Annotated in this window: 54 protein-coding genes and 1 tRNA gene; 27 read left to right on the forward strand and 28 right to left on the reverse strand. The window is 65.5% G+C overall.

The window, feature by feature from the left end:
• Nucleotides 1-378: 378 nt before the first annotated feature.
• The 6 genes from DID99_RS29820 to DID99_RS29850 all read left to right on the forward strand — a co-directional run bounded on the left by DID99_RS29820 (nucleotide 379) and on the right by DID99_RS29850 (nucleotide 4,539).
• On the forward strand, nucleotides 379-888 hold the full coding sequence (locus tag DID99_RS29820; RefSeq protein ID WP_185733840.1) for a histidine ammonia-lyase: 510 nt from the start codon (nucleotides 379-381) through the stop codon (nucleotides 886-888).
• Complete coding sequence (locus DID99_RS29825; protein ID WP_124668117.1) at nucleotides 888-1,853, forward strand: AAA family ATPase; 966 nt, start codon at nucleotides 888-890, stop codon at nucleotides 1,851-1,853. The genes DID99_RS29820 and DID99_RS29825 overlap by 1 nt, the downstream gene beginning before the upstream one ends.
• A gap of 43 nt (nucleotides 1,854-1,896) precedes the next feature.
• Entirely contained in the window at nucleotides 1,897-2,313 is a 417-nt protein-coding gene (locus DID99_RS29830; RefSeq protein ID WP_185733841.1) for a DUF5681 domain-containing protein, read from the forward strand.
• Nucleotides 2,291-2,581, forward strand: a complete 291-nt coding sequence (locus DID99_RS29835; protein WP_124668118.1) for a hypothetical protein — start codon at nucleotides 2,291-2,293, stop codon at nucleotides 2,579-2,581. The genes DID99_RS29830 and DID99_RS29835 overlap by 23 nt, the downstream gene beginning before the upstream one ends.
• 221 nt (nucleotides 2,582-2,802) lie before the next feature.
• Entirely contained in the window at nucleotides 2,803-3,291 is a 489-nt protein-coding gene (locus tag DID99_RS29840; RefSeq protein WP_124668119.1) for a hypothetical protein, read from the forward strand.
• 660 nt (nucleotides 3,292-3,951) lie between these two features.
• Nucleotides 3,952-4,539, forward strand: coding sequence for a recombinase family protein (locus DID99_RS29850; RefSeq protein WP_124668121.1), 588 nt, complete (start codon nucleotides 3,952-3,954; stop codon nucleotides 4,537-4,539).
• A gap of 242 nt (nucleotides 4,540-4,781) precedes the next feature.
• On the opposite strand, the gene DID99_RS29855 is transcribed toward DID99_RS29850, so the two are convergent.
• Complete coding sequence (locus DID99_RS29855; protein ID WP_124668122.1) at nucleotides 4,782-6,116, reverse strand: phospholipase D family protein; 1,335 nt, start codon at nucleotides 6,114-6,116, stop codon at nucleotides 4,782-4,784.
• Nucleotides 6,117-7,074: 958 nt separating this feature from the next.
• Here DID99_RS29855 and DID99_RS29860 point away from each other — a divergent pair.
• Entirely contained in the window at nucleotides 7,075-7,989 is a 915-nt protein-coding gene (locus tag DID99_RS29860; protein ID WP_124668123.1) for an integrase domain-containing protein, read from the forward strand.
• Nucleotides 7,990-8,314: 325 nt separating this feature from the next.
• A complete protein-coding gene (locus DID99_RS29870) occupies nucleotides 8,315-8,854 on the forward strand; it encodes a hypothetical protein (RefSeq protein ID WP_124668125.1) in 540 nt (179 codons plus the stop codon).
• 34 nt (nucleotides 8,855-8,888) lie between these two features.
• On the opposite strand, the gene DID99_RS29875 is transcribed toward DID99_RS29870, so the two are convergent.
• Nucleotides 8,889-9,389: a hypothetical protein gene (locus DID99_RS29875; RefSeq protein ID WP_124668126.1), complete on the reverse strand. Its 501-nt coding sequence runs from the start codon at nucleotides 9,387-9,389 to the stop codon at nucleotides 8,889-8,891.
• A 319-nt stretch (nucleotides 9,390-9,708) separates the two neighbouring features.
• On the opposite strand from DID99_RS29875, the gene DID99_RS29880 reads away from it, so the two are divergent.
• Complete coding sequence (locus DID99_RS29880) at nucleotides 9,709-10,266, forward strand: hypothetical protein (RefSeq protein WP_124668127.1); 558 nt, start codon at nucleotides 9,709-9,711, stop codon at nucleotides 10,264-10,266.
• A gap of 404 nt (nucleotides 10,267-10,670) precedes the next feature.
• Here DID99_RS29880 and DID99_RS29885 read toward each other — a convergent pair whose 3' ends face one another.
• The 3 genes from DID99_RS29885 to DID99_RS29895 form a co-directional block, all read right to left on the reverse strand.
• Nucleotides 10,671-11,900, reverse strand: a complete 1,230-nt coding sequence (locus DID99_RS29885) for a phage integrase central domain-containing protein (RefSeq protein WP_124668128.1) — start codon at nucleotides 11,898-11,900, stop codon at nucleotides 10,671-10,673.
• Nucleotides 11,901-12,067: 167 nt separating this feature from the next.
• Nucleotides 12,068-12,142 (reverse strand) — tRNA-Arg (locus tag DID99_RS29890).
• A gap of 147 nt (nucleotides 12,143-12,289) precedes the next feature.
• Entirely contained in the window at nucleotides 12,290-12,472 is a 183-nt protein-coding gene (locus DID99_RS29895; RefSeq protein ID WP_006478164.1) for a rubredoxin, read from the reverse strand.
• Between the two features lie 198 nt (nucleotides 12,473-12,670).
• Here DID99_RS29895 and DID99_RS29900 point away from each other — a divergent pair, with 198 nt between their 5' ends.
• The 5 genes from DID99_RS29900 to DID99_RS29925 all read left to right on the forward strand — a co-directional run bounded on the left by DID99_RS29900 (nucleotide 12,671) and on the right by DID99_RS29925 (nucleotide 20,633).
• Nucleotides 12,671-13,078, forward strand: coding sequence for a DUF4399 domain-containing protein (locus DID99_RS29900; protein WP_124668129.1), 408 nt, complete (start codon nucleotides 12,671-12,673; stop codon nucleotides 13,076-13,078).
• Nucleotides 13,079-13,317: 239 nt separating this feature from the next.
• On the forward strand, nucleotides 13,318-15,303 hold the full coding sequence (locus DID99_RS29910) for an ATP-binding cassette domain-containing protein (RefSeq protein ID WP_185640880.1): 1,986 nt from the start codon (nucleotides 13,318-13,320) through the stop codon (nucleotides 15,301-15,303).
• 258 nt (nucleotides 15,304-15,561) lie between these two features.
• Nucleotides 15,562-17,544 (forward strand): DNA topoisomerase IV subunit B, encoded by a 1,983-nt coding sequence (locus DID99_RS29915; RefSeq protein ID WP_124487170.1) that lies wholly within the window; start codon nucleotides 15,562-15,564, stop codon nucleotides 17,542-17,544.
• Between the two features lie 62 nt (nucleotides 17,545-17,606).
• Nucleotides 17,607-19,928: a DNA topoisomerase IV subunit A gene (gene parC / locus DID99_RS29920; RefSeq protein ID WP_044846423.1), complete on the forward strand. Its 2,322-nt coding sequence runs from the start codon at nucleotides 17,607-17,609 to the stop codon at nucleotides 19,926-19,928.
• Between the two features lie 246 nt (nucleotides 19,929-20,174).
• Nucleotides 20,175-20,633: a CopD family protein gene (locus tag DID99_RS29925; protein ID WP_044846424.1), complete on the forward strand. Its 459-nt coding sequence runs from the start codon at nucleotides 20,175-20,177 to the stop codon at nucleotides 20,631-20,633.
• 67 nt (nucleotides 20,634-20,700) lie between these two features.
• Here the strand turns inward: DID99_RS29925 and DID99_RS29930 are convergent, their stop codons facing one another.
• Entirely contained in the window at nucleotides 20,701-21,585 is an 885-nt protein-coding gene (locus DID99_RS29930) for a LysR family transcriptional regulator (protein WP_124571293.1), read from the reverse strand.
• Between the two features lie 113 nt (nucleotides 21,586-21,698).
• Here DID99_RS29930 and DID99_RS29935 point away from each other — a divergent pair, with 113 nt between their 5' ends.
• Nucleotides 21,699-22,145: a multidrug/biocide efflux PACE transporter gene (locus DID99_RS29935; RefSeq protein WP_124668130.1), complete on the forward strand. Its 447-nt coding sequence runs from the start codon at nucleotides 21,699-21,701 to the stop codon at nucleotides 22,143-22,145.
• 43 nt (nucleotides 22,146-22,188) lie between these two features.
• Here the strand turns inward: DID99_RS29935 and DID99_RS29940 are convergent, their stop codons facing one another.
• From DID99_RS29940 to DID99_RS29970, 7 genes are all read right to left on the reverse strand, one after another.
• Nucleotides 22,189-23,397 (reverse strand): chromate transporter, encoded by a 1,209-nt coding sequence (locus tag DID99_RS29940; RefSeq protein ID WP_124487173.1) that lies wholly within the window; start codon nucleotides 23,395-23,397, stop codon nucleotides 22,189-22,191.
• A gap of 207 nt (nucleotides 23,398-23,604) precedes the next feature.
• A complete protein-coding gene (locus DID99_RS29945; RefSeq protein ID WP_124571294.1) occupies nucleotides 23,605-25,944 on the reverse strand; it encodes an EAL domain-containing protein in 2,340 nt (779 codons plus the stop codon).
• A 221-nt stretch (nucleotides 25,945-26,165) separates the two neighbouring features.
• Nucleotides 26,166-27,047 (reverse strand): PhzF family phenazine biosynthesis protein, encoded by an 882-nt coding sequence (locus DID99_RS29950; protein ID WP_124668131.1) that lies wholly within the window; start codon nucleotides 27,045-27,047, stop codon nucleotides 26,166-26,168.
• Nucleotides 27,048-27,060: 13 nt separating this feature from the next.
• On the reverse strand, nucleotides 27,061-27,519 hold the full coding sequence (locus DID99_RS29955) for a RidA family protein (protein ID WP_039319604.1): 459 nt from the start codon (nucleotides 27,517-27,519) through the stop codon (nucleotides 27,061-27,063).
• A 50-nt stretch (nucleotides 27,520-27,569) separates the two neighbouring features.
• Nucleotides 27,570-28,751, reverse strand: coding sequence for a PLP-dependent aminotransferase family protein (locus tag DID99_RS29960; RefSeq protein ID WP_124487176.1), 1,182 nt, complete (start codon nucleotides 28,749-28,751; stop codon nucleotides 27,570-27,572).
• Nucleotides 28,752-28,903: 152 nt separating this feature from the next.
• Nucleotides 28,904-29,812 (reverse strand): DMT family transporter, encoded by a 909-nt coding sequence (locus tag DID99_RS29965; protein ID WP_124668132.1) that lies wholly within the window; start codon nucleotides 29,810-29,812, stop codon nucleotides 28,904-28,906.
• A gap of 55 nt (nucleotides 29,813-29,867) precedes the next feature.
• Nucleotides 29,868-30,560, reverse strand: coding sequence for a VOC family protein (locus DID99_RS29970; RefSeq protein ID WP_124668133.1), 693 nt, complete (start codon nucleotides 30,558-30,560; stop codon nucleotides 29,868-29,870).
• A 230-nt stretch (nucleotides 30,561-30,790) separates the two neighbouring features.
• Between DID99_RS29970 and DID99_RS29975 the strand changes: the two genes are divergently transcribed.
• The 4 genes from DID99_RS29975 (at nucleotide 30,791) to DID99_RS29990 (ending at nucleotide 35,392) form a co-directional block, all read left to right on the forward strand.
• A complete protein-coding gene (locus DID99_RS29975; RefSeq protein WP_124487178.1) occupies nucleotides 30,791-32,251 on the forward strand; it encodes a PLP-dependent aminotransferase family protein in 1,461 nt (486 codons plus the stop codon).
• A gap of 158 nt (nucleotides 32,252-32,409) precedes the next feature.
• The gene (gene htpG / locus DID99_RS29980) at nucleotides 32,410-34,308 is read left to right on the forward strand and encodes a molecular chaperone HtpG (RefSeq protein ID WP_124487179.1); all 1,899 of its coding nucleotides are present in this window, start codon (nucleotides 32,410-32,412) and stop codon (nucleotides 34,306-34,308) included.
• An 8-nt stretch (nucleotides 34,309-34,316) separates the two neighbouring features.
• Entirely contained in the window at nucleotides 34,317-34,916 is a 600-nt protein-coding gene (locus tag DID99_RS29985; protein WP_044846453.1) for a chorismate lyase, read from the forward strand.
• On the forward strand, nucleotides 34,916-35,392 hold the full coding sequence (locus DID99_RS29990) for a DNA-deoxyinosine glycosylase (protein ID WP_044846432.1): 477 nt from the start codon (nucleotides 34,916-34,918) through the stop codon (nucleotides 35,390-35,392). The genes DID99_RS29985 and DID99_RS29990 overlap by 1 nt, the downstream gene beginning before the upstream one ends.
• 35 nt (nucleotides 35,393-35,427) lie before the next feature.
• On the opposite strand, the gene DID99_RS29995 is transcribed toward DID99_RS29990, so the two are convergent.
• A complete protein-coding gene (locus DID99_RS29995) occupies nucleotides 35,428-36,231 on the reverse strand; it encodes a hypothetical protein (protein ID WP_124668134.1) in 804 nt (267 codons plus the stop codon).
• A gap of 75 nt (nucleotides 36,232-36,306) precedes the next feature.
• Nucleotides 36,307-37,002, reverse strand: coding sequence for a mobilization protein (locus DID99_RS30000; RefSeq protein ID WP_039319584.1), 696 nt, complete (start codon nucleotides 37,000-37,002; stop codon nucleotides 36,307-36,309).
• Here DID99_RS30000 and DID99_RS30005 point away from each other — a divergent pair.
• On the forward strand, nucleotides 37,001-37,189 hold the full coding sequence (locus DID99_RS30005; RefSeq protein WP_124487182.1) for a hypothetical protein: 189 nt from the start codon (nucleotides 37,001-37,003) through the stop codon (nucleotides 37,187-37,189). The two genes, DID99_RS30000 and DID99_RS30005, sit on opposite strands and share 2 nt — an antisense overlap.
• A gap of 2 nt (nucleotides 37,190-37,191) precedes the next feature.
• Here the strand turns inward: DID99_RS30005 and DID99_RS30010 are convergent, their stop codons facing one another.
• From DID99_RS30010 to DID99_RS30025, 4 genes are all read right to left on the reverse strand, one after another.
• Nucleotides 37,192-38,994 carry an alkaline phosphatase gene (locus DID99_RS30010; protein WP_124668135.1) on the reverse strand — a complete coding sequence of 601 codons (1,803 nt, stop codon included), beginning with the start codon at nucleotides 38,992-38,994 and terminating at the stop codon, nucleotides 37,192-37,194.
• A 110-nt stretch (nucleotides 38,995-39,104) separates the two neighbouring features.
• Entirely contained in the window at nucleotides 39,105-39,428 is a 324-nt protein-coding gene (locus tag DID99_RS30015; RefSeq protein ID WP_039319579.1) for a helix-turn-helix domain-containing protein, read from the reverse strand.
• Entirely contained in the window at nucleotides 39,425-39,787 is a 363-nt protein-coding gene (locus DID99_RS30020) for a type II toxin-antitoxin system RelE/ParE family toxin (RefSeq protein WP_185733842.1), read from the reverse strand. Before DID99_RS30020 ends, DID99_RS30015 begins: the two co-directional genes overlap by 4 nt.
• 323 nt (nucleotides 39,788-40,110) lie before the next feature.
• Complete coding sequence (locus tag DID99_RS30025; protein WP_044846436.1) at nucleotides 40,111-40,365, reverse strand: hypothetical protein; 255 nt, start codon at nucleotides 40,363-40,365, stop codon at nucleotides 40,111-40,113.
• 148 nt (nucleotides 40,366-40,513) lie between these two features.
• On the opposite strand from DID99_RS30025, the gene DID99_RS30030 reads away from it, so the two are divergent.
• The 3 genes from DID99_RS30030 (at nucleotide 40,514) to mctP (ending at nucleotide 43,419) form a co-directional block, all read left to right on the forward strand.
• Nucleotides 40,514-41,431 carry a spermidine synthase gene (locus DID99_RS30030; protein WP_124668137.1) on the forward strand — a complete coding sequence of 306 codons (918 nt, stop codon included), beginning with the start codon at nucleotides 40,514-40,516 and terminating at the stop codon, nucleotides 41,429-41,431.
• Nucleotides 41,432-41,629: 198 nt separating this feature from the next.
• Entirely contained in the window at nucleotides 41,630-41,872 is a 243-nt protein-coding gene (locus DID99_RS30035) for a DUF3311 domain-containing protein (protein WP_011657556.1), read from the forward strand.
• The gene (gene mctP / locus DID99_RS30040) at nucleotides 41,869-43,419 is read left to right on the forward strand and encodes a monocarboxylate uptake permease MctP (protein ID WP_044846438.1); all 1,551 of its coding nucleotides are present in this window, start codon (nucleotides 41,869-41,871) and stop codon (nucleotides 43,417-43,419) included. Before DID99_RS30035 ends, mctP begins: the two co-directional genes overlap by 4 nt.
• A gap of 90 nt (nucleotides 43,420-43,509) precedes the next feature.
• Here the strand turns inward: mctP and DID99_RS30045 are convergent, their stop codons facing one another.
• The 5 genes from DID99_RS30045 to DID99_RS30065 all read right to left on the reverse strand — a co-directional run bounded on the left by DID99_RS30045 (nucleotide 43,510) and on the right by DID99_RS30065 (nucleotide 48,645).
• Entirely contained in the window at nucleotides 43,510-43,965 is a 456-nt protein-coding gene (locus DID99_RS30045; protein ID WP_124487186.1) for a VOC family protein, read from the reverse strand.
• A gap of 250 nt (nucleotides 43,966-44,215) precedes the next feature.
• Complete coding sequence (tal, locus tag DID99_RS30050; protein ID WP_044846440.1) at nucleotides 44,216-45,169, reverse strand: transaldolase; 954 nt, start codon at nucleotides 45,167-45,169, stop codon at nucleotides 44,216-44,218.
• 168 nt (nucleotides 45,170-45,337) lie between these two features.
• The gene (locus tag DID99_RS30055; RefSeq protein ID WP_044846441.1) at nucleotides 45,338-46,549 is read right to left on the reverse strand and encodes a benzoate/H(+) symporter BenE family transporter; all 1,212 of its coding nucleotides are present in this window, start codon (nucleotides 46,547-46,549) and stop codon (nucleotides 45,338-45,340) included.
• A 56-nt stretch (nucleotides 46,550-46,605) separates the two neighbouring features.
• On the reverse strand, nucleotides 46,606-47,781 hold the full coding sequence (locus DID99_RS30060) for a VWA domain-containing protein (protein WP_124668138.1): 1,176 nt from the start codon (nucleotides 47,779-47,781) through the stop codon (nucleotides 46,606-46,608).
• Nucleotides 47,782-47,802: 21 nt separating this feature from the next.
• Complete coding sequence (locus DID99_RS30065) at nucleotides 47,803-48,645, reverse strand: MoxR family ATPase (protein ID WP_124487188.1); 843 nt, start codon at nucleotides 48,643-48,645, stop codon at nucleotides 47,803-47,805.
• Between the two features lie 255 nt (nucleotides 48,646-48,900).
• Between DID99_RS30065 and DID99_RS30070 the strand changes: the two genes are divergently transcribed.
• Together DID99_RS30070 and DID99_RS30075 are read left to right on the forward strand one after the other, a co-directional pair.
• The gene (locus tag DID99_RS30070) at nucleotides 48,901-49,260 is read left to right on the forward strand and encodes a c-type cytochrome (RefSeq protein ID WP_011352793.1); all 360 of its coding nucleotides are present in this window, start codon (nucleotides 48,901-48,903) and stop codon (nucleotides 49,258-49,260) included.
• Between the two features lie 40 nt (nucleotides 49,261-49,300).
• Nucleotides 49,301-49,660 (forward strand): cytochrome c, encoded by a 360-nt coding sequence (locus DID99_RS30075; RefSeq protein ID WP_044846444.1) that lies wholly within the window; start codon nucleotides 49,301-49,303, stop codon nucleotides 49,658-49,660.
• Between the two features lie 72 nt (nucleotides 49,661-49,732).
• Here DID99_RS30075 and DID99_RS30080 read toward each other — a convergent pair whose 3' ends face one another.
• Nucleotides 49,733-50,200, reverse strand: coding sequence for a DUF1841 family protein (locus DID99_RS30080; RefSeq protein WP_409362713.1), 468 nt, complete (start codon nucleotides 50,198-50,200; stop codon nucleotides 49,733-49,735).
• A gap of 269 nt (nucleotides 50,201-50,469) precedes the next feature.
• Between DID99_RS30080 and DID99_RS30085 the strand changes: the two genes are divergently transcribed.
• Nucleotides 50,470-51,399, forward strand: a complete 930-nt coding sequence (locus DID99_RS30085) for a DMT family transporter (protein WP_124487189.1) — start codon at nucleotides 50,470-50,472, stop codon at nucleotides 51,397-51,399.
• Between the two features lie 115 nt (nucleotides 51,400-51,514).
• On the opposite strand, the gene nth is transcribed toward DID99_RS30085, so the two are convergent.
• Both nth and rsxB read right to left on the reverse strand, forming a co-directional pair.
• Nucleotides 51,515-52,159: an endonuclease III gene (nth, locus tag DID99_RS30090; RefSeq protein ID WP_124487190.1), complete on the reverse strand. Its 645-nt coding sequence runs from the start codon at nucleotides 52,157-52,159 to the stop codon at nucleotides 51,515-51,517.
• Nucleotides 52,156-53,145, reverse strand: coding sequence for an electron transport complex subunit RsxB (rsxB, locus tag DID99_RS30095; protein WP_124668140.1), 990 nt, complete (start codon nucleotides 53,143-53,145; stop codon nucleotides 52,156-52,158). The genes nth and rsxB overlap by 4 nt, the downstream gene beginning before the upstream one ends.
• A gap of 162 nt (nucleotides 53,146-53,307) precedes the next feature.
• On the opposite strand from rsxB, the gene DID99_RS30100 reads away from it, so the two are divergent.
• Nucleotides 53,308-53,940 carry a TetR family transcriptional regulator gene (locus DID99_RS30100; protein WP_044849194.1) on the forward strand — a complete coding sequence of 211 codons (633 nt, stop codon included), beginning with the start codon at nucleotides 53,308-53,310 and terminating at the stop codon, nucleotides 53,938-53,940.
• 139 nt (nucleotides 53,941-54,079) lie between these two features.
• Here the strand turns inward: DID99_RS30100 and DID99_RS30105 are convergent, their stop codons facing one another.
• Nucleotides 54,080-55,567 carry a polyhydroxyalkanoate depolymerase gene (locus tag DID99_RS30105; protein ID WP_124571307.1) on the reverse strand — a complete coding sequence of 496 codons (1,488 nt, stop codon included), beginning with the start codon at nucleotides 55,565-55,567 and terminating at the stop codon, nucleotides 54,080-54,082.
• Between the last annotated feature and the right edge of the window lie 33 nt (nucleotides 55,568-55,600).

A 55,600-nucleotide genomic window follows, 5' to 3' on the forward strand; every position in this document is an offset into this window, starting at 1 on the left:
GCGCTGATCCGCTTCCTTACCGCACCTTAAGCGCTCCACCGATTTACTCTGGAGGACGTCGTTAACGGATCGCATACCTTCAAACAAACAAAAACAACGCGCTCCGCGCTTTGATGCGCAGGCGCATCTCGAGTCTTTCGGAGTTCCGCCTGAGATCGCGAAGGACTGGCTTGCAGTTCGCAAAACCAAGCGTCTGGCGCCGACTGTGACGGCTTTCGATGATGCAAAAGCCGAGGCAGACAAAGCGGGGATCTCGATGGCGGACGCAGTGCGCACCTGCGTCATTCGTGGATGGGGAGGCTTCAACGCATCGTGGTTGGGCGAGCCGTCCGGACGCGTTAATGGCCACCAGGCCGAAGGGATCTTCGGGTGATGGCCATGAACCTACGTTTTCCGCGGAACTCAGCCGAACTGATCGCCATGCGCAAGAGCGGCAACGTGCCTGAACTACCGGTGTTGGTCGCGCTTGCCGGTCCGTTGTCGTGGGCGAATGTGACGCTCAGCGCGACGCCAAGCGAGCGTTACGACTGGCGACCGGTTACAGCACTGGACGTCGAGGTGTTCGCGTCCACACACGTGTCTTGGGGTGACCTGCTGAGCACGCTGTCGGATATCGCCGCTGCAGTACCTGACACGCTGGTGCTGACCTTCCGCGAAGGTCCGCGTGTGCATTGCGGCGAGGCGCATGTTGTCCCGGGACAGGATTTCGCGCTGTTTGACTGGTTCCCGATGGCGATCGCACCGATCTGTTGGCCCGCGTCGCACGTACTTGCTCGACGCCTGTTCGACGTATTGGGCGACACGATTCCGAATCCGTACGACGACGCCTGCGACCTCGCAATGCAGGTGGTCGCCGAAGCTCACGAGAATGCCACGGAGGTGGCCTGATGGCCCGAACGATTCCCGATTCGATCGACTGGAACGCCTATCTCAACGATACAGACGACGGCCGCGCGGACGTGCGCCGCGCGAGCGAGTTTATCGAGGACCTGGTCGAGCACCTGCACAGCCCGAAGGAAGGCGCGCCCGGGACCGAGTCGCCCTGGGCCACCGTTGGCGATTCGCTCCGCTTCCGCGAGGGCGAGGTGACGCTGTGGGGCGGCGTGAACGGCCACGGCAAGTCCGCCGTCCTCGGCGAGGTGATGCTTCATGCCATGTCGGCCGGCGACCGGGTATGCATCGCGTCGATGGAAATGCGCCCGATCGCGACGATGGAGCGCCTCGCGCGCCAGGCAGCGGCCACCGATAAGCCGGCGCCTGAATTCATCCGCGGCTTCGGTCGCTGGACGGACGAGCGACTATGGCTGTATGCCCATGTCGGCACGGTTGAGCGCACGCGCATGCTCGCGGTCGCGCGGTACTGCCGCAAGGAGCTCGGCGTGCACCACGTCGTGATCGACAGCCTGCTCAAGTGCGGTATCGCACCGGATGACTATGCCGGTCAGAAAACCTTCGTCGACGCGCTGTGTGCACTGGCGCGAGACACCGGTGTGCACATCCATCTCGTGCACCACGCACGCAAGGGCGAAAAGGAAGCCGTCGTGCCGGATAAGTTCGATATGAAGGGCGCCGGCGAGATCACAGACCTGGTCGACAACGTGCTGATCGTGCATCGGAACAAGACCAAAGAGGCGACGCTGCGCAAGGAGACGCTTTCCGATGAGAAGCGCCAGGAGGCTGAGCAGCAAGCCGACACAGCACTGATCTGCGCGAAGCAGCGGCACCACACGTGGGAAGGTACCGTGCGCCTCTGGTTCGATGCGGCCAGCCTGCAGTTTCGTGACGTACGTATTGGCGGCGCGCGGTATCTGGATCTGCATTCCGGTACGTGGGTGCAGGGCTGGCAGCGGTGATTGGGGTCGCTGAGACTGAATTTAGCAGGAGGAAATCAGGGCAATGACCCAGTTCAGGAAAGGGCAGAGCGGCAATCCGGCCGGGAAACCAAAAGGTACGCGTGATAAGCGCACTGCGCTGCGCGAGTTGCTCCAGCCGCACGCCGCCGACTTGGTGGCGAAAGCGGTCGAGCTTGCCAAGGCTGGCGATACGACCGCGTTGCGTATCTGCATCGACCGATGCATCCCGGCTATCAAAGCAAAGGATCAGCCAATCAGCCTCTCGGGCCTGAGCGGCTCGCCGGCCGAGATGGGAAAGACGGTTTTACAGGCAATGGCGACGGGTGACATCACGCCCGACGAAGCAGCCGCGGTGATGCAGGTCGTTACCGCGCAGATGAGGATTGTCGAGGTCGATGATCTTGTGAAACGCATCGAGGCTTTGGAGGGCAACGGCGATGGCGAGCAACAACAATCTTAAGGCGCGCATCGCGTGCCTGGAACAACGACGGGACACGAGTGATCCGCCGATCATCATTCGCCGAATCATCGCTTCGGAAGACGAAAGCTATTTCGACGGCGTTACGGTGAATGGAGCCTATACGCCGTGTGCGCCTGGTCAGGCTGCATATGAATTGGAGCAACAGGTGATCGCGGAAATCAAGCGTCAACGCGTAGCGGGCAGGTTTCTCGTTCGCAAGGTGAGGGCAGGCGCCGTAACAAACGCGGGGCAACAAGCTGAATCGTGATCATTGGAGAGCAATGCTATGGCAAACATCAACCTCAGAATGCGTGTTGAGCGCCTCGAACAACGGCAGCCTAGGTCGTACGCCGTGGACACCATTGTGATTACTGACCTGGAGGATAAGGAGAACACTCCCCACCTCATTTGGAGGCTTGGGCGCAGTGGTTTTGAGGAAGTCCCAGAAGGGACGACCTGGGAAGATCTTCAACGGTAAGGAGCTTGGAAATGGCAATCTTTGGTTTTGGAAACGACCCAACAGCCGGCCCGGGCGTCGGCGGGCTAAATGGATTTTTCAACGGCCCCGCTGCGTATGGCGACACAGGTCTGACGGGAACCGTTGCAGCGAACGGTTCAGGGCTGAACGCGGGGATGAGCGGCAATCTCGGCGGTGCATTCGGGTTTGCGCCTACGGGGCTGTTCAGTGGCTTGCTGCCGGGTGGTGGGATGAGCGCAACACAGAGCGGTGCGCTCGGTGGCGGGCTCTCGGGAGCGGTAAATGGTGCTGCTCCGATTGGCGGCGCAACGATGGGCGGTTTCAATCCTGCGCCTTGGATGCTGGGTGCAACTGGTCTCGCTGGTCTTGGCCTACTGGCCGCGGGTCATAATCGGCAACAAGCAGGGCCAGCGCCCGCGCCGGTCGCTCCATTCGGATTCGGGCGCCCTGCCGTTCAAGCTCCGCCGATGCAGTCGACAGCAGCGTACATGCATTTCTGAGCGTTGGTGATATCCAACGTAGCGACCAGTAGCGCACCGCGCCGCCTGTTCTGGGCACACAGGCGGCGTGTGATCAGTTACATCCCCATCCCGTACAGTATCGGCTGAACGAGTTGCCATTGGAGTCGGTGCCGTACATCGCACGGTTACCGTTACCCATATTTGTGATCGTCTCGTTCCACGAACTGCCGTTCGCGGCCGTCCCATTAACGTAGGTCGAATTGCCGATCGTGCGAGCTGTCTCGCTCCAGTTGCTCCCGGTGGATGCGTTGTAGCCATTTACCGTGGTCGCATTTCCCATACGATTAACGGAGTAGGAGTTTCCGTTGCTATCGGTGCATGTTTGAAAGGCGTCGCTTCCGAAGCAAGCGGCGAACGTGGAGTGCGATAAGACGGCCAAGACGAGAGCGGCAGCTTTCATGATGAGATCCCCGAGGTGCGTGGACTTCTGCGAGTCGTTTGACAAGAGGATAGAACTCGACCATCTCCGCTACAAGGGACACTTGCTGGATTGCCTAGCGTCGGCCAAATGCGCCCAACCATGTCCAAAAACGAACGGTAACGGACACGCATCGGCAACATGTCCAAAAACTAGCTTGTAAACATTTCGGACGTGCCCTATGATTCGTACATGGATTTCGTACATGTGCGGAGCTAAAAATGTCACGTGTGTTCGCATACTGCCGTGTGTCTACCGTCGAGCAGTCGACCGAGAATCAGCGGAGGGAGATCGCAGCCGCAGGTTTTGCGATTGAAGATCGCCGTGTCATCGAAGAGGCCATCAGTGGTTCGGTGGCGGCCAAGGAGCGACCGGGCTTCGGCAAGTTGATTGATCGGCTTGAGCCGGGTGACGTGCTGGTCGTAACGAAGCTCGATCGCTTGGGGCGGAACGCAATGGACGTCCGGGCGACAGTCGAGCAACTGGCACAAGGCGGCGTTCGCGTGCATTGTCTAGCTCTCGGCGGCGTGGATCTGACAAGCGCCGCTGGCCGTATGACCATGCAAGTTATTTCGGCGGTAGCCGAGTTCGAGCGTGATTTGCTTATCGAGCGCACGAAGTCCGGGCTGCAGAGGGCGAAAGCAGAAGGTAAAGAATTTGGGCGGCCGTCTGCTCTCTCTGTGGACGAGCGTCGCGACGTGTTAGAGCGGCTGGCGGTCGGTGAAAGCGTCGCTGCCATAGCTCGAGCATTTTCAACTAGTCGCCAAACGATCATGCGTGTACGGAGCGCAGCCGCATCGGCGACGTGAGCCGACGTTTCAGAATCGTTGAGCTATCGAACCTGCGATAACGACAGGACGAACTGACCAGCAACTTCCTCGGCGATTGCCAGCGCCAAGTCGTAGCGCCTATACCCTTCGTCCGGTTCGCAAGTTCTGCGCTGCGCCTCAAGTGAGTTTTCCGGCAACCCCGTCGGAACAGCCGTGATCCGAAAGCCGAAGATCTCCGGCCGGCCGTTCGTGCCGGCGGTGCAAGTCGGCCCTCGGTTGTGTCACGGCAATGGCCACGGGTGTGACGGGTCGACACGCGACAAGTTGAAGTGCGCGCAGTCAAGATCGTCCTTGCTGAACAGCGGCGCGAACTGGGGCTCTAGCATGATGCTTTCAAACGACAGGTCTAGGGCATCGTGTGCTGCGAGATTTTTTAGGCCACTCTTGATGTCGCCTTGCGTGACGAGCCGCTTGGCCAGCGTGACGGGCGGATAAGTCGCCATCATGCCTTCGATCGTCGACTTCACGTACTTCTTTTGAATCGAAATGTCCATGGCCTCGCGGATGCGGGCGCCGAATTCCTTGGCCAGTGCGTCGAGCGAGAAGGTGGTCGCGTTGGGCCCATCGACTTCTGTGGAGTTACTGGCGTCGACTGCATGCCGTGCGGCATCGCCCAGCGCTCGCAGAAACGCGGGGAGGCGCGGCAGTGTGCGATCGACCGACCAGGTTTCGTTGTCGTCGAGGAATTCAGGGAAGTCGCCCGAGTTCAGCACGGCATACAGCGCATGCACCGCAGTGTCGGTCAGCTCGAATGGTGGCGGGAGCTCGGCACGACCGGTTCGCTCGACTGCGACCTTCGTATAGGGCGCCTCGTGCGCGCCTCCCTCGATCACCTCGTCGATATGCAGCCAGTACGGGCGATGGCGTTTGTCTGGGTGCCCGTCCGTGCGCGATGTCCAGCAGAGAATCCAGCGGTCCGGTAGCACCGTGTCGGATTCAAGGAACGACACCGTGCTGTTGACCGTTCCGTGCGAGACGATCTGATCGGTATAGGTGATTTCGCCGGACACCCAGCACACATAGATTTCATCGCTGGATATTGGTCGGTAGGCACCTAGGGTCGACGCTTTCGCATCGTTGCGAATGACACCCTGCTTGATCGCGCGATCCCACTGCGCACGTAGCTCGGCTAGGCGTGCGAGTTTGGCCTCGGTGGTCGGATAGGCCATGCCAGCCTGTTGCCGATAGTCGTCCAGTCGCGCGCGCAATTCGGCCAACGCCAGCGCATCGTCGACAATGAACCCCGCTTCTTGCAATCCTTCAGCACTGAGGCCGTTGGCCGTCAGGTTGAAGCTGCCGACCGCTGCGCCGCGCTCGCCGAGGTAAATCTTGGCGTGCAGGTTGTCGAGGAAATGGACTTGCTCCCAGCCAACCACCTCGGCGATCTCGACGATCGCCGCAGGGTTCGTACCGACTGTCGGCGACAGCACGATGTCCTTGAGGTTCTCGGGAGCGATATAGGTTTTCCAGTCGATGCCGACATAGGCGACTGCGATATGACTTGGCGAAATCTCGCGCAGCCCGCGCTGAATGTCGCTGCCGTGAATGAACTTCATGATGAGTAACCCCGTATGGCTCGAATTGTTGTAGTGGCCTAGATGGACCTGTCGTCGATCGTTACGATGACGGGCTGCCGGCGCGCCATGGCTAATGCAACCGACGCGATACGTTACTACCGCTTGTGTCGAAACTACAACGTGCTGTCTTGTCGTCGACGGTGGCGTCACTTTGCGAATCGGTGGGTAAAGCGACGCCCATCCGAAAACGTTGCGTGCGTCACTCTGTAGACGTGACAGCCATTCTCGAGCGCGAGACGGGGACCATCGAAAAACTGTTGCCAGGCGGGACAACCGCCGCTAATCTTGCTTCACACCCCGCCTGGGTAAGGCATCGACCGAAGTGCGCCGAAACTGATCGGCAATTGTTTTGAAAGCCCGCTCTGCGGGCACGGTGACTTGATCACCGAATGAACTGAGTAGGGCCCACGCCCAAAATCCGTCCATCGTTTCCTGATGGGCTCGTGACTGCTTCGCCGATAGGTGAAGCCCTCCATCGCCTTTTGCTTCCTGCGAAAGGCGCGATGTGCAATCCCCGTATGCCGCTCCTGCGGCAATCAATCCGTGACGTGCGCTCCCCAGCGCTAACGCCGTGCCTTGCTGCGCCCGTCTCAATCGTCCTCGTGACGATCGGCGGCGCGCTCGGCCTCGGCGTCTGCAATCTCGTACCGACTCGCTCGGTACGCATCAATTCGCGCGGTCGGGGCATTGGCGCCCCCGATCGGTCGCACAGCCAAAACACGGATCAAACGGGGGAAGCGTCTTCCCGCCACGCGTCGAACCTCATCGGGTTCATGCGTGCCGGGCTGCGTCAGCTGGCTGGCGTAGAACGCTCCCAATCTCACCAGGCCGAGGCTCGTGCCCCCGTTTGTTGTCTCCCAGCTGCGTTTTCGCGGCTCCGTCCAGCGGACAGGGAGGCAACTGGGGTCGAGCCTCACGTCATGGATGCGGGGTACGCATGTCGCACAAATCTCTCACGGCCGACCTGTGCCGTGCTGCGCGCGGGGCGCGGGGCAAACAGGCAAACTCGACCTCGAAAGGTCGGGAGAAGTCGCTCGCGCGTTTCGCGCGATTCCTGTGGGATATGGGCTTTCAGGTTCACACAACCGGTCAGCTCAAAGAGAAGCATCTGATCGCCTGGTCGAACGACATGACGGGCCGAGGGCGCTCGAAGCGGACGGCCATCAACAACATGACGCACATCCGAACGGCACTCGAAGGGATCGGGCGCCGGCCGTTTGCCGACAAGATGAGCAATGCGGCGCTCGGTCTGTCGGGAGCGAGCCGGGCCGGCACGAAGCGGCCGATGATGCGCGACGAGCTGGAACCGTATCGTGCTGCTGTTGCTGCAATCGACCCAGGCATAGCGGTTGTGCTCGAGCTGCAGCTCGAATTCGGATTGCGTGCCCGCGAGGCTGTCGAAAGCATCAAATCGCTGGCTGACTGGCGGCGCGCGCTGTCGAGCTCGATCGGAGATGGCTTCGTGACCATCATCCACGGGACGAAGGGAGGCAAGACGCGTCGGAGCCCACCGTCGGATCGGCGGCGCGCTGCTGAGCTGGTGGAGCGGGCGATCGGATTGTCGAACGAGTACGGCGGGAAGCTGGTTCGCAAGCCGGATCTGAAACGAGCCATGGAGCGTTACCACTACGTCGTGCGTAAGGTCGGTATGACCGACGAGCGTGCACCGCATAGCCTTCGATACGCATACGCGACCGAGCACCTTGAGCGGCAGAAGGCTGCCGGCGTATCGCGTCGAGAGGCGGCCGCAGGCGTATCGACATGGCTCGGCCACGGGGACGGACGCGGGACGTGGGTGGAGCGGGTCTACGGGCGCGAGGTGCTTGCTGAGGTGGAGGTGCGCCATGCATAAGCACGCCGGCACATTGCCGCTCGTCGGCCACTCGCGGTGGAAGCAGATCGAGCCGTTCGTTGGGGTATCACGCGAGACGTGGCGAAAGCTGTGCCGTGCTGGAAAGGCGCCCCGGCCGATTCAACTCTCGCAGCGCTGCACGGTCTGGCGAAATGACCAGATACATCGCTACTTGGCCGATCCGCTTGGATATCGTGTGCCAGAATCTGGAGCCGGAGCGTGAGTCGAGTCGAACGACTTGCGAGCATATGTGCCGCGGTGATCGGATATGTCCGTGGCACCAATTTTTCCACATGAATGTAATGGATAGCGATCGGGGTTCGTGATGTCTGAGGGCGAGAATGGGAATTGCGATATCAGGGCCAAGCATGCAGCGTTTTCAGTGCTGCGCGAGCGCATTGTCGAGCATGTATTTGTCGGCGAAGCGATGCGCCGCCTCTGGCAGCTTGGCATCGTGGACATTGAGGTGTTGCGCGCAGAATTCGACACGAGCGGCTATGACCTCGTCATGAGCCGCGCCAGCGCTCTACGTCATATCCAGTTCAAGGTTTCGCTTGTCGGCGGTGCGCGGGCGAGCGTCAATGTCAATCTGCGGCTCGGCAATACCCCGAGCGGTTGTGTCCTTTGGATCGTGGTCGACGACGATCTCAAAATCCTTGAGTACCGCTGGTTTGGAGCGGCGCCGGGTAAGCCGCTACCGGATATCTCTGACCGGGGTGTCGTGCGTCACACGCGCGCCAATGCCCAAGGCGAGAAAGGGGTCCGCGAGGGACAGCGCTCGTTGTCGAAGGCGGAGTTCGAGACGCTCCACGGGCTCGATGCTGTACTCGAGCGACTGTTCGGAGTTGGGCGGGCGGAATTCTGACCGTGTCGCCGTTATCGACGATCCCGTGACGTTGTCAGATGGCTCTGTGGGCAAAGGCCTCGATCGCCTGCAGGGCCGCCGGCCAGTTTGAGAGACCGGCATCGACCAGCTTCAGTGTGAGATGCTTGATGGCTTCGCCTGACAGCGACTTGAGCTGATCGAGGAGTCGAGACTTTTCGGACCAAGGTAGATCAGATTCAGAGATCCGTTGCCCGATCAATTCCTTCAGCGTGTCCTCGTGGAGCTTGACGGTCACGACGCCCAAGATCGCGGATAAGCCGCCGTCATCGGCGAGGAAGTCCATCCCGCGAGCCGTGATACTCGGGAGCCCCCAAGCCTTTGTCTCTCCGGGGCCAAATGGATGGGCGGGGCAGTCGACCAGCCCATGTTGGTTCAGGTAGGCGATGTTTGCGATGTATCGGCGGGTCGCCTCGGCCCCTTCAGGCTGCAGGAGCGCCCGGTTATCAACGTAATTGGGATAGACGTGAGCAAGTTCTTCCAATAGCTCTCGCTGGTATGTGCGGTCAAGGTTCATTCACCCTCCAATTATTCTTCGCTGGGATGTGTGGCTTCGTCTGTAGATTCTGACACTTTTACTTTCCGGATCGTAGCCTGGACTCGCTCCACAACGGGCACCCATCATGAGATGGGTGCTCGACGGAGATCAGGGGTTGGTATGACGGACCTACAGAGAGGGCAAGCGCAATGTGCCGCTTGACACTGGCAAATGTATCTAGACGGGCAACTACTGGTTGTTTTTTTGATCGGAGACAATATAACGAATCCTATAGATAGGATGCTCGTTACAATCGCCTCGCTGCCTCAACGGGACCACTAACGGGGAAGGGGTATATATGACTGGTTCGGCAGCAGCCGATGAGAGCCAAGGTATAAACCCGAAAATTTGGCGTGTCGTGGTCTATGGCGGCATGGGGTTGTTGCTTGTTGTCCTTACAGCTTGTTTCGGATTAACGGGCTGCAGTGAGATGCAAGAAATTCGTCGGTGGATGGAACTGATGAACGGCGCAACATGGCCCGATCAACCGGCGGCATTGTGCGATTCGAAGCCTTGGCTGTTTAGTCTTTTTCTTGCACTGCGGACAATGTTGAATTTGGGGGCAGTATTTGCCGCCGTCGTTGTGGTGCTCGAGTTGTTCATCTTCCGGAGGAAGAAGATCATGAATGTTCGCCAATTACTTAAAAGTCGGGAGTTGGCAGCTCTCCAGGCTGTTGAGTTAGCGCTCAGTTCTTCGCCGCCCGAGACTCGGGAAGCCGCGCTCGCCGCAGTCAAGAATGCAGGGAAAGATTGGGATAACGATTACCTCCCGACCATACTTGGCACAGATGAGGCAGAGGATGTCTTGGGGCACGTGATTCGTCATCGTGGCCGTGGCCATTCTGCGAGCGTCTGAGCATGAACGCTGCGCTTCCTCTCCAACCAGGTACCGTAGCCCACAAGCACTTGCAGCAGACCCTTGATGACGTGAAGGCGATGGTGAGTTGTCACAATAGAAGGGTTGATGCGATACATGCCCGTGCAGAATCACTAGCGAGAAGATACGGTGTTCCTCCAGCAGCCGATGTCACGCAAGTTACTGCGTTCATCGCAAGTAACTTGAATGAGTTGGATTGCAACTGTCCTGGCATTTGCGCAACGCCTCGTTCATATAGCTACTAGCCGCGTGTAGCCTGTTGCGCATATGAAGGGGCGGGAGGCGAAGGCGCACCAGCATTTCCTATACGCGAAGGTGCGAAACAGCGCCACGGGCAACACGGTTTTGTAGATTGCTCGTCAGGCTCCATGCCGACCAAGTCCCTATCGCCCGACGTTGATCGGGATCACTGCAGCGCCAGCCTCAAGTGCATCGAGGTGATCCGCCCAGTGTTGCATCATCTTCCGACGCTCGGGCACGAACTCGGCGTGCACGTACGCAGCGGTGACCTGATTGCGCTCTGCATGGGCAAGTTGTCGGTTGACCACGTCCCGGCTGTACCCAAGCTCTCGCAGCACGGTAGCGGCCAGCCCGCGGAATCCGTGGCCTGTCATCCGCGACTTGTAGCCCATGCGGTAGAGCGCATAGAGCATCGTGTTGTTCGAGATGTGGCTTCTGCCCTGGACGCTGTAGAACACATACCGGTGCGCACCGTTCAACTCGCGCAACGCGGCCAATGTGTCGAGCGCCTGCCGGGAGAGCGGCACGATGTGCGGGTCACGCATCTTCATTCGCGCCGGTGGAATCCGCCATTCGGCGGCGCGCTCGTCAAACTCGTTCCACTCGGCATTGATCATCTCGGTTGTCCGAGTGAACGTCAGAGCCATGAAGCGGAGCGCCAGCCGCGTGACGAGATCGCCTTGGTACGCGGCGATGTCTCTCATGAGCTGCGGGATTTCGACCGGCTTGACTCGTGCCATGTGTTGGACGCCGGCCCCTTTCTTGAGAACTGTCTCGGCGTCGATATCTGCAGCGGGATTGCGAGGGCATCTCCCGGTCATGATTCCGTACTGGAATACGGCCCTTGAGCGCTGGAGGATGCGCTTTGCTGTCTCTCGCACGCCGCGGGATTCGACAGCCCTCAGTATCTCGAGCATGTCGGGCGCCTCGATGTCTCGGATCGGACGATGGCCGATTCGGGGAAACACGTCGACTTCGAGCGAGTTGATCACCTTGCCCGCATACACTTCGGTCCAGGCATCCTTCTGGGCCGCAAACCACTCGCGCGCGACAGCCTCAAACGTCGACGCTGCCTCGATCGCCCGGGTGCGTTTGACTTCCCGTTTCTGCTCGGTCGGATCGGTGCCGGCGGCCAGTTGCTTCCGCGCATTGAGACAGGCCTGCCGAGCTTCGGCAAGCGTTACCTCTGGATAGACGCCGAAGGCGGCGCGCTTCTCTTTGCCGTCGAATCGATACTTCATCCGCCAGTAGCGTGATCCGTTCGGCATGACCTCCAGATACAAGCCCTTGCCGTCAGCCAGGCGATAGGGCTTGTCGGCCGGCTTGGCCTTGCGGATCTGCATCTCGGTCAGTGGAGTGGCGCGCTTCGGCATGGCGTGGGGGCATCGAGTTTGGGGGCATGGAGGCATGTCCCAAAAGATGCCCCCAAGTTAGGTTGCTTGTACTGGGCAACCTTGGGCAATGATGGCAGCAAAAGTCCAGGCGACACAAGGCCGTGCGCGACTTTTTGGGCAAACTTGGGAAGTGTAGGGAACTTAGATGGTCCCCCCGACAGGAATCGAACCTGTATCTAGCGCTTAGGAGGCGCTTGTTCTATCCATTGAACTACGGGGAGAGCCATGTCCGCGATATCGCGTGCGGAAGACGCGACCGGGACGGCGATGTGGACAGCGCGCAGAGTATAGCAAACGCGCGGCGCATCGGCGGACGGAATGCGTGCCGATACGCGCCGCGCGCCCCGGTCGTGTCCGAAAAAGCCGAATCAGAAATCGACGACGACGAAATCTTCCTTGCCCACGTCGCACAGCGGGCAGCGCCAGTCGGCGGGAATGTCGGCGAAACGGGTGCCGGCGGGGATGCCCTCGTCGGGCAGGCCTTCCGCTTCGTTGTAGACCCACCCGCAAATCAGGCAGACCCAGCTCTGGTATTCGGTTACTTCGCTCATGTGGCGCTCGGGATGATGAAAGTCGGTGACGCCGTCCGCGGCGTGGCCGGCGGACGAAAGGCGCAATGGTACCGGAATTTCGCCGAACGCCTCCGCAACGTCGTTTTAAACGTACGCATCGCGAACAACGACCGTCATCGCGCGGGCCGGGCACGCAGTGTATGCTTCGTGAGCCTTTCAATCTGAAGGAGAAAAACGATGCTCAACAAGAAGAAATGGATCGCGGGTGTGGTTTGTGTCGCGGCGCTGGCCGCGTCGACGCTCGCGCGTGCCGAGGCGCGCGTGTACTTCGCCGAGCCGAAGGATGGCGCGACGGTCTCGAGCCCCCTGCACGTGAAGTTCGGCCTTGAAGGGATGGAACTCAAGCCGGCCGGCGACATGACGCCGGACACGGGCCACCATCACCTGCTGGTCGACGGCAAGCCGGTGCCGAAGGGCGACGTGATCCCCGCCACCGACCATTCGCTGCACTTCGGCAAGGGCCAGACCGAAACCGACCTGAAGCTGCCGCCCGGCCAGCATACGCTGACGCTGCAGCTCGGCGAAGGCGCGCACCGCTCGTACGGTCCCGAGCTGAGCTCGACGATCACGGTCAACGTGAAGTAATCGCGCGTTCCGCCTGCGGGCGCCCGGCCGGGAAACTGCGGCCGGATGCCCGCCGCCGGCCCCGCATGACGCCAACGCGCGCGATGCCGGCCCCGCCCGCCGAGCGCGCGCCATCATGCCGCCGCAGCAAAAACGCAGCGCTAACGCAGCGCTAACGCAGCGCTTAAGCAGCACAAAATGATTCGCCCTCCGGCCTAGTCCATCCGGCCATCCCGGCGCAGGCGTCCGCCACCGGTACAATGGGCGCTTCCGATTTCTCTCTTCGCCGTCTCCCCATGTCGCTTTATTCCATTACCGGCGCGCAACTCGCGTTCGGTCACGTCGCGTTGCTCGATCACGCGGACTTCTCGCTGGAGGCCGGCGAGCGCGTCGGCCTGATCGGTCGCAACGGCGCGGGCAAGTCGTCGCTGCTGAAGATCGTCGCCGGGCTCGCGAAGCCCGATGACGGGCTGATTACGCGCCAGCAGGAGCTCGTGACCGTCTATGTGCCGCAGGAGCCCGAATTCGAACCCGGCGCGACCGTGTTCGACGCCGTGGCATCGGGGCTCACGCACACGCGCGAAGTGCTCGAAGAATACGATTCGATCGCGCATCGCCTCGCTGAAACACCGGAAGGCGCCGAACACGACGCGCTGCTCGCGCGGATGAACGCGCTGCAGTCGTCGCTCGATGCGCACGACGCATGGAACTGGCGCACGCGCGTGTCGATGACGCTCGCGCAGATCGGCCTGACGGACGGCGACGCACAGGTAGACGCATTGTCGGGCGGGATGCAGAAGCGCGTCGCGCTGGCGCGCGCGCTGGTGCTGCAGCCCGACGTGCTGCTGCTCGACGAACCGACCAACCACCTCGACTTCGACGGCATCCGCTGGCTGGAAGAACTGCTGGTCGCGCAGCGTGCGGGCCTGTTGTTCATCACGCACGATCGCGCGTTCCTCGACCGCGTCGCGACCCGTATCGTCGAGCTCGATCGCGGACGGCTGCTGTCGTATCCGGGCAATTTCTCCGCGTACCAGACGCGCAAGGCGCAGCAGCTCGAAGTCGAGCGCGTGGAAAACGAGAAGTTCGACAAGCTGCTCGCGCAGGAAGAAGTGTGGATCCGCAAGGGCGTCGAGGCGCGCCGCACGCGCAGCGTCGGCCGCATCGCGCGGCTGGTGCAGATGCGCAACGAGCGCGCGGAGCGCCGCAATTCGCAGGGCAACGTGAAGCTCGACGTCGCGCAGGGCGAGAAGTCGGGCAAGATCGTCGCGGAACTGACGGACGTGACGAAGCGCTACGGCGAGCGCACGGTCGTCGACACCTTCTCGACGACGGTGATGCGAGGCGACAAGATCGGCTTCGTCGGCCCGAACGGCGCGGGCAAGACCACGCTGCTCAAGCTGATCCTCGGCGAGCTGAAGCCCGACGCGGGCACGGTGCGCACCGGCACGAACCTGCAGGTCGCGTATTTCGACCAGATGCGCGCGCAGCTCGACCAGGAAAAGAGCCTGGCCGACACCATCAGCCCCGGTAGCGAATGGGTCGAGATCGGCGGCGTGCGCAAGCACGTGATGAGCTATCTCGGCGACTTCCTGTTCGCGCCGGAGCGTGCGCGCTCGCCGGTGAAGTCGCTGTCGGGCGGCGAGCGCAACCGGCTGCTGCTCGCGCGCCTGTTCGCGCGTCCGGCCAACGTGCTGGTGCTCGACGAACCGACCAACGATCTCGACATCCCGACGCTCGAACTGCTCGAGGAACTGCTGGCCGACTACGACGGCACGGTGCTGCTCGTCAGCCACGATCGCGCGTTCCTCGACAACGTCGTGACGTCGGTGATCGCGGCCGAAGGCGACGGCAAGTGGCGCGAATACGTCGGCGGCTTCACCGACTGGCAGATCCAGAGCGAGCGTTCGCAGCAGCTCGCGCAGCAGGAAGCGGCGAAGCGCGCGGTGAAGGAAGCGGCGCCGGTCAAGGAAGACGCGGCGAAAGGCGCGGCCGGCCGCAACGCGCAGCGCACGGTGAAGCTGTCGTTCAACGAGCAGCGCGAACTCGATGCGCTGCCGGAGAAGATCGCGGCGCTCGAGGAAGAACAGAAGACGATCAACGCGCAACTCGAAGATGGCTCGATCTTCGCGAAGGATCCGCAGGAAGGCACGCGCCTGACCGAGCGGTTCGCGGCGATCGACGACGAGCTCCTCGCCGCGCTCGAGCGGTGGGAGACGCTCGAGGCAAAGCGCAAGCCGGTCTGACGCACCACGCGTGGCGGCCCGGCGCGTCGGAGCGCCGGCCGGCAGCGCCGTGCGACGATCTTGCGGCGGCGCGCCACGCGGAACCAGTAAAATACCGCGCGTCCCGGGTCGCTCGGCGCACGCCGCGCGCCCGCTTTCGGAGCAGTCCAAGCACACCGTTGTTTCGATTCGCTTTTTTACGGAACTCAACGTTTTGTCCACGACGTTATCCACACGAGATGTGGACAACGTCCCGATGAATGACGAAATTCAGCGCCTATGTCAACGAAGAAGCCCAGCGCGGCCTATAGCGAAGCATCGATCAAGGTGCTCAAGGGCCTCGAGCCGGTCAAGCAGCGGCCCGGCATGTACACCCGTACCGAAAATCCGCTGCACATCATCCAGGAAGTCATCGACAACGCGTCCGACGAGGCGCTCGGCGGCTACGGCAAGCAGATCACGGTCACGCTGCACGCCGACCAGTCGGTGTCGGTCGAGGACGACGGCCGCGGCATCCCGTTCGGGATGCATCCCGAAGAGGGCGTGCCGGTCGTCGAGATCGTGTTCACGCGCCTGCACGCAGGCGGCAAGTTCGACAAGGCCGCCGGCGGCGCGTACACGTTCTCGGGCGGCCTGCACGGTGTCGGCGTGTCGGTGACGAACGCGCTCGCGACGCGTCTCGACGTGACGGTCTGGCGCGACGGCAAGATCGCCGAACTCGGCTTCGCCGACGGCGACGTCGTGAAGCCGCTCGCGACGCAAGGCGCGGGCCGCGGCGAGAAGAAATCCGGCACGCGCGTGCAGGTGTGGCCGAATCCGAAGTATTTCGATTCGCCGAACCTGCCGCTCGGCGAGCTGCAGCGTCTGCTGCGCTCGAAGGCCGTGCTGCTGCCGGGCGTCGAGGTCGTTCTCGTCAACGAGAAGACCGGCGAGCGCCAGGCATGGAAATACGAGGACGGCCTGCGCGGCTACCTGCTCGACGAGATGAACGGCAGCGAGCTGCTGATCCCACTGTTCGAAGGCGAGCGTTTCGCCGATGCGCGTTCGACCGACGACACCTTCGCCGAGGGCGAGGGCGCGTCGTGGGTCGTCGCATGGAGCGAGGAAGGTTCGCTCGTGCGCGAGTCGTACGTGAACCTGATCCCGACGCCGGCCGGCGGCACGCACGAGTCGGGCCTGCGCGACGGCCTCTACCAGGCGGTGAAGAGCTTCGTCGAACTGCACAACCTGCAGCCGAAGGGCGTGAAGCTGCTCGCGGAAGACGTGTTCGCGCGCGTGTCGTTCGTGCTGTCCGCGAAGGTGCTCGATCCGCAGTTCCAGGGGCAGATCAAGGAACGCCTGAACAGCCGCGACGCGGTGAAGCTCGTGTCGTCGTTCTCGCGTCCGGCGCTCGAACTGTGGCTGAACCAGCACGTCGAGCACGGCAAGAAGCTCGCCGAACTCGTGATCAAGCAGGCCCAGGCGCGCACGCGCGCGGGCCAGAAGGTCGAGAAGCGCAAGAGCTCGGGCGTCGCGGTGCTGCCGGGCAAGCTGACCGATTGCGAGACCGAAGACATCGCGCGCAACGAACTGTTTCTCGTCGAGGGCGACTCGGCGGGCGGTTCCGCGAAGATGGGCCGCGACAAGGAGTACCAGGCGATCCTGCCGCTGCGCGGCAAGGTGCTGAATACGTGGGAAACCGAGCGCGATCGCCTGTTCGCGAACAACGAGGTGCACGACATCTCGGTCGCGATCGGCGTCGATCCGCACAGCCCGGACGACACCGTCGACCTGTCGAACCTGCGCTACGGCAAGATCTGCATCCTGTCGGACGCGGACGTCGACGGCTCGCACATCCAGGTGCTGCTGCTCACGCTGTTCTTCAAGCATTTCCCGCAGCTGATCGAGCGCGGTCACGTGCACGTCGCGCGGCCGCCGCTGTTCCGCGTCGATGCGCCCGCGCGCGGCAAGAAGCCCGCGCAGAAGCTCTATGCGCTCGACGACGGCGAACTCGAGGCGACCCTCGACAAGCTGCGCAAGGACGGCGTGCGCGAAACGCAGTGGAGCATCAGCCGCTTCAAGGGTCTCGGCGAAATGAGCGCGGAGCAGCTGTGGGACACGACGATGAATCCCGACACGCGCCGCCTGATGCCGGTGAAGCTCGGCGAGCTCGACTACGAGGCGACGGTTGCGCGCATGACGATGCTGATGGGCAAGGGCGAGGCAGCCGCGCGACGCGGCTGGCTCGAGGAAAAGGGCAACGACGTCGAAGCGGACATCTAAACCCGCGCGGCCGGGCATGACGCCCGGCCCGGCCTCACGCCACTTACGAATACGGAATTCAGATGGACGACAATACTTCCGATCTCTTCGCCGGGTCCGACGCACCGGAAGCCGATGCGCTGACGCTCGGCAACTACGCGGAGCAGGCGTACCTCAGCTACGCGGTCAGCGTCGTGAAGAGCCGCGCGCTGCCCGACGTGTGCGACGGCCAGAAGCCGGTGCAGCGCCGGATCCTGTTCGCGATGAACGAAATGGGCCTCGGCCCCGACGCGAAGCCGGTGAAGTCGGCGCGCGTGGTCGGCGACGTGCTCGGTAAATACCACCCGCACGGCGATCAGTCGGCATACGACGCGCTCGTGCGTCTCGCGCAGGATTTCTCGCTGCGCTATCCGCTGATCGACGGACAGGGCAACTTCGGCTCGCGCGACGGCGACGGCGCGGCGGCGATGCGCTACACCGAAGCGCGGCTCACGCCGATCTCGAAGCTGTTGCTCGACGAGATCGACCAGGGCACGGTCGACTTCATGCCGAACTACGACGGCTCGTTCGAGGAGCCGAAGACGCTGCCGAGCCGCATGCCGTTCGTGCTGCTGAACGGCGCGTCGGGCATCGCGGTCGGCCTGGCCACCGAAATCCCGTCGCACAATCTGCGCGAGGTCGCGGCGGCGGCGGTTGCGCTGATCCGCAATCCGAAGCTTTCGCACGCGGAGCTGATGAACCTGATTCCCGGCCCGGATTTCCCGGGCGGCGGCCAGATCATCTCGAGCGACACCGAGATCGCGGCGGCCTATGAAACCGGCCGCGGCAGCCTGAAGGTGCGCGCGCGCTGGAAGATCGAGGATCTCGCGCGCGGCCAGTGGCAACTCGTCGTCACCGAGCTGCCGCCGAACACGTCGGGCCAGAAGGTGCTCGAGGAAATCGAGGAACTGACCAACCCGAAGCTCAAGCTCGGCAAGAAGACGCTCACGCCCGAGCAGCTCAACACCAAGAAGGCGATGCTCGACCTGCTCGACGCGGTGCGCGACGAGTCGGGCAAGGAAGCGGCGGTGCGGCTCGTGTTCGAGCCGAAGTCGCGCACGATCGACCAGACGGAATTCGTGAACACGCTGCTCGCGTACACGAGCCTCGAATCGAACGCGACGCTGAACCTCGTGATGATCGGCGCCGACGGCCGGCCGGGCCAGAAGGGGCTGCTGACGATCCTCGACGAGTGGGTGAAGTTCCGCCAGCTGACGATGACGCGCCGCTGCCGCCATCGTCTCGCGAAGGTCGACGACCGCATCCACATCCTCGAAGGGCGGATGATCGTCTTCCTGAACATCGACGAGGTGATCCGCATCATCCGCGAGTCGGACGAGCCGAAGGCCGCGCTGATGAGCGCGTTCGGCCTCTCCGACCGCCAGGCGGAAGACATCCTCGAAATCCGCCTGCGTCAGCTCGCGCGGCTCGAGAAGATCAAGATCGAGAAGGAACTCGAGGCGCTGCGCGACGAGAAGGCGAAGCTCGAGGAACTGCTCGCGAACGAAAGCGCGATGAAGCGGCTGATGATCAAGGAGATCGAGGCCGACGCGAAGCAGTACGGCGACGATCGCCGCACGCTGATCCAGCAGGAAAAGCGCGCGACGTTCGAGGCGAAGGTCGTCGACGAGCCGGTGACGGTCGTCGTGTCGCAGAAGGGCTGGGTGCGTGCGCTGAAGGGCCACGGGCTCGACCCGGCCGGCTTCACGTTCAAGGCCGGCGATCACCTGTATGCGGCGTTCCAGTGCCGCACGCCCGATCGCCTGATCGCATGGGGCAGCAGCGGCCGCGTGTACTCGGTCGACGTGTCGGTGCTGCCGGGCGGGCGCGGCGACGGCGTGCCGGTCACGTCGCTGATCGAGCTCGAATCGGGCTCGCATCTGATGCACTACTACGCGGCGCCGGCCGATCAGCAACTGCTGCTCGCGTCGAGCAACGGCTTCGGCTTCCTCGCGAAGGTCGGCGACATGGTGAGCCGCGTGAAGGCCGGCAAGTCGTTCATGACGATAGATGCAGGCGCGGTGCCGCTCGCGCCGATGCCGGTACTGCCGAACGCGACGCAGGTCGCGTGTCTGTCGAGCGGCGGCCGTCTGCTGGTGTTCGGGATGGACGAGATGAAGACGCTGTCGGGCGGCGGCCGCGGCGTGATCCTGATGGCGCTCGACGACAAGGAAACGCTCGTGCAGGCGCTCGCGATCGACCCGGCCGGCGTCGTGCTGATCGGCACCGGGCGCGGCGGCAAGGCGCAGGACGAGACCCTGTCGTACGCGGGGCTGGCGCCGCACGTCGGCAAGCGCGCACGCAAGGGCCGCGCGCCGGAAACGAAGCTCAAGGTCGTCAACGAGCTGCGTCCGCTGCTCGGCTGACGCCGCATCCGGTCGCCGGCTCGACCGGCATCGAAGGCCGCACCTCCGCTTCGGCGGGCGTGCGGCCTGTTTGTTTTGGGGCGACGCATGCAGGAAAGCGAGCGTGGCGCCGTCACGCGGAACTTGCAAATATTGTGAAATACCGCCGGGGGTCTGAACCGACCGGCGGTCCGCCGGTCGAACGTCGCTCGAGACCGCGCGTGACGCGGCTGTTCGTTGCACTCAACTCATAACAGGATTGCCGCCATGTCCCACGCTGTTGCCGTCGCGCTGTTTCTTCATCTGCTGGCCGTCGCCGTGTGGGTGGGCGGGATGGTCTTCGCGCACTTCTGCCTGCGCCCGGCGCTGTCCGACCTGACGCCACAGCTGCGGCTGCCGCTGATCGAGGGCGTGTTCGGCCGCTTCTTCAACTGGGTGTCGGGCTCGGTGATCGTGATCCTGCTGTCCGGCGGTTTCCTGCTCACGGCCTTCGGCGGCGCGCACGCGACGTGGACGCTGCATGCGATGGCGGGGCTCGGCGTCGTGATGATGCTGATCTTCGGCCATATCCGCTTCGCGCTGTTCCCGCGCATCCGCCGCGCGGTGCAGGCGCAGAACTGGCCGGACGGTGCGCGCGCGGTGAACACGGTGCGCCTGCTGGTCGTCGTCAACCTCGTGCTCGGCGTCGTGACGATCGGCGCGGCCGTGCTGTCGCGCGGCTTCTGATCGCCTCGCCGGCCTCTGATTTCGCGGCGCCGTTCGGCGCTCGCCGCCGGCGCGGTGCCGCGCGCCGCTACGCGGCCAGCATCGCGTCGAGCAGCCACGCGCCGGCCGGGCCGAGCGGCCGGTTGCGCGACCACACGGCATCGACCCGCACGCGTCGCGGCCAGCCGCGCGCGCGCAGCTCGCACAGCCGATCGCGCGCGAAGTGCTCGACCATCCAGCGCGGCAGCTCGGCCCAGCCGAACCCCAGCACCGCCATCTCCAGCAGCATCAGGTAGCTCGGCGCGAGCCAGCGCTGCGTGCCGACGACGATCCGGTCGGCAGCGCCGCGATCCTCCGGTTTCACATACGTATTGAGGCGCAGCTCGCGCGAGTCGCGCAGCGCCGCATGCGGCACGTCGGCGTCGCCATAGGCCGCCAGCGCGTGCGTGCGCCCGACGAACAGGCCGATCTCCGACTCTTCCGCCACCGTCGCCGCGCCGATATCGGGCGGATAGACCGCGCGCGCGGCCATCAGCCCGAGCTGTGCGCGACCCTGCTGGATCAGGTCGAGTACGTCCTCGTGCTCGGCAATCTGGCATTCGAGCTCGAGCGCCGGAAAGCGCCGCTCGAGCGCCATCAAGGTTTCCTCGTAACGCTTCGACTGGTACGTGTCGGACACGACGAGCGTCAGCCGCGCTTCCTCGCCCTGCGCGAGCCGCGCGGCGGTGCGGTCGATTGCCGCGCCGGCCTCCAGCGCGCGCTGCACCTGCGGGAGCAGCGCGCGGCCGGCATCGGTCAGCGTCGGCGCGCGCGTCGAGCGGTCGAACAGCTGCACGCCGAGATCGATCTCGAGGTTCGCGATCGCTTCGGACACCGTCGACTGGCGCTTGCCGAGCTTGCGGGCGGCGGCCGTGAACGAGCCGAGCAGCGCGGCTTCGGCGAAGGCGAGCAGGGCTTCGGGGGCGTGGCGCATGCGGCGAACCTCAGGGTTTTATATCGGTAAAACCGATGATATCAAACTGGATTCGCGCGGTTTCGCCGATCAAAATGCCCGGCATGGATTGTACGAACGCATCGGAGGGAACCATGAAACAGATCAACAAAACGGTGACGGAACGTCTCGTTCATGCGCTGACGTTCGAGCTGGTGGCGATCGCGCTGTGCGCGCCGATCGGTGCGTGGCTGCTCGACATGCCGGTGTCGCACGTCGGCGTGCTGACGGTGATGGTGTCGCTGATCGCGATGGCCTGGAACATGACGTTCAACACGCTGTTCGACCGCTTCGAGCGGCGGGTGGGCCTCACGCGCACGCTCGGCATGCGGATCGCGCATGCGGTCATGTTCGAGCTCGGCCTCGTCGCGATGGTGGTGCCGGTCGCTGCGTGGTGGCTGAACGTGAGCCTCGTCGAGGCGCTGCTGCTCGACCTCGGCATCGTGCTGTTCTTCCTGCCCTACACGTTCTGCTTCAACCTCGCGTACGACGCGCTGCGCGCACGCTGGGCCGCACGCCGCGTCGCGGTACCGGCGGGCTGAGCCGCAAGCGTCCGGCGGCGGGGGCGGCGACCGGGGCCAGCCGTCAGTGGGCGACGGCCCACAGCCACACGCCGCATGCGATCGCGACCGCACCGTAGACGGCATACACGGGCACCTTGAAGCGCGTGAAGCACAGCGTCGCGAAGGCGCCCGTGAGCCAATAGACGGGATCGGCCGGTTCGCGATGCAGGATCTTCACGACGGCGACGACGAGAAAGCCCGTCGTCGCCGCGCGCAGCAGGCGCATCCCGTGCTCGAAGCGCGAATGGCGCTTGAGCCGGAACAGATGGTTCTGCGCGAACACGACGAGACATCCCGACGGAATGAACAGCGCGGCGGTCGCGAGCAGCGCACCGCTCCAGCCGTCGGTCAGGTAGCCGAGAAACGGCACGACGTTCAGCAGCGGGCCGGGCGCCACCGGCGACAGCGCGAAGGCGAGCGTGAAGTCGCGATCGGAGATGCCGGTGGCCGGCGACACGAACAGCGTCTTGAGCACGGGCAGCGCGGAGAAGCCGCCGCCGAACAGCGTCATGCCGGCGCCGGCGAGCCGCGGCCACAGCAGCGTCTCCTGGTAGTCGCCGGGCAGCGGCAGTGCGAATACCGCGACGAGTACGGCCAGCAGCACGAGCAGGTTGCGGTCGCGTTTCGACAGCGTGACGTCGACCGTGGCGTGTTGCGGCGGCCCGGTGAGCCAGCCAGCTGCAAACGCCGCGAAAAGAATCCCGACGAAAGCGGCCGGACTATGCGCGAAAGCGAGCAGAATCGTCGACAGCGCGGCGATCACCTGTTCGAGCCGCGTGCGCGCGAGCGCGCGCCACTGCTTGACCCACGTGACGCCGATCAGCGCGGCAAGCACCATCCCGAAGTGATTGATCAGCACCGGCGCGGCCAGCGAGCGCACGACCGGCGTGCGGTAGAAGATCGCAAACAGCGTCATCAGCACGGAGAACGGAAGGACGCTCGCGATGCCGGCGACCCAGGCGCCTGCGCGGCCGTGCAGCGTCTGGCCGACCTGCACGGCGACATTACAGCCGACGGGGCCTGGCACAAGCCATGCAAGGGCGACGAAATCGGCGAATACGTGCGGCTCGATGCGCTGCCACCGCTCGACGTAGTGGCGTTCGAGCTGCGCCATCATCGAAAGCCCGCCCCACGACAGCGCGGAAATGCCGGCGACGACCTTGAACAAGGCCCACAGGGATGCCTGTGCCTGTTCGACACGTTCGGCCGCTTCGACTTCGACGGTGGTCATGATGGTGTTGCGGTTGGCGCCGGGCCTGGTCTCGCGCATAGGGACGTGCCGGCGGCCCGCCGACACGATGGCCCTCCCGATTGTCCGCCGCGAGTCATGACACTGCCATGCGCGAAAACGCTAGTAAATGAACTAAACAACCGCATCGGAAGCCGAAATGATCGATGTGCCGCGCAACATGGGCCGTGCGGGTTGCAGGTTGCGGGTTCAGGCGCCGGTGCTGCCGGTCGCGCGGTGCGCGAGGACGTTCGGCCGGTTGCCGCGCACGCCGAAGCGCGCGATCAGCGCGGGGATCGCGTCGGCCGGCACGGGGCGCGAGAACAGGAAGCCCTGCGCCTCGATCTCGCCGAGCGCGGACAGCCATGCGATCTGCTCCTCGGTTTCGGTGCCTTCGACGACGACCGTCAGGCCGAGCGAGCGCGCGAGATGCACGATCGACGACACCATCACGCACACGCTGCGATCGTTCGGGATCGCCTGCACGAACGAGCGGTCGACCTTCAACGTATCGACGGAGAAGCGGTGCAGGTACGACAGCGACGAGTAGCCGGTGCCGAAGTCGTCGAGCGCGATCCGGATGCCAAGCTTCTTCAACGCGACGATCTTCTCGGACACGAGCTCCGGATATTCCATCATCGCGGTCTCGGTGATCTCGAGCTCGAGCCGGTTCGCGTCGATGCCGGTGTCCTGCAGCGCCTGCGAAATGGTCTCGATCAGGTCGCCGCGCCAGAACTGTACCGGCGAGATGTTGACCGCGAGCGTCAGCGTGTCGTGGCCGTCGTCGCGCCAGCACGCGATCTGTTCGCACGCGGTGCGGATCACGAAGTCGCCGATCGGCACGATCAGGCCCGTCGATTCGGCGATCGAAATGAATTCGTTCGCGGAGATGACCCCGTGCTCGGGGTGATCCCAGCGCGCGAGCGCCTCGAAGCCGGTGATCGTGCGGTGCGTCAGGTCGATCTTCGGCTGGTACGCGAGGAACAGCTGCCCGTCGGCGAGCGCGACGCGCAGTTGCTGTTCCCAGCGCATCAGGTGATCCGCGCGATGCGACAGGTGCGGCGCGTAGAACTGGTAGCAGTTCTTGCCCGCATCCTTCGCGCTGTACATCGCGAGGTCGGCCTTCTTCAGCAGGTCGATTTCGCTTTCGTTCGCGACGGTGTGCAGCGCGATGCCGATGCTCGCATGCAGCACGAACGAACTGCCGCGCACGTCGAACGGCTCGCCGAACATCCGGATGATCGCTTCCGCGAGCCGCACCGCGCGCCGTTCGACGTCGTCGCCCTTCATCACGACGACGAACTCGTCGCCGCCGATCCGTGCGAGCGAGCCTTCGTCGCCGACGGCATCCGACAGGCGCGACGCGGTCATCTGCAGCACGATGTCGCCGGCGTTGTGGCCGAGCGTGTCGTTGACGGTCTTGAAGTTGTCGAGGTCGATGAACAGCAGGCCGAGCCGCGACAGGCTGGCCGGCATCGACACGTCGTTGCGCAGCCCGCGCAGGGTCGCGTAGCGGTTCGCGAGGCCGGTGAGCAGGTCGTATTCGGCGAGCTGGGTCATCTCGCGCTCGCGGCCGAGCAGCTTGCCGATCAGCCCCGTCGCGACGCCGAAGAACGCGAGCATCGCGAGCGTGATGAAGCTCGTCATCAGCAGGTAGACGTTGCGCGTATGGTAGTAGTCCGCGTATTCCTCGGTCTGCGACAGCCCGACCATCACGGCGAGCGGGTAGCCGTCGAGGTGGCGGTACGACACGATGCGCGTGACGCCGTCGATCGGGTCGATGATCGTGCCCGTGACGCGCTCGGCGATCGGGTAGACGCCCGATGCGGAGAACGCCCCCGGTGCGTTGTTGAGCGAGCCGGTGCGCCGCGCGAGCACGGCACCCGTATCCGACACGACGGAGATCACGCCTTCCTTGCCGATCGCCGCGTTGTTGTAGAAGTCGTTCGTGAAGTAGCTCGGGTCTTCCGACACGACGACGATGCCGGCGAAGCTGCCGTCCGGGTTGTTCAGGCGCCGCGTCATCTGCAGCGTCCAGTGGCTCGACACGCGGCCGAGCACGGGCTTGCTGATGTACAGGCGATCGTCGTTGTGCGCGAGGTGGACCTTGAAGTGCTCGCGGTCGGACAGGTTGATCGGTTTCGGGTGGAGTTCGGCCGTGTTCGCGAACAGGATGCCCTTCGCGTTGACGAGCGAAACCTGGATCAGCGTGTCGCTCGGCACGACGCCTTTTTCGACCGTGCTCGCGAGGTTGAAGCGCGCGGGCGATTTCTCGAATTCGAACTTGACGAAGCGGGTGATCTGGTCGACCTGGTGGATCGCCTTGACCGTGTGCTGTTCGAGCGCGGACGACAGGATCGCCGCGGAAGCCGCCGCTTCCTTGTACGCGCTGTCCTTTTCGACCGACAGCCGCGCGATGATCACGGCCCACAGCAGCGCGAGCGCGAGCATCCCGAGCAGCGGGATCGCGAACAGCGCGCGCCGGCGCGACTTGCGTGGCGCGCGTAGCGGCCGGTTCGGCGGCGGGTGGTTTGACCGGGCGGAGCTCATCGAAGAGGGCGGCGTCCTGCTCGCGTGCGCCATCCCGCGTCGGGATGGCCGGCTATGGTTGGGGTCGCACCGGCGTCTGTTCGTACGCGGGATGCGCAACCATGGACAGACCCGCCGAAGCGACGGATTAGGCCCGATATTACTGGCTGGAACGTTTTTGCGATAGCCGGGGGAATCGTAGGGCGCCGGCCGGGGCCGGCGCCATCGCACATCGCGAAATGTTACACGGGGGACTGGAAGGTGCCGTCGACGACCGTGACGACGTGGCCGCCGATCCACGTAGTGCCGTCTTCGGCATAGCTGACGAAGATCCGGCCGTCGCGGCCGATCGCCGTGCCCTGGCGGGCCGTATACGACTGGCCGGGACGGCGTTCCTGCCGCGTCAGCAGCCCGGCCAGCGCGGCGTTTGCGCTGCCGGTGACCGGGTCCTCGCCGAAGCCGAAGTCGCCGCCCGTCATCAGGCAGCGGATTTCGAAGGTCGCGGGACCGCCTTCGGCATGCGGCGCGTAGACCGCGAGGCCGTCCGTGCCGTAGCGGCGCGTGAGCGCCTCCAGCGCGGCCGGATCGGGCGAGAGGCCGATGCACGCGTCGGCCGACTTCAGCCGCACGACCAGCCACGGCGCGCCGTTGTCGATCGCGCACGGCTCGGCTTCCAGGTCGATCGCGTCGCTGCGCAACGCGGCCACCAGTGCCGGGTAGTCCGAACGGTCGAGCGGCGTGAACCGTGCCGGCGGCGCGGCAAATGCCCAGCCATCGGCCTGTTCGCGCAGTTCGACCAGGCCGCCCCCGCATTGCTGGACCAGCCGGCCCGGCGTGCGCGGCCGCGCGCCGCTTTCCAGGAACGCATGCGCGGTGCCGAGCGTCGGGTGACCGGCGAACGGCAGCTCGCCCGCCGTCGTGAAGATCCGCACGCGGTAGTCGGCGCCCGGATCGGTCGGCGTGCAGACGAACGTGGTTTCCGACAGGTTCGTCCAGCGGGCGATCGCGAGCATGGCGTCGTCGCCGAGCGAGTCGGCGTCGAACACCACGGCGAGCGGGTTGCCCTTGAACAGCACCGACGTGAACACGTCGACCTGCTTGAAGCGGACGAGACGACCGGTCACCTCGATGCCCCCGTTACGCGACTTCGGCGATCAGTTCGATCTCGACGCACGCGCCGAGCGGAATCTGCGCGACGCCGAACGCCGAACGCGCGTGCTTGCCGGCGTCGCCGAACACCTCGGCGATCAGTTCCGACGCACCGTTCGTCACGATGTGCTGTTCGGTGAAGTCGAGCGTCGAGTTGACGAGGCTCATCAGCTTCACGATGCGCGTGACCTTGTTCAGGTCGCCCGTGTGCGCGTGCAGCGTCGCGAGCAGGTCGATCGCGATCGCGCGCGCAGCCGCCTTGCCGTCTTCCGTCTGCAGGTCGGCGCCGAGCTTGCCGGCCCAGACCTTGCCGTCCTTCTTCGCAATGTGGCCCGACAGGTAGACCGTGTTGCCGCTTTGCGCGCTCATCACGTAGGCGGCGGCCGGTGCGCCGGCGGTCGGGAGCTCGATGCCGAGCGACTTCAGCTTGTCGTAGACGTTAGCCATGGATTCGATTCCTCGTGGATCGTAGAGAGTCGTGACAGGGAAAAAGCGGATCAGAGACGCTCGCGCAGCAGCTTGCCGAGGCGCGCGACGCCTTCCTCGATCTTCTCCGGCGGCACCGTCACGAACGACAGGCGCAGCGTGTTCTGCTGCGGGTCGTTCGCGAAGAACGGCGCGCCCGGCACGAAGGCGACGTGGTTGGCGACCGCGGCCTCGAGCAGCTTCATGCTGTCGATCTGCGCGGGCAGGTTCACCCAGATGAACATGCCGCCGTCCGGGCGGTTCCACGTGACGCCTTCCGGCATGTGGCGCGCGAGCGACGCGAGCATCGCCTCGCATTGCGCGCCGTACAGCTGGCGGATCGTCGGGATGTGCTCGTCGAGGAAGCCGTCCTTGATCACTTCGTGCGCGATGCGCTGCGTGAGCGTCGGCGTGTGCAGGTCGGTGGCCTGCTTGGCCTGCACGAGCTTGAAGTGGAGTTCCTCGGGGGCAATGATGTAGCCGATCCGCAGGCCCGGCGCGAGCACCTTCGAGAACGTGCCGAGGTGCACGATATGGTCGGGCGCCATCGACAGCATCGTCGGCAGCGGCTCGCCCTGGTAGTTCAGTGCGCCGTACGGGTCGTCTTCCAGCACCGGGAACGGGCTCGACTGCGCGAACGCGGCGAGCGCGCGGCGGCGCTCGACGGGCAGGCGGCGGCCGGTCGGGTTCTGGAAGTTCGGCTGCGCGTACAGGAGGCGCGCGCCTTGCGTGAGCGCGGGCGTGAGGCCTTCAGGCAGCAGGCCCTGCTCGTCGGTCGGCACCTGCACGTAGCGCGGCTCGTACAGCGAGAACGACTGCAGCGCGCCGAGGTAGGTCGGAGTTTCGACGAGGATCGGGCTGTCCGGATCGATCAGCGCCTTGCCGAGCAGGTCGAGCGCCTGCTGCGAGCCGGTCGTGATCAGCACCTGCGACACGCGCACGCTGTAGCGCTCGGCGATCCATTCGCGCAGCGGCAGGTAGCCTTCGGTCGCGCTGTACTGGAGTGCGGCCGCGGGCGCATCGCGCAGCACGCGGTCGGCCGCGGCGCGCATGCGCTCGGCCGGGAACGTCGCGGGAGCGGGCAGGCCGCCTGCGAACGAGATGACCTCGGGGCGTTCCGTGACCTTCAGGATCTCGCGGATCGCAGAGCTCGTCAGCTTGCGGGCGCGTTCGGAAAGCTGCCAGTGCGGCGGATGCAGGTCGCTCGGATTCATAGTCTCCTCGTTCGGATATCGTGGTCAGTCAAGAAAGGTCGGTCAGGCAGATTGCGTCGACGCAGCCGGGTGGGCGTGCGGGAGCGCGATCGGGCCGTCGCGGCCGGGTGGGCAAAACCGTTCAGGCAAAACGGACATTATGGCGCACCTCATCAACCGGCGCGAGCGGGACGCGGGGCCGTGGCCACCGCCGAGCGCCGGCCGAGCATCACGGTCGCGATCACGGCGGCCGCGAACAGCCAGGTCGACGGCGTCACCGTTTCGCCGAACAGCAGCGCGGAAAAGGCGATCGTGAAGAAGATCTGCAGCAGTTGCACCTGGCCGACGCGCGCGATGCCGCCCATGGCGAGCCCCGCGTACCACGCGAAAAAGCCGATGAATTGCGAAAAGAGGGTCACGTAGCCGAACGCGAGCCACGTGCGCAGCGCGAGCGGGGCAGGGTGCGCGACGTGCTGCGTCCATGCGAGCCAGCCGACCGGCAGCACGAGGAACGGCGCGGACACGACGAGCGCCCAGCAGATCACCTGCCAGCCACCGATCTGGCGCGCGAGGCGCGCGCCTTCCGCATAGCCGAGCGCGCCGATGCCGACCGCGACGAGCATCAGCGCGTCGCCGGCCTGCACCGTCCCGCCGCCGTCGCGCAGCGCGAACGCGATCACCAGCGCGCTGCCGGCCAGCGCACTGGCCCAGAACGCCTTGGACGGCCGTTCATGCGACAGCCACGCCGCGTACAGCGCGACGAACAGCGGCTGCAGGCCGTTGACGACCGCGCCGTGCGACGCCGGCACGGTCTTCATCGCCCACGCGGAGAACACCGGATACGCGATGATCACGCCGGCCGACACGACCGCGAGGCTTTTCAGCTGCGCGCGGGTCGGCAGCCGTTCGCGGCGCCACCACAGCAGCAGGCCGGCCGGCACCGACGCGGCGAGCGCGCGGCCGAGCCCGTTCAGCAGCGGGTTGAGTTCGGTGACGACGATACGCGTCATCGGCAGCGTGAGGCTGAAGATCATCACGCCGATGAGGCCGAGCAGCATGCCCCGGGTTTCGCGCGAATTCATGGACTGGGTGTCTCCGTATTGCAGGGGTCGGGTAATCGAAAGGGCGCCGGGGCGGTCAGCGCAGCGTGCGTGCGCCCTGCGGCGTGTCGAATTCGGCGACGAGCGCCGGCGGGCCGTCGCCGGTGTCGAGGTCGAGCAGATGGCCGGCGCCGAGCCAGTCGAGCTGCTCGCGGACGGCATCCGCACGCGGGTGGACGCCCTTGAGCGCCTTCAGCGCGACGCCGTTGTCCGGCAGCGATTCGGCCGGATGGCGCGGGCTGTCCCACTGGATCAGCGACGGCACGAGGCCGTCGCCGGCGCCTTGCCATGCGGGGAACGCGCCGTCGTCGGGCACCGTGAGGCCCCAGCTCAGGTCGCCGCGCCGCATCGCGACGACCGGTGCGATGCGCGTCGGGTACTGGCTTTGCCACAGCGCGAGCCGGCGCGGGCGGTCGACGCGCGCGACCCAGTGCGCGAGGAACGGGCCCTGCGCGAGCCGCGCGTGCATCGCCGGATCGTCGAGGCCGAACAGCCGCGCGCGCGGCGGCGTGGCGTCGTCGCCTGTCACGGGCGCGTCGGGATCGATCGCGATCACTTCGAGGTACAGGCCGCCCCACGCGCCGAACAGCGCGTTGTGGGTGCGCATCAGCGGATGGCGGCCGCCGCCAGCCGGTTCGATGCCGAGCGCGTCGGCGACGTGGCGCACGCCTTCGTCGAGCGTACGCGCGGCGATCACGAGATGGTCGAGGGTCAGGGAGCGGGCTGGCATGAACGTCGGTCGGGAAGCGAAAGTGTCATGGTGGGCGGGCGACGCGCGGGACGGTTGGGCGGCCGGCCGGTGCGCGGCCGCGAATGCAGGCCGGACGGGGCTGCGCCGCATACGGCAGGGCCGGAACGGCGGCCGCACGATCGCCATTCCGGTCAACTGTAATCGTCGGCACCGGCACAGTAACGGTACAATCGGCGCGATAGCCTTCGGTACAGTTGGAGCCGCCGCCCATGTCCACCGTCCCACTCGCCCAGATTCCCGCGCCGCACGATACGGCCACGCTCACGCTCGTCGACCAGCTCGTCCAGTGGGCGCGGCGCCGCATCGACGAACGCGTGTTCCGGCCCGGCATGCGGATGCCGTCGATCCGCAAGCTCGCGCTCGACAAGAGCGTGTCGCGCTTCACCGTGGTGGAAGCGTACGAACGGCTCGTCGCGCAGGGCTACCTCGACTCGCGGCGCGGCTCGGGTTTTTACGTGCGCGAGCGCACGGCCACCGGCCCGCTGCCGGCCGACAACGTGGTGCGCGTGGCCGAGGCCGCGCCGGTGCACAACACGATCGACGTGGTCTGGCTGCTGCGCAACATGCTGCATACCGCCAGCCCGGAAAAAGGGCCGGGTCTCGGCTACCTGCCGGGCCGCTGGCTCGACGGCGAGCTGATCACCGGTGCGCTGCGCGCGCTCGGGCGCCAGTCCGGCGCGCAGATGCTCGGTTTCGGCACCGCGCAGGGTTTCCTGCCGCTGCGCCAGCAGCTGCAGACGCGGCTCGCGGAAGTCGAGATCGGCGCGAAGCCCGAGCAGCTCGTGCTGGTGTCGGGCATCACGCAGGCGATCGACCTGATCTCGCGGATCTACGTGCGTCCCGGCGATGCGGTGATCGTCGGCGATCCCGCGTGGTTCCAGATGTTCGGCCGCTTCGCGTCGCAGGGCGCGCAACTGGTCGGGATGCCCTATACGCCGGACGGCCCCGATCTCGACGCGCTGGAAACGCTCGTGCAGATGTGGCGGCCGAAGATGCTCGTGATCAATTCGGTGCTGCAGAACCCGACCGGCACGTCGCTGTCGGCCGCGCAGGCGTTCCGGATCCTGAAGCTCGCGGAGGCGTACGATTTCCTGGTCGTCGAGGACGACGTGTACGGCGACCTGTGCCCGCCGAGCTATTCGGCCACGCGGCTCGCGAGCCTCGACCAGTTGAAGCGCGTGATCTACCTGGGCAGCTATTCGAAGACGCTCGCGGCGAATTTGCGGGTCGGCTATGTCGCCTGCGCGCCGGAGATCGCGAAGGCGGTCACCGACCAGAAGATGCTGGTCGGGATGACGACGCCGGAGCTCAACGAGCGCGTGTTGTACAAGATACTGACCGAAGGGCACTACCGGCGCCACGTCGAGCGGCTGCGCGCGCGGCTCGACGGCGTGCGCGACAAGACCGCGCGGATGCTCGAGCGTACCGGGCTGCGGCTCTTCACGATGCCGGCGGCCGGGATGTTCCTGTGGGCCGACACGGGCGTCGATTCGGATGCGCTCGCGGCCGCCGCGCACGAGGAAGGCTTCCTGCTGACGCCGGGGAGCCTGTTCTCGCCGCAGCAGTCGTCGTCGACATGGACGCGCTTCAATGTCGCGAACTGCGGCGATCCGGCGCTGCCGGGGTTTCTCGCGCGCTATATCGAATCGGCGGCGCGGCGCGCGTCGTGACGCCGGGCGGCACGCCGCCCTTGAAATCCGCTCGCCCGTCCCCAGATACCCGCGCAAACCGCCTGCGCCAGGCGGTCGTCCTTGACGGGCCCGCCGGCATCGCGCGCCGGCGCACCCGCGCTACACCATTCAAGTTCAAGTAAGAGGAAACAGCATCCATGGCACACGAAACGATGAGCTTTCAGGCAGAGGTCAAGCAACTCCTCCACCTGATGATTCATTCGCTCTACAGCAACAAGGAAATCTTCCTGCGCGAACTGGTGTCGAACGCGTCCGACGCGGCCGACAAGCTGCGTTTCGAAGGGCTCGCGGACAACGCGCTGTACGAGAACGATCCGAACCTGCGCATCCGCATCGGCTTCGACAAGGCGGCACGCACGATCACGATCGAGGACAACGGCATCGGCATGAGTCGCGACGAGGCGATCGCGAACCTCGGCACGATCGCGCGTTCGGGCACCAAGGAATTCTTCACGAAGCTGTCCGGCGACCAGCAGAAGGATGCGGCGCTGATCGGCCAGTTCGGCGTCGGCTTCTACTCGGGCTTCATCGTCGCGGACAGGATCACCGTCGAGACGCGCCGCGCCGGCCTGCCGGCGAACGAAGCCGTGCGCTGGGAAAGCGCGGGCGAGGGCGATTTCACGATCGACGCGATCGAGCGCGCGCAGCGCGGCACGAAGATCACGCTGCACCTGCGCGAAGGCGAGGACGAGCTGCTGTCGTCGCACCGCCTGAAGTCGATCATCCAGAAGTATTCCGATCACATCGCGCTGCCGATCCTGATGCAGAAGGAAGAGTGGGATCAGGAAAAGGGCGAGATGGTCCTGAAGGACGAGGACGAGACGGTCAACCAGGCGAGCGCGCTGTGGACGCGCTCGAAGAGCGACGTCACCGACGAGCAGTACACGCAGTTCTACCAGCACATCGCGCACGACCACCAGGATCCGCTCACGTGGACCCACAACCGCGTCGAGGGCCGCAGCGAATACACGCAGCTGCTGTTCGTGCCGGCGCACGCGCCGTTCGACCTGTGGAACCGCGACTACCGCGGCGGCCTGAAGCTGTACGTGAAGCGCGTGTTCATCATGGACGACGCCGAGCAGCTGTTGCCGCAATACCTGCGTTTCGTGAAGGGTGTCGTCGATTCGGCCGACCTGCCGCTCAACGTATCGCGTGAAATCCTGCAGGAAAGCCGTGACGTGAAGGCGATCCGCGAAGGCGTGACCAAGCGCGCGCTGTCGATGCTCGAGGAGCTCGCGAACGCGGAAGAGGATGCCGGCAAGGAGAAGTACAAGACGTTCTGGAGCGCGTTCGGCCAGGTGCTGAAGGAAGGCCTCGGCGAGGATCACGCGAACCGCGAGCGCATCGCGAAGCTGCTGCGCTTCGCGTCGACGCACGGCGACACCGACGCGCAGGACGTGTCGCTCGCCGACTACGTGTCGCGCATGAAGCCCGAGCAGAGCAAGATCTACTACGTGACCGCCGATACGTGGCAGGCCGCGAAGAACAGCCCGCACCTGGAAGTATTCCGCAAGAAGGGTGTCGAGGTGCTGCTGCTGACCGATCGCGTCGACGAATGGATGCTGTCGTTCCTGCACGAGTTCGACGGCAAGCCGCTCGCGAGCGTGGCGCGCGGCGATCTCGACCTCGGCGAGCTGAACGACGAGGAAAAGAAGGCGCAGGAGCAGGCGGGCGAGGCAATCAAGCCGGTCGTCGAGAAGATGAAGGAAGCGCTCGGCGACAAGGTGAAGGAAGTGCGCGTCACGTTCCGCCTGACCGATTCGCCGTCGTGCCTCGTCGCCGACGACAACGACATGAGCGGCTATCTGCAGCGGATGCTGAAGGCGGCCGGCCAGAACGCGCCGGCGATGCAGCCGATCCTCGAGATCAATCCGGAGCATGCGCTGGTGAAGCAGCTGAACGCCGATAGCGCCAACTTCGGCGACTGGTGCCATCTGCTGTTCGACCAGGCGTTGCTGGCCGAAGGCGGGATGCTCGACGATCCGGCGAGCTTCGTGAAGCGGACCAACGCGCTGCTGCTGTCGCGCAGCGCGTGAACGCGCGGATGCGATTCGACGGCGCACGGGCGGGCTGGCGCGACACGCCCCGGCCCGGCTGCACGCTCGACCAGCGCGACTGGCTCACGCGCGGCGGTTCGCTGACCGCGCATCTCGCGCGGCTCGGCAGCGTGAGCGTGCGCGTGACGCGCGAGGCCGTCGACTGTCCGTGGTTCGACGAGCCGGACGCGCTCGACAGTGCGCCGCGCGCGCCGATGTGGGTGCGCGAGGTGATCCTGTCGGTCGACGGCACGCCGTACGTCGCCGCGCACAGCATCGCGCCGCTCGCGGCCAGCAAGGGCGTGTGGCAGGCGATGCGGCGGCTGCGCACGCGGCCGCTCGCGGAGCTGCTGTACAGCGATCCGCAGGTCGAGCGCTCCGCGCTCGTCAGCCGGCGCGTGATCGCCGGTCATCCGCTGTATGCGCTCGCGAGCCATGCGCTCGGCGCGGGCGTGCGCGCACCGCATGCGTTTGCCGCGCGGCGCTCGGTGTTCCAGCGGCGCGGCAAGCCGCTGATGGTCACCGAATGCATGCTGCCCGCGCTGTGGCGCCATCTCGATGCGCACGGCGACGGGCCGCGCTCCGTCGGACCGCGCGGAGCAGCGTGATGCTGCAAGGCTTTCCGCCGGTCGTCGGGCCGCATACGCATACGATGATTCTCGGCAGCTTTCCGGGCGAGGCGTCGCTCGATGCCGCGCAGTACTACGCGCATCCGCGCAACCAGTTCTGGCGGTTGCTCGGTGCGGTGCTCGGCGAACCCGGGCTGCACGAACTCGTGTATGACGCGCGGCTCGAACGCGTGCTTGCGCACGGCATCGGCATCTGGGACGTGCTCGATGCATGTCATCGCAAAGGCAGTCTCGATTCGGCGATCCGGAATGCGAAGCCGAACGACTTTGCTTCGTTGCGCGAGCATGCGCCGTTGCTGAAGAAAGTCTGCTTCAACGGCAAGACGGCAGGGCGGTTTGCCGATGTGATCGGCGCGGCGGGTTATGAAACGCTCGTGTTGCCTTCGTCGAGCCCGGCGAATGCGACGTTGTCGTTCGAACAGAAACTGGTGCTCTGGCGCGCCCTTCGCACCTGAGGCGCGCCGGATTCCGAGGATTCGGTGAAGCGGTATCAGGTGGGCGGCGGTAGGTGCCTGGCGCCCCTGGCCGCGGCAATGCGACCTTGTGCAGCGACGAGTTGGTCGTCGGTGGTCGCCACCAGCCACAGACGTGCGTGCTCCTCGATCCGGCGGTTGTGGTCCTTCAACGGACCCATCGCGGCAGCGGCCTTCCAGACCACCGGGCCGATTCGGCTACTCCTGCCCGACGGCGCGCCTACCAGCAGGCAGTAAGGTCCCAGCGGAAGCGATACGAACGGAAGTGCCGGACTGGCGCTCACGCGCCAGTCGATGAACGGTGTGTCGCTGATCAGCAGCGGCGTGGGCAAGCCGTAGAGCACGCTGAAATCGTACAGCGCCAGCTGCTCTCGCATGGCGACGTACGTTCGCCGGATGTCGTCGACAACCGCCGCGCGGATCTCGTCGTCGAACATGGCTTCCTGCGCGTAGCGGGCAAATGCCTGTCGAGCCTCCCGTTGATACGCGCTGAACAGGCCGATCTCCACGCAGTCCTGCACCGCGCGCTGAACCTCCGTGACAGAACCGGCTTCCCCTGGCGTGCCCAGTTGCGCAGCCCGCAAAAAGCGGGCAAGTCCTTCCTCGTGGATCGCAGGACCCTCCGCGGATGCGTCGTCGTCAGGGTTCTTGCCCAGCGGCACGTAGATATATTTCTCGGCAGCGAAATGCGATTTCTTGCCTGCATCGAACTTGATTTCGCCATCGACGCAGTCGAGATAGCGCGTCCCGATCCGGCCGTGCTCCCAAACCCAATTCTTCAGGAACGGACGGAGTGGATGCAGTCTGTCGTGATCGGCCATCGCAACCTCCAGGTTTCCGTGTATGAGCCATTCCGGCAACGCGCCGCACCCTCCGCGCCGTCGCAGGGGCCCGCACTACAACGCGAGCGTGCCCAGCTCCTCATAAGTACGATGCAGCCAGACCTTGACGCGCTGCCGCTCCAGCAAGCCGAGCCCCGTGGCGGCGCGGTCGGGATGATTGACCGCCGCCCAGAAGCTCGCGCTTTGACGATCGATCTTCTGCATCGTCGTGTCGGGCAGGCGGCGCAGCGTAATCACGCTGGCGCCGAGGGCCTCGGCCCGCTCGCGTTCGCCGGACGCCTCCAGAATCTCGAAGCGATCGCCGCGGACTTCATTCAGTACCAGCACCAGCCTGATGCGTCCACCGAATTCGTCGAGCCAATGCCGCAGCAGATCGACCGAATCGCGTCCGGTGTCCATCACGTGCCACCACGTCAACGTGAGGCCGTGTTCTTCGGCAAAATCCAGCACGTCCGAATCGTCGAGCCATCTTGCGAGCGACTGCCGCGTCTGGGCCGCGAGGTCGACCAGTATGCGCCGCTGCGGATCTTCGAGCGCCGATTCCATGACCGGATCGAGGCTGTCATGCTGGTCGAGCACGGCAGGCGCGGCAAAATCGGCATAGAACCGCAGTAGCGCGCCGTGCGATCGGTCGGTATCGAAGCCCATGAAGGGCACGCTCCGATCGATGAAATACTGGGCCAGCACACGGGCGGCGAGCGATTTGCCGACGCCGCCTTTTTCCCCGCCGATGAAGTGGATGTGACTCATGATTACGAAATCCCGTGTGATGGAGCCGGTATGGCCGGAACGGATGTTGGCAGACTTCGATGACGTTACGGCGTATCAGGTCACGTCGAAAGAAAATGCAGGTGCGACAGCAGCATGCTGTCTGATCGACGCCGATGTCAAACTGAACAAAATGGCAGCGCCAGCATGCGCCATCTCTGAAGCGTGAACCTAGAAGCGCTCGACGCGCACCTCGACCGAATCCTTGGGCACGGTCAGCAGCGTGCGGTCGAGCAGGGCCTCCGCGGGCGAGGTGCCGTCCGGGTTCAGCGGCCTTACTTTGTTGAACACCACGCAAAAAAGCTCCGGCGTGACGGTGGCTGACGCATAGCCCTGTGCGTCGTGGTCGGCGTGGCGCAGATCGGGGTTGTTCGTCGTCAGGAAGGTGTCGAGTTTGGCCGGGGTGGAGGCCAGCGATGCAAACGGCGTGCCGCTCCATGCGGCTTTCAGGTAGGAATAGAAGGACGCGCTGCTGATGCCTGCGCAGACGAAGTCGACTGCCACGGGCGTGCCTTTTGCAGGGTCGGGGTCGTCCCGCACGACGCCGCACTGAAACGCATGCAGGTCCCCGCTGATCGCGACGACGTTGCGGATTCCCTGCTCGTTCAGGTATGAGAGCAGCTCGCGTTTGTGCGCCGGATAGCCGTCCCATGCGTCGCAATCGACCACGAGGCGTGCTGCCGGTGTCTGCGGCGCGCCTGGCATCACGGCCCACAGGCGATTCAACATCACCTCGTTGCCCCACACCTTCCAGGTCGCGGGCGAACCTTTCATCGTGGCCTTCCACCATTGCGTCTGCTCCGGGCCGAGCATCGACGGCGCGCGACCAAGCTGCGCGGCAGCCTGCGCCTCCAGGCGCTGCAGCACACCCTGGTTGACGAAGTAGCGCGAGCCGGCTGCGTCGTCGCCGTTGACCGGGTCGTGCCCGCGTGTACGCGCGACAGACGCCTCGCTGACGACATGGTCGTCGCGATACAGCCGCTCGTCCGTCATCACGAGATGCATCAGCGTGCCGAAGCGAAATTCGCGATAGATACGAATGTTGGTGTACGACGGATTGTCCGGTTCGAAGCGCACGTCGCTCCAGTCCACCGGCATGTACTCCGCCCACGCGCGACTGGCGTTGCGGCGGCGCTGCGTCTCCTGCCTTTCCTCGTTGGTGTAGACCTGGTGATCCTGCCAGCAGTCGTCGGAAAATTCGTGGTCGTCCCATATCGCGATCATCGGCAGGCGCTGGTGCAGCGTCTGCAAGCGCGCGTCGGTACGATAAGTGCGATAGAGCGTCCGATAGTCTTCGAGCGTATCGGCATACACGCGGCCATCGGCGAGAGGCTTTCCGTCAGGCAGGCGCAGCGGCGGGTGCGCCGCCTCGACCGTGCCGGGTCTCGAGGTCCCAACCGTCTCATAGATGTAATCGCCCACATGCACGACGAAATCGAGATCGCTTTCGGCTGCCAGCAGGCTCATGGCTTGCCAGTGATTGATGCTCCAGTCCTGGCAGGTGAGCCATGCGAAGCGAACGCGGTGGTTGGCCTCGTCGGCATCCGGAGCCGTGCGCGCGACGCCGGTGGCACTCACGTCGCCGCCGGCGACGAACCGGTAGTGGTACGTGAGATTCGGTGCGAGCTGCGTTACCTTCGCGCGCACGGTGAAGTCATAGGTGGCGCGTGCTCCCAACGAGACGCTGGCGACGAGCGTCGAGAAATCCGGCCGCGTCGATACTTCGAGTCGTAACGGGATCGTGTGCGCGACGCCTTTCGCGCGGTGCCGCGCGTTCTCGGCGACGGGCACGCAGCGCGTCCAGAACACGACGGAGCGATCGCGCGGATCACCGCTGGCGACGCCTTGCGGGAACCGATACCGGCCTTTGCGCGCGGTGCCGGCAGATCGGGCCGACAGCGGAACGACGAGCGTACCGGTGGCTGCCGCAACCGTGAAAAAGGTCGACGACTTGAGGAAATGGCGGCGATCCATCGATCCTCCCGATCGACATACCAAGGATGCCAGGAGAGGAGCGTCGCGACGCGGCAGTACGCGATCGCGTTGCTCGCCCTGCAATCCGGAACATCGGCACGACGGTGCCGTCAGGCGGCGAATACGACTTCGATGTGCCCTTCGACTTCGGACTGACGGTCAGGCCCGACGACGATCTGCACGTCGCGTCCGAGCTTCGCCAGACATTCGAGCATCTTCGTTTCGCTCACGCCGCGAAACTGCCCGCGCAGCATGTTCGACAGCTTCGGCTGCGTCATGCCGAGCAACCGGGCCGCCTGCTGCTGCGTCCATTTGCGTGCCTTGATGATCTCCGCGATCTTGGCGGCGAGTTGAGCCTTCACGCGCATTTCGTCGGCATCGCGCATGCCCAGATCAGCGTAGACGTTCCCGCTGCCCGGTTCGATTTCGATCATCGTCTTGCTCCTTGTGCGTGTGCTTCGGCTGCTTTCGGGCGTGCGCGGACGAGATCGCCATCCGGCTTCGGCGTCGCGATGCCGCACGATGATTTCTTCTGGAAGCAGTGCAGCACGTAGACGCTGCTCCCGAGCTTCACCGTGTAGACGGCGCGGTACGTGTCGTTGTCTTCCGATTCCACGATCTCGAGCACGCCGGCCGATCCGAACCCTCGCAACGGTTTCGCCTGCTCGTGCTTGCGTCCGGTCTGCGCGAGATAGAGCGCATAACCGAACGTGTCCTGCACGGCTTCGGGCATCGCTTTGAGGTCCTTGCGCGCCGAACCGAGCCAGTACAGCGGTTTGATGTACGGATCCATCGATGAATTTATCCCTATTTGGGTATATTTTCAAGGTGCGCGCAGGAACCCGGTGCGACCGTTCGCATGCGGTGTGAGGGTGGGGCAGGCTGGAGGTGAACGCCGACGGGCGATGCCGGCGGCACCGCGGTGCGTGTTGACGAAGGCGAGCGCGCGCGTGATCTTCCGGCCGATGGCCGTTCCTTCACATCTTTGCGTCGCGGGGAGGCCGGGCAATTCAGCCGTTCGACAAGGGCGATCGATTTGGGGCGATGACGGCGGGAAGCGGGTTGTTCGTTGCCGAAGAACGGCGATCGTACGTGCGTGCGTGTCGCGCCGGACGATCAATCGTCCTTGCCCCATCGCCACCCGGGCTTCTCGCCCTTGAGCCAGCAAACGGCAGTCAGCAGCGCGACCAGTACCACGATGCAGGCACCGTATGCGATCGGCGATTGGTGCGGCGGCACCAGCCACGCGCTCGCGATGATCCCGGTCGCGAACAGCAGCAGCACGACCCAACCTTGCCACGCGACAGGCAAACCCCATCCCCAGCCGTAGCGCTTCGCGGGAAACCAGATCTTCTTGCCGTTCGAGGTCATGCGTCTTCCGTCGATCAATGAACGCGGCGTAGCGCCAACGGCGCGGTGAAGTCGAAGTCGTGCATCACCAGGCGTTCGGTACGGTTCCCACCGCCACCAATGCTATCCTCTCGTCCGCTCATCCAGCGTCACCCAGCGAGATTCAATCATGACCCGACTGATCAAGCGCGCGTCCGCCGAGGCGCGCGCGTTCAAAAAACGCAAGCCGTCCGCCTACAACGGCTCCGAACTGCTCCAGCCGCCGCGCGTGAAGCGCCGCCCGGAGATCGACGAACACGACGACGTGCCCGTCCTCGACGCACCGCGCAAGCCGCGCTTCGCGCCCGTCACGTTCTCGGAAGAGCGCGGCGTGCGCTTCCTGCACTTCGGTACCGAATGGGTGCAGGGCGCGATGCGGATTTCGAAGCCGCTCGCCATCGAGCTCGAATACGCGCAGCAGATGATGGCGTGGCTGCTGTTCCTCGAAACGCCCGAGCGGATCGTCCAGCTCGGGCTCGGCACCGGCGCGCTGACGAAGTTCTCGCACCGCTTCCTGCCGCACGCGAAGGTCGAGGCCGTCGAACTGAACCCGGCCGTGATCGTCGCCGCACGCACGATGTTCGCGCTGCCGCCCGACGACGCACGCCTCGTCGTGCACGAAGCCGACGCGTGGGACTTCGTCAACGATCCGGCCAACCGCGGCACGACGGGCGCACTGCAGATCGACCTGTACGACGCGACCGCACGCGGCCCGGTGCTCGACAGCGTCGCGTTCTACCGCGCGGTGCGCGGCTGCCTCGCCGACGCGGGCATCGCGACGATCAACCTGTTCGGCGACCATCCGAGCTTCGTGCGCAACATGAAGCACCTGAACGCGGCGTTCGACCATCGCGTGATCGCGCTGCCCGAAGTGCACGACGGCAACCGGATCGCGATCGCGTTCTCGGGCCCCGCGCTCGACGTGTCGTTCGCGCAGCTGGAAGCCCGCGCGAAACTGATCGAGGACACGCTGAAGCTGCCCGCGCGCAAGTGGGTGAAAGCTTTGAAAGAAACGATCGGCGCACGCGAATCCTCGTTCGCGATCTGACGCTCATGCGCCGGCCGCATGCCGGTGCAACCGCATGACTGGGGGCGGATCACCTCGGGTTCGCCCCCGCTTGACCGCGCGTTCGCGGCTCCTATACTGGCGCGAAGCCAGGGGAGCCGCAGCTTACCCGTTTTGCCGCTCCTCTCGCCGCCGCACCCGCTTGACAAGATCGATAACCGGGAAAGATGAGGAGACGTCATGGCTCACGATGCCGACGCCAATCGGGCCGCCAAGCGCTGGCTCTGGCTGCTGGTACTACCGCTGATCGCGATGGTGTGGGTACCGTCGTACAGCAAGATCGAACCGCAATGGTTCGGATTTCCGTTCTTCTACTGGTACCAGCTCCTTTGGGTCTTCATTAGCGCGGTGATTACCGCGTTCGTCTATTTCAAGACCAAGAACGCGTGGAAGGCGAGCGGCCCGCAGGGAGGTGCGCGATGAATCTCGGCGCGACCTTCGTTTTCGTGCTCCTGTTCATCGGTGTCACGATCATCGGTTTCCTGGCCGCCAACTGGCGGCGCGGCGATCTCGCCCATCTCGACGAATGGGGCCTCGGCGGCCGCCGCTTCGGCACGATCGTCACGTGGTTCCTGCTCGGCGGCGACCTCTACACGGCCTATACGTTCGTCGCGGTGCCCGCGCTCGTGTTCGGCGCCGGCGCGATGGGCTTCTTCGCGCTGCCGTACACGATCCTGATCTACCCGTTCGCGTTCGTCGTGTTCCCGAAGCTGTGGAGCATCGCGAAGCGTCACGGCTACGTGACGGCCGCCGACTTCGTGAACGCACGCTACGGCAGCCGGATGCTCGCGCTCGCGATCGCGGTGACGGGCATCCTCGCGACGATGCCCTACATCGCGCTGCAGCTCGTCGGCATCGAAGTCGTGATCGGCGCGCTCGGCTTCGACACGACGGGCTTCGTCGGCGACCTGCCGCTGATCATCGCGTTCGCGATCCTCGCCGCGTACACGTACACGTCGGGGCTGCGCGCGCCCGCGATGATCGCGATCGTGAAGGACATCCTGATCTACATCACGATCGCCGCGGCGGTCATCGTGATCCCGGCGAAGCTCGGCGGCTTCGGCCACATCTTCGCGAGCGTGCCGCCCGCGAAGCTGCTGCTGAAGGCGCCGGACGCGGCGAGCCTGAACGGCTACAGCGCGTACGTGACGCTCGCGATCGGCTCGGCGCTCGCGCTGTTCCTGTATCCGCACTCGGTCACGGCGATCCTGTCGTCGTCGTCCGGCAACTCGATCCGCCGCAACATGGCGATGCTGCCCGCGTACTCGTTCGTGCTCGGCCTGCTCGCGCTGCTCGGCTACATGGCGCTTGCAGCGGGCGTGAAGGACATGCCGCAGTACGCGCCGTACTTCAAGGCGTTCGGCCCGAACTTCGCGGTGCCCGCGCTGTTCCTCGAGTATTTCCCGTCGTGGTTCGTCGGCGTCGCGTTCGCGGCGATCGGCATCGGCGCGCTGGTGCCGGCGGCGATCATGTCGATCGCGGCCGCGAACCTCTATACGCGCAACATCCACCGCGAGTTCATCAACCGCGACATGACGCACGACCAGGAGACGCACGTCGCGAAGCTCACGTCGCTGATCGTGAAGGTCGGCGCGGTCGCGTTCATCCTCGGGCTGCCGCTCACCTATGCGATCCAGCTGCAGCTGCTCGGCGGGATCTGGATCATCCAGACGCTGCCCGCGATCGTGCTCGGCCTTTACACGCGGCTGCTCGACCATCGCGGCCTGCTGGCCGGCTGGGCGGCAGGCATCGTGTGCGGCACGTGGATGGCGGTGTCGCTGAAGCTCGCGAGCTCGATCTTCACGATCCACCTGTTCGGCCTCGCGATTCCCGGCTACGCGGCCGTGTGGTCGCTGGTCGTGAACCTGGTGGTGGCGGTGGCGGTGAGCGTGCTGGTGCGCGCGATGGGCATGGCGCATGCGGAGGATCGCACGCGGCCGGAGGACTATCTCGACGTCGTCGAGGGTTGATGCGGGCGGCGCGGCCGCGTGTCGCGGGCCGCGCATCGCGCAGCGGCAACGACGCCCGTCACTGCGAAGTGGCGGGCGTTTTCGCGGGTGTCAGCCCTGCGCGCGTTTCACGAGATCCTCGCGTTGCGACAGGTCTTCGACGTTGACCATCCAGTGCACGCCGAAACGGTCCTTCGCCATCCCGAAGCCGAGCGCCCAGAACGTCTTGCCGAACGGCATCGTCACTTCGCCGCCGTCGGCGAGCGCATTGAACAACTTCTGGCCTTCCTCGACCGTCGCCGGGTTCAGCGACAGCGAATAGCCGGCATGCGCGGCGCCGGCCGGCTGGCTGCAGTCGCCGTCCGAGCACATGATCATCGAGTCGCCGATCGTGAAGCTCGCATGCATCACCTTGTCGGCCATCTCGGGCGTGATCGCGTGTTCGGGATTCGGCGGCGCATCCTTGAAGCGCATCTTGAACATCGTCTTCGCGCCGAGCGCCTTTTCGTAGAACTGAAGGGCCTCTTCCGCGCGGCCGTAGAACGTCAGATACGGTTGGACTTGCATCGTTGTCTCCTGTTGACCGGGCCGGCGTGTCGGTGCCGGCGCGGGTACTTCCAAGATTGACCGGAAAGAGCACGCCGGGATGCGGCCGGCGCACTCGTGACGTGGATTGTAGTGCGCGCGTCTGACGATGGAATGAAAAATAAAAACGGCCGCGAACACGCGGTTCGCGGCCGTTCGTCACGCTGCTGACGGCTGTTGTCAGGGTTGCTGACAGTTCAACTGCCGGCCGTCACGTCAGGTGCGGCGTGGTTCAGCGCAGCCCGTCGATCAGCTTTTCGAGCTTCACCGCATCGGCGGCGAACACGCGGATGCCTTCGGACAGCTTTTCGGTCGCCATCGCTTCGTCGTTCAGCTGGAAGCGGAACGACGCCTCGTCGATCGCGACGCGCTCGGTCGGCTTGTCCTGCAGTGCGTCCGGCGACAGCTTGCGCGCCACCGTTTCGGTGCTGTCGTGCAGCTTCTGCAGCAAATCGGGGCTGATCGTCAGCAGGTCGCAGCCCGCGAGCTCGGTGATCTGGCTCGTCGTGCGGAAGCTCGCGCCCATCACTTCGGTGTTGTAGCCGAACGTCTTGTAGTAGGTGTAGATGCGGCGCACCGACTGCACGCCCGGATCGTTCGCACCGCCGTTCTTCGCTTCATCCCAGTCGGCGCCGGCCTGCTTCTTGTACCAGTCGTAGATGCGGCCGACGAACGGCGAGATCAGTTGCGCGCCGGCTTCCGCGCACGCGGCGGCCTGCACGAGCGAGAAAAGCAGGGTCATGTTGCACTTGATCCCTTCCTTCTGCAGCACCTCGGCCGCGCGAATGCCTTCCCACGTCGACGCGAGCTTGATCAGGATGCGCTCGCGGCCGACGCCGGCGGCCTCGTACAGTGCGATGAGTTCGCGACCCTTGTCGATCGAGCGCTGCGTGTCGAACGACAGGCGCGCATCGACCTCGGTCGACACGCGGCCCGGAATCAGCTTCAGGATCTCGGTGCCGAATGCGATCAGCAGGCGGTCGATGATGAAATCGGTGCTTTCGTTGCGATGATCGCGGACGGTTTTCTCGAGGATCGGCTTGTACGCGTCCTTCTGGACGGCCTTCAGGATCAGCGACGGGTTCGTGGTCGCATCCTGCGGCTTGTATTGCGCAAGCTGCTGGAAATCGCCCGTGTCGGCGACGACGGTCGTGTACTGCTTCAGCTGGTCGAGTGCGGTAGTCATGGCGATTCGGAAGAAGGGCGCGGCGCGCCGGGTTCTCACGGGCCGCGCGAGCGCGGCGGCGAAGCGAGGCGGCGCCGGGCGCCGCCTTCGATCCATCATTTTAGGCCCGATTCGTGTCGGGCACGTTTTGGCGGGTCCGGCGCCTGCCGTGGCGGGCGTCGCGCCGCATCACGCGGGGCGACGCGCGTTCAGGATCACCTGCGTGACGATCCCCGCGACGAGGCCCCAGAACGCCGAGCCGATCGACAACAGCGTCAGACCCGACGCGGTGACCATGAACGTGACGAGCGCGGCTTCGCGCTGCTTCACGTCCTGCATCGCGTTCGCGAGCCCGCTCATGATCGAGCCGAACAGCGCGAGCGCGGCGACCGACACGACGAGCGCCTTCGGCAGTGCCGCGAACAGCGCGGCGATCGTCGCGCCGAAGATCCCGGCGATCAGGTAGAACGTGCCGCACCACACGGCGGCCGTGTAGCGCTTCGCGTGATCCTCGTGCGCTTCGGGGCCCGTGCAGATCGCCGCGGTGATCGCCGCGAGGTTCACGCCGTGCGAGCCGAACGGCGCGAGCAGCAGCGACGCGAGGCCGGTGGACGCGATCAGCGGCGACGACGGGGTCGAATAGCCGTCCGCGCGCAGCACCGCGATGCCCGGCACGTTCTGCGACGCCATCGCGACGACGAACAGCGGAATGCCGATGCTGACGATCGACGCGATCGAGAACGCGGGCATCGTGAACACGGGTTGCGCGAGCGCGATGTGGAAGCGGCTGAAGTCGAGCAGCCCGAGGCCGCCGGCCGCCACGGTGCCGACGAGCAGCGTCGTGACGATCGCGTAGCGCGGCGCGAGCCGCTTGACGATCAGGTAGGTGAAGAACATCGCGAGCACGAGCGCGGTCTGGAACTGCGCGGCGCGGAAGATCTCGATGCCGATCTCGAACAGGATGCCCGCGAGCAGGGCGGCAGCGATGCCGGCCGGAATGCGCCGCATCAGCGTGTCGAACAGCCCGCTCAGGCCGACCGCGGTCAGCAGCAGTGCGCACACGACGAACGCGCCGATGGCTTCGGGATACGGTACGCCGGGCAGCGACGCGATCAGCAGCGCGGCGCCGGGCGTCGACCACGCGACCACGACGGGCGCGCGAAAGCGCAGCGACAGGCCGATCGTCGTCAGCGCCATGCCGATCGACAGCGCCCAGATCCACGACGAGATCTGCGCGTCGGTCAGGTGCGCGGCGCGGCCGGCCTGGAACATCAGCACGAGCGAGCTCGTGTAGCCCGTCATCATCGCGACGAAGCCGGCGACGAGCGCCGAGACGGACGTATCGGTGAAAAAGCGGCGGCCGCCGGCGCGGCCAGCGCTCGCGGTGGGCGAAGGGTTCATGCTATCTCCGGGGGAGGCCGCCTGGACGCGGCCTTCGTGTCTGCAGGGTGGGTTCGTTACTTGCTGAGTGCGCGCATCGCGGTTTCGAGGCCCGCGAGCGTGAGCGGGTACATGCGCTGACCGAGCACGTCGCGAATGATCGAGACCGATTGCCGGTATTCCCATAGCCGCTCGGGCTCCGGGTTCAGCCATGCATGGTGGGGGAACTGGTCGGCGAGGCGGCGCAGCCAGACGGCGCCGGCTTCCGGATTGTTGTATTCGACCGAGCCGCCGGGCTGCAGCACCTCGTACGGGCTCATCGTCGCGTCGCCGACGAAGATCAGCTTGTAGTCGGGCGTGAACTTGTGCAGCACGTCCCACGTCGCGGTGCGCTCCGCGTGGCGGCGGCGGTTGTTCTTCCACAGGTGGTCGTACACGCAGTTGTGGAAGTAGTAGAACTCCAGGTGCTTGAACTCGGCCTTCGCGGCCGAGAACAGCTCCTCGGTGCGCTTGATGTGGTCGTCCATCGAGCCGCCGACGTCGAGCAGCATCAGCACCTTCACGTTGTTGTGGCGCTCGGGCACCATCCGCAGGTCGAGCCAGCCGGCGTTCGCGGCCGTGCTGCGGATCGTGCCGGGCAGGTCGAGCTCCTCGGCCGCGCCTTCGCGCGCGAAGCGGCGCAGGCGCCGCAGCGCGACCTTGATGTTGCGCGTGCCGATCTCGACGGAATCGTCGTAGTCGCGATAGGCGCGCGCTTCCCACACCTTGACCGCGGTGCGGTTGCCGTTCGACGGGCCGCCGATGCGCATGCCTTCGGGGTTGTAGCCGCCGTGCCCGAACGGCGACGTGCCGCCGGTGCCGATCCACTTGTTGCCGCCTTCGTGGCGTTCCTTCTGCTCGTCGAGCAGTTCCTTCAGGCGCTCCATCAGCTTGTCGAGGCCGCCCATCGCTTCGATCTGCGCCTTGTCCTCCGGCGACAGCTCGCGCTGGAGGCGTTTCTCGAGCCAGTCGAGCGGAACGTCGAACGCCTCGGAAGGCAGGGCGGACACGCCGTGGAAATACGCGCCGAACGCCTGGTCGAACTTGTCGAAGTACTGCTCGTCCTTGACGAGCGTCATCCGCGCGAGGAAGTAGAACGCGTCGATCGACGGCGAGATCAGCCCGGCCTTCAGCGATTCGAGCAGCGTCAGGTATTCCTTCACCGAGACGGGCAGCTTGGCTGCGCGCAGCGCGTAGAAGAAATTGAGCAGCATGGCCGGGCCTTCGCGGGTGGGTTACCGGTTGTGCCGGTTCATGTAGACGAGCCGCTCGAGCAGGCTCAGATCCTGCTCGTTCTTCAGCAGCGCGCCCGCGAGCGGCGGCACGATCTGCTTCGCGTCGACGCCGCGCAGCGCGTCGGCCGGGATGTTCTCGGCGAGCAGCAGCTTCAGCCAGTCGAGCAGCTCGGACGTCGACGGCTTCTTCTTCAGCCCCGACACGGCGCGCAGCTCGAAGAAGCTCTCGAGCGCCGCGCGCAGCAGTTCCTCGCGGATGTCAGGGAAGTGGACCGCGACGATCTGCTGCATCGTCGACGGATCGGGAAACTGGATGTAGTGGAAGAAGCAGCGGCGCAGGAATGCGTCGGGCAGCTCCTTCTCGTTGTTCGACGTGATGATCACGAGCGGGCGGTGCTTCGCGCGCACGGTCTCGCGCGTCTCGTACACGTGGAATTCCATCCGGTCGAGCTCGCGCAGCAGGTCGTTCGGGAATTCGATGTCGGCCTTGTCGATCTCGTCGATCAGCAGCACGCTCGGGTGCTCGGCGTCGAACGCCTGCCACAGCACGCCCTTCACGATGTAGTTCGCGATGTCCTTCACGCGCGCGTCGCCGAGCTGCGAGTCTCGCAGCCGCGACACGGCGTCGTATTCGTACAGGCCCTGCTGCGCCTTCGTCGTCGACTTGATGTGCCACTGCAGCAGCGGCATGTCGAGCGCGGCCGCCACTTCCTCGGCGAGCATGGTCTTGCCGGTGCCGGGCTCGCCCTTGATCAGCAGCGGGCGCTGCAGCGTCAGCGCGGCATTGACCGCGAGCTTCAGGTCGTCGGTGGCGACGTAGTGCGAGGATCCTTCGAAACGCATGGCGGCGCTCTTTCCTGGTCGCAAAAAAACCCAGTATAAGTCAGAAGGGCTGTCCGGTTGGGCCGGGGCCGCGTATCGTTGCGGGGCTGCGGCGGGGCTGCGGCGGGGCGGACCGGGGCGCCGTATGGACGCATTCCCCGCCGACGCGGTACAATCTGGCCGTTTTTTTTGGCCTGCGTGGCGACCGACAAGCAAAACGGCGCGGGCCGTTGCCGCTTCGGCGCCAGTTTCCCCTCAAGCTAGGTTACAAGAGCTATGAACAAATTCGTCGGCAAACACGTCGTTGTCGCAGCGCTCGTGGCGCTCGCGGGCAGCGCGCAGGCGGCCGGTGTGGTCGGCAACCCGAAGGACGGGGCAAGCAAGGCCGCCATGTGTATCGGTTGCCACGGCATCCAGGATTACCGCGCGGCGTATCCGGAGGTCTACCGGGTGCCCGTCCTCGGCGGCCAGAACCAGCAATACCTCGAGAACGCGCTGAAGGCCTACCGCAAGAAAGATCGTCACTTCCCGTCGATGAACGCGATCGCCGGTTCGCTGACGGACCAGGACATCGCGGATCTGGCGGCTTACTACGCCGTCCAGAAGGCCGACACGAAGGACAATCCCTACAAGTAAAGCGCGCGCCGCCGATCTGACCGGCGGGACAGGAGCATTCATGAACAACGCATTCAAGACGGCGGCGGTTGCACTGGCGGCCGGCCTCGCGATCGGTACCGCGCATGCGGCGGACATCACGAAGGGCAAGGAGCTGGTCGAGTCGCACAACTGCGCGGCCTGCCACGGCGCGCAGCTGAACAAGCCGATCAACGCAGAATATCCGCGCCTCGCGGGCCAGCACGCCGACTACCTCGTGTGGGCGATGCGCCAGTACCAGATGGGGCTGACGAACCCGCTGCTCGGTCGCAACAACGCGATCATGCAGGCGCAGGTGCAGAACCTGTCGGTCAGCGACATGAAGGACATCGCGGCCTACATCGAGTCGCTGAAAGAGACGGATCTCGTCTTCAAGAAGTAAGCGCGCCGGACCTTGCCGGTCCGTGCAGCCGGAATACCCCGCGGCGGCGGGGTATTTTTTTGTCCGCGGCGCTCAGTCGCGCGACGCGCGGCGCAGGATGCGCTGCAGGTACGCGTCCGTATCGGGCGGCGTGCCGGTGCGCTGCGCTTCCCAGATCGTCTCGCCGAGGCACTCCATGATCATGTGCTGCGCCTCGTGGGTCGAGTCGAGCTTCGCGGCCAGCTTGTCGTGCGCGGCGCGAATGCCGGGCGGCTGGTCGATCGACAGCTGCTCGCTGATCGCGAGGTGCATCGACAGATGCAGGAACGGGTTCGTGCGGCCTTCCTCGGGCGTGTAGTTGCGCGCGGCGGCGCCGTCGGCGTCCGCGAGGTCGTCGTGGTATTCCGGATGCTCGACGATCCAGTCGGCTGCTATCGCTTCCAGCGGCGTCAGGATCTCGCCGGCGCGCTGCTTGCGCCAGGTCTCGGTGAAAAAGCGACGGACTTCGTCGCGACTCGGATTGAACATGGTGGGGAAACGTCGTGATTCGGGCGGCGTCATGCCGCGTCGCGCATTGTACGCCGGGTCGGCGCGCGGCGCTGGCGGCGGGTGGGGCCGGCGGGGCGCTTGCGGCGCGCAGCGGATGCATCGGGCACATCAGGCATATCGGGAGATCGGGAGATCCGGGCATCGGGCATCGGGCATCGGGCCGATAGGTGCGGGCCGGCGCGGCGCCGGCCGCCGCGCAACGGGTAAGCGCGGGCTAGGCTGCCGGCCGCCGCGCCGCTACACTCCGACGATTCCCGTCGTCGCGCTCGCACCGCTCCATCATGTCCGCCACCGTCCGCTCATCGTCCGCCGCGCTACAGGGCGCGCTCTATGTCGCGCTGTCCGCCGCCGCCTTCGGCGCGATGGCGATCTTCGGCCGCTATGCATATGCGGCCGGCGTCGACGTGCTCGGGCTGCTGATCGTGCGCTTCGCGATCGGCGGTGCGATCCTTGCCGCGATCGCGCGGCACCGCCGCGTCGCATGGCCGCGCGGCCGCACGCTCGCGCCGCTCGTGGCGATGGGGGCGCTCGGCTACGTCGGGCAGTCGTTCTGCTATTTCAGTGCGCTCCAGCATGCGCAGGCGAGCCTCGTCGCATTGCTGCTGTACCTGTATCCGGCCTTTGTCACGCTGCTGGCCGCATGGTGGCTCGGCGAGCGCCTCACGCGCGCGAAGGCGGTCGCGCTCGTGCTCTGCGTCGCGGGCTCCGCGCTGATGGTCGGCGGCGGCCACGGCGAGCCGCTCGGCATCGCGCTCGCGCTGGCCGCCGCGGTGATCTATTCGCTGTACATCGTCGGCGGCACGAAGGCGACGCGCGGCGTCGATCCGCTCGCGACGACCGCCGTCATCTGCCTGTCGGCGACCGCGACGCTCGTCGCGATCGCGATCGTGCGGACCGCGGCGTTCGGCGCGCCGCCGCGCTGGCCGGCGACGGCTGCCGGCTGGGCGTCGATGCTTGCGATCGCCTTGGTGTCGACGGTCGCCGCGATGCTCGCGTTCTTCGCCGGGCTCGAGCGGCTGGGGGCCGCGCGCACGTCGATGCTGTCGACGCTCGAGCCGGTCGTGACGGTCGCGCTCGCGGCGCTGCTGTTCGGCGAGGCGCTGTCGCCGTTGCAGTGGATCGGCGGCGTCGCGATCCTCGCGGCCGTGCTCGCGCTCGTGCGCGCGGGCGGCGCGGCGGCCGACGACGCGACGGCGACGTCCAACGCATAGCAGGGGCAGGGACAAGCCGCGGGCGCCGCAATGGCGTCCGCTGGTCGTGCCGTGCGCTGCCCTCGGCACGAGAGGCACGAGCGGCCGCGTGCAGTGCGTCAGCCGCGGCTGACGCTCACTCGTTCGGCGGCGGCGTCTTCGGCCGGAATTCGCACAGCGGCTCGATCACGCAGTGCCAGCATTCGGGCTTGCGCGCCTTGCACACATAGCGTCCGTGCAGGATCAGCCAGTGATGCGCGTCCTGCAGGAATTCCTTCGGCGTGAACTTCTCGAGCGCGGCCTCCACGGCCCGCACGTCCTTGCCCGGCGCGAGCCCCGTGCGGTTCGCGACGCGGAAGATGTGCGTGTCGACCGCGATCGTCGGCTGGCCGAACGCAGTGTTCAGCACGACGTTCGCGGTCTTGCGGCCGACGCCCGGCAGGCTCTCGAGCGCTTCGCGATCGGCCGGCACCTCGCCGTCGTAGCGCTCGAGCAGGATGTTGCACGTCGCGATCACGTTCTTCGCCTTGGTGCGGTACAGGCCGATCGTCTTGATGTAGTCGGCGACGCCTTCTTCACCGAGCGCGACGATTTGTCGCGGGGTGTTCGCGACCGGGAACATCTTGCGCATCGCCTTGTTGACCGACACGTCGGTCGCCTGCGCGGACAGCATCACCGCGATCAGCAACTCGAACGGCGTCGTGTATTCGAGCTCGGTGGTCGGATGCGGATTGAGGCTTTGCAGCGTTTCGTAGATCGCGCGTCGTTTCGTGGCGTTCATGGACGGTTCTTGTCGGGCGGCGCGGACGGGCCGTTCCGGTCGTCGTGATTCGGATCGTCGCGGGTGTCGCCGGCGGCCTCGGCGTCGCGCTGCGCCTGCTGTTCGGCGAGCCGCTTGCGGCGGGCTTCGGCCGCATCGATCTGCGCCTGCACGGCCGCGCTCACGCCTTCGGTGTTCTTCGGCCCGGCGCCTTGCCCGGACAGTTCTTCCTTCTTCTTGCGTGCGCGTTCGAGCGCGGCGGCGATGATCGCGCGCTTCTTCGCGTCGGCGTCGTCGGCCGGGGCAGCGCCCGGTGCGCCCGGCTGTTCCGCGGCCGGCGCAGCCTTGGCCGCGCCGGCGCTGGCCGCGCGGCGGGCGGCGGCGCGCGCCTCGGCGGCCTCGCGTTCGCGACGCTGGCGCGCGAGCCGGCGGTCGTGGCGCTCGCGCGCGGCGTCCGCCTGTTCCTGCGACCACGCGTCCCAGCCGGTGCGCTCGTCGGTCACGGGGACCATCGCGATGCAGTCGACCGGGCAGGGCGGTACGCACAGGTCGCAGCCCGTGCACAGCGATTCGACGATCGTGTGCATCTGTTTCGGTGCGCCGATGATCGCGTCGACCGGGCACGCCTGCATGCACAGTGTGCAGCCGATGCACAGGCTTTCGTCGATGAACGCGACGGCGCGCGGATGCTCGGCGCCGTTGACGGGATTCAGCGGGATCACGGGCTTGCCGAGCAGGCGCGCGAGGCGTGCGATGCCTTCGGCGCCGCCGGGCGGGCACTGGTTGTAGTTCGCGTCGCCGGCGGCGATCGCTTCGGCGTACGGACGGCAGCCGTTATAGCCGCACTTCGTGCATTGTGTCTGGGGAAGCAGATCTTCGATGCGATCCGCGAGGGTCTTGGAATCGGTCACGGTGACAACGGGCGCAGCAGCGCCGAATGGCTCTCGGCCGCGTCTGGCGCGGCCGGAAAGGTTTGCCAAACCTTGATTATCGCCGATTTCCCGCATTGCGCTGGACGCTGTCTGTGCGCATAATCGAACCGCTTTTTTGCAGGGGCTCAGCAGGAGGGCGGCCGCATGCGGCGCGCTCGTTCCAGGGCAGCCGGCGCCGAGGCGGTGGGGGTGCCGGTCCGGATCAGGATCACGCGGCTCACATAGCAAAACGCCACCATGAATCAGCCAAAAATCAAAAGAGATCCTGAAGGTACACGCCGCCGCATCCTGATGGCGGCAGCCGAAGAGTTCGCGGGTGGAGGGCTGTTCGGCGCACGCGTCGACCAGATCGCGCGCCGGGCCGAGACCAACGAGCGCATGCTCTATTACTACTTCGGCAGCAAGGAGCAGCTGTTTACGGCCGTGCTCGAACACGCGTTCTCCGCGCTGACCGAGGCCGAGCGCGTGCTCGATCTGGATGGCGTGGCGCCCGTCGAGGCCGTCACGCGGCTTGCGCATTTCGTGTGGGACTACTACCGCGATCATCCCGAGCTGCTGCGGCTCATCAACAACGAGAACCTGCACGAAGCGCGCTACCTGCACAAGTCGACGCGGATCCGCGAGATGATGTCGCCGATCGTCGCGAAGCTCGGCAACGTGCTGATGCGCGGCCAGAAAGCCGGGCTGTTCCGCAGCGACGTCGATCCGCTGCGCTTCTACGTGACGCTGTCGGGGCTCGGCTATTACATCGTGTCGAACCGCTTCACGCTCGCCGCGACGCTCGGCCGCGACTTCAGCGAAGCCGACGAGCGCGCGGAGATGGTCAGGATGAACACCGAGTTGCTGCTCGCGTATCTGCTGCGGCGCTGAGTCGACGAACCGTCGAACCGACGCGCCGATGAACCGACGCGTCGATGAATCGATGAGTCGCCGCGAGCGCGACCGCCGAATAAAAAAAACGCCGCCGTGCGCAAGCACCGGCGGCGTTTTTGCGTCGGGACGCGGTGCGTCAGGCGGCCTTGCGCGCCCGCGCGGGCTTGGCGCGCGTGCTGCCTGCGCGTTTCGCGGCAGGTGCGGCCTTCGCGACGGCCGTCCTGGCGGGTGCGACCGTCACGGCCGGCGCTTTCGGGCGAGTGCGCTTCGCGGCGGTGGCGCGCGCCGTCGTTTCAGGCTGCGGCGTGGCGGCCGGCACGGCGCCGATCGTGGTCGCGTCCTGTGCATCGGGAGGCAACTTCGTCGTGCCGTTCTTCGGTTCCGGCGCATGCTCGCGGATGAAGTCGCGCAACTGCGGATAGATGATCGTGCGCCAGCGGCGGCCCGAGAAGATCCCGTAGTGACCGCACTTCTCGGCGGTCAGGCTGCGGCGGTCGTCCTGCGGGATGCCCGTGCACAGCTCGTGCGCGACGTGCGTCTGGCCGCTGCCCGAGATGTCGTCGAGTTCACCCTCGATCGTCATCAGCGCGGTGTGCTTGATGTCCTGCGGACGCACGCGCTCGCCTTCGACATCCCACGTGCCTTCCGCGAGCCGGAATTCCTGGAACACGACGCGGATCGTCTCGAGGTAGTACTCGGCCGCCATGTCGAGCACCGCGTTGTACTCGTCGTAGAAGCGGCGGTGCGCCTCGGCGTCGTCCTCGTCGCCGCGCAGCAGGCTCTGGTAGAAGTCCCAGTGCGATTGCGCGTGACGTTCCGGGTTCATCGCGACGAAGCCCGTGTGCTGCAGGAAGCCCGGATACACGTGGCGGCCTTCGCCCGGATAGTTCGCGGGCACCGTGTGGATCACGTTGTTCTCGAACCACGCGGTCGAGTGTTGCGTAGCCAGCGAATTCACCGACGTCGGGCTGCGGCGCGCGTCGATCGGGCCGCCCATCATCGTCATCGTGAGCGGCGTGTCCTCGCCGCGGCTCGCCATCAGCGAGATTGCCGCGAGCACCGGCACGGTCGGCTGGCACACGGAGATCACGTGCAGGTTGCGCGCGCCGATGTGGCGGATGAATTCCTGGATGTACGCGATGTAGTCGTGCAGGTGGAACGGGCCGACCTCAACCGGCACCATCCGCGCATCGATCCAGTCGGTGATGTACACCTTGTGATCCTGCAGCAGCGTGCGCACGGTGTCGCGCAGCAGCGTCGAGTGGTGGCCCGACAGCGGCGCGCAGACCAGCACGACCGGCTCGTCCTTCAGCTGCGTGACGGCATCGGCGTCGTCCGAATAGCGCTTGAAACGCAGCAGCCGGCAAAACGGCTTCTCGATGATCGTCTGCTCGACGATCGGGATGTTGTGGCCGTCCTTGACGATCTGGTGAATGTTGAATTCGGGCTTCTCGTAATCCTTGCCGAGCCGGTACATCAGTTCGTACGCGGCGGCCATCCGCGGCGCGCCGGGCATCAGCGAGAACGGGCTGGACGGATTGGCGAACGACTTGGAGGCGGCCTGGGCCCAGGCCGTGAGCGGGCTCAGCATCGCCCGCTGGAATTCGTGCAGTTGGTAAAGCATGCAGACTACTCCCGCTTGGGGGACGGTGCGCAG

Source organism: Burkholderia sp. Bp8986 (assembly GCF_003854225.1).
Taxonomy (GTDB): domain Bacteria; phylum Pseudomonadota; class Gammaproteobacteria; order Burkholderiales; family Burkholderiaceae; genus Burkholderia.

Coding starts and splice junctions, on each gene's coding strand:
- nth (WP_124487190.1), bottom strand. CDS start 52,159: ATGAACGCCACGAAACGACGCGCGATCTACGAAACGCTGCAAAGCCTC.
- DID99_RS30085 (WP_124487189.1), top strand. CDS start 50,470: ATGTCCGCCACCGTCCGCTCATCGTCCGCCGCGCTACAGGGCGCGCTC.
- DID99_RS29930 (WP_124571293.1), bottom strand. CDS start 21,585: ATGCGCCACGCCCCCGAAGCCCTGCTCGCCTTCGCCGAAGCCGCGCTG.
- DID99_RS29925 (WP_044846424.1), top strand. CDS start 20,175: ATGTCCCACGCTGTTGCCGTCGCGCTGTTTCTTCATCTGCTGGCCGTC.
- DID99_RS29970 (WP_124668133.1), bottom strand. CDS start 30,560: ATGCCAGCCCGCTCCCTGACCCTCGACCATCTCGTGATCGCCGCGCGT.
- DID99_RS30025 (WP_044846436.1), bottom strand. CDS start 40,365: ATGACCTCGAACGGCAAGAAGATCTGGTTTCCCGCGAAGCGCTACGGC.
- DID99_RS29955 (WP_039319604.1), bottom strand. CDS start 27,519: ATGGCTAACGTCTACGACAAGCTGAAGTCGCTCGGCATCGAGCTCCCG.
- DID99_RS30060 (WP_124668138.1), bottom strand. CDS start 47,781: ATGCTGCTCAATTTCTTCTACGCGCTGCGCGCAGCCAAGCTGCCCGTC.
- DID99_RS29900 (WP_124668129.1), top strand. CDS start 12,671: ATGCTCAACAAGAAGAAATGGATCGCGGGTGTGGTTTGTGTCGCGGCG.
- DID99_RS29965 (WP_124668132.1), bottom strand. CDS start 29,812: ATGAATTCGCGCGAAACCCGGGGCATGCTGCTCGGCCTCATCGGCGTG.
- DID99_RS29895 (WP_006478164.1), bottom strand. CDS start 12,472: ATGAGCGAAGTAACCGAATACCAGAGCTGGGTCTGCCTGATTTGCGGG.
- tal (WP_044846440.1), bottom strand. CDS start 45,169: ATGACTACCGCACTCGACCAGCTGAAGCAGTACACGACCGTCGTCGCC.
- DID99_RS29860 (WP_124668123.1), top strand. CDS start 7,075: ATGTCGCACAAATCTCTCACGGCCGACCTGTGCCGTGCTGCGCGCGGG.
- DID99_RS30010 (WP_124668135.1), bottom strand. CDS start 38,994: ATGGATCGCCGCCATTTCCTCAAGTCGTCGACCTTTTTCACGGTTGCG.
- DID99_RS29850 (WP_124668121.1), top strand. CDS start 3,952: ATGTCACGTGTGTTCGCATACTGCCGTGTGTCTACCGTCGAGCAGTCG.
- DID99_RS29990 (WP_044846432.1), top strand. CDS start 34,916: ATGCTGCAAGGCTTTCCGCCGGTCGTCGGGCCGCATACGCATACGATG.
- DID99_RS29915 (WP_124487170.1), top strand. CDS start 15,562: ATGTCAACGAAGAAGCCCAGCGCGGCCTATAGCGAAGCATCGATCAAG.
- DID99_RS30015 (WP_039319579.1), bottom strand. CDS start 39,428: ATGATCGAAATCGAACCGGGCAGCGGGAACGTCTACGCTGATCTGGGC.
- DID99_RS30080 (WP_409362713.1), bottom strand. CDS start 50,200: ATGACGCCGCCCGAATCACGACGTTTCCCCACCATGTTCAATCCGAGT.
- DID99_RS29835 (WP_124668118.1), top strand. CDS start 2,291: ATGGCGAGCAACAACAATCTTAAGGCGCGCATCGCGTGCCTGGAACAA.
- DID99_RS29875 (WP_124668126.1), bottom strand. CDS start 9,389: ATGAACCTTGACCGCACATACCAGCGAGAGCTATTGGAAGAACTTGCT.
- DID99_RS30030 (WP_124668137.1), top strand. CDS start 40,514: ATGACCCGACTGATCAAGCGCGCGTCCGCCGAGGCGCGCGCGTTCAAA.
- parC (WP_044846423.1), top strand. CDS start 17,607: ATGGACGACAATACTTCCGATCTCTTCGCCGGGTCCGACGCACCGGAA.
- DID99_RS30055 (WP_044846441.1), bottom strand. CDS start 46,549: ATGAACCCTTCGCCCACCGCGAGCGCTGGCCGCGCCGGCGGCCGCCGC.
- DID99_RS29880 (WP_124668127.1), top strand. CDS start 9,709: ATGACTGGTTCGGCAGCAGCCGATGAGAGCCAAGGTATAAACCCGAAA.
- DID99_RS30020 (WP_185733842.1), bottom strand. CDS start 39,787: ATGGATCCGTACATCAAACCGCTGTACTGGCTCGGTTCGGCGCGCAAG.
- DID99_RS30070 (WP_011352793.1), top strand. CDS start 48,901: ATGAACAAATTCGTCGGCAAACACGTCGTTGTCGCAGCGCTCGTGGCG.
- DID99_RS29910 (WP_185640880.1), top strand. CDS start 13,318: ATGGGCGCTTCCGATTTCTCTCTTCGCCGTCTCCCCATGTCGCTTTAT.
- DID99_RS29855 (WP_124668122.1), bottom strand. CDS start 6,116: ATGAAGTTCATTCACGGCAGCGACATTCAGCGCGGGCTGCGCGAGATT.
- DID99_RS29870 (WP_124668125.1), top strand. CDS start 8,315: ATGTCTGAGGGCGAGAATGGGAATTGCGATATCAGGGCCAAGCATGCA.
- DID99_RS29820 (WP_185733840.1), top strand. CDS start 379: ATGAACCTACGTTTTCCGCGGAACTCAGCCGAACTGATCGCCATGCGC.
- DID99_RS29975 (WP_124487178.1), top strand. CDS start 30,791: ATGTCCACCGTCCCACTCGCCCAGATTCCCGCGCCGCACGATACGGCC.
- DID99_RS29825 (WP_124668117.1), top strand. CDS start 888: ATGGCCCGAACGATTCCCGATTCGATCGACTGGAACGCCTATCTCAAC.
- DID99_RS29945 (WP_124571294.1), bottom strand. CDS start 25,944: ATGAGCTCCGCCCGGTCAAACCACCCGCCGCCGAACCGGCCGCTACGC.
- DID99_RS30065 (WP_124487188.1), bottom strand. CDS start 48,645: ATGCGTTTCGAAGGATCCTCGCACTACGTCGCCACCGACGACCTGAAG.
- htpG (WP_124487179.1), top strand. CDS start 32,410: ATGGCACACGAAACGATGAGCTTTCAGGCAGAGGTCAAGCAACTCCTC.
- DID99_RS30005 (WP_124487182.1), top strand. CDS start 37,001: ATGATTACGAAATCCCGTGTGATGGAGCCGGTATGGCCGGAACGGATG.
- DID99_RS30035 (WP_011657556.1), top strand. CDS start 41,630: ATGGCTCACGATGCCGACGCCAATCGGGCCGCCAAGCGCTGGCTCTGG.
- DID99_RS30045 (WP_124487186.1), bottom strand. CDS start 43,965: ATGCAAGTCCAACCGTATCTGACGTTCTACGGCCGCGCGGAAGAGGCC.
- DID99_RS29935 (WP_124668130.1), top strand. CDS start 21,699: ATGAAACAGATCAACAAAACGGTGACGGAACGTCTCGTTCATGCGCTG.
- DID99_RS29960 (WP_124487176.1), bottom strand. CDS start 28,751: ATGAATCCGAGCGACCTGCATCCGCCGCACTGGCAGCTTTCCGAACGC.
- rsxB (WP_124668140.1), bottom strand. CDS start 53,145: ATGCGGGAAATCGGCGATAATCAAGGTTTGGCAAACCTTTCCGGCCGC.
- DID99_RS30100 (WP_044849194.1), top strand. CDS start 53,308: ATGAATCAGCCAAAAATCAAAAGAGATCCTGAAGGTACACGCCGCCGC.
- DID99_RS29830 (WP_185733841.1), top strand. CDS start 1,897: ATGACCCAGTTCAGGAAAGGGCAGAGCGGCAATCCGGCCGGGAAACCA.
- DID99_RS29840 (WP_124668119.1), top strand. CDS start 2,803: ATGGCAATCTTTGGTTTTGGAAACGACCCAACAGCCGGCCCGGGCGTC.
- DID99_RS30075 (WP_044846444.1), top strand. CDS start 49,301: ATGAACAACGCATTCAAGACGGCGGCGGTTGCACTGGCGGCCGGCCTC.
- DID99_RS29985 (WP_044846453.1), top strand. CDS start 34,317: ATGCGATTCGACGGCGCACGGGCGGGCTGGCGCGACACGCCCCGGCCC.
- DID99_RS29995 (WP_124668134.1), bottom strand. CDS start 36,231: ATGGCCGATCACGACAGACTGCATCCACTCCGTCCGTTCCTGAAGAAT.
- DID99_RS29885 (WP_124668128.1), bottom strand. CDS start 11,900: ATGCCGAAGCGCGCCACTCCACTGACCGAGATGCAGATCCGCAAGGCC.
- DID99_RS30000 (WP_039319584.1), bottom strand. CDS start 37,002: ATGAGTCACATCCACTTCATCGGCGGGGAAAAAGGCGGCGTCGGCAAA.
- DID99_RS30105 (WP_124571307.1), bottom strand. CDS start 55,567: ATGCTTTACCAACTGCACGAATTCCAGCGGGCGATGCTGAGCCCGCTC.
- mctP (WP_044846438.1), top strand. CDS start 41,869: ATGAATCTCGGCGCGACCTTCGTTTTCGTGCTCCTGTTCATCGGTGTC.
- DID99_RS29940 (WP_124487173.1), bottom strand. CDS start 23,397: ATGACCACCGTCGAAGTCGAAGCGGCCGAACGTGTCGAACAGGCACAG.